The following is a 57,671-nucleotide window of genomic DNA, read 5'->3' as shown; positions in this document are numbered from 1 at the left end:
CTAGTAGTACACCGGCTGCTGCTTCAAATACTGCCACGCCTGCGAACGTAGCAACCAACACCAGTAAGAAGCCTTGGAAGCGTTTGTCTGACAGCACGAACTTGTAGCTCTTCGCCACAGATTCATGTTTGCGACGCTCTTTCGGCAAAGTTTCCATCATGCTTGTCATCATGGTGATCACTACTGCGATACCAAACAGTGCAAGGAATAAGTAGCTAGAGCGCCAACCGAAAGCTTCAGTTAGGTAACCGCCCAGTACAGGGGCCATCAATGGCGAGAAAATTACACACATACTGATCAAGCTGTTTGCACGGTGCAGTTCTGTGCCTTCAAAGCAGTCACGAGTCAGTGTACGAGACATCGCACCGCCACAACCGATACCCAAACCTTGGATAAAGCTACCGGCTAGGAACCATTCGTACTCATGAGCAAATAGCGCAACCAAAGTACCAAGAATGTAGATGATCAAACCCGCAATGATGATCGGCTTACGACCAAGGCGATCAGAAAGCGTACCGTACACAAACTGCGATAGACCATAAGGGATCAGGTAACACGCCATCACGGCTTGAAGTGAAGACGCTGATACCAAGAACTCACCCGCCATATGACCAATAGAAGGCACGTACATCGTTTGAGTCATTTGACCTACGGCAGTCAGAATTGCGATTAAAAAGGTAAGTTTCGCTAATGGAAACGAGGCGGACATTTGCGTATCTCTCCAGAAATTTAAGACGTAAAAAGCCTTAGCGCTCCATATAGGAGAGCCAAATAAACAAAGTGATTAGGGAATCTAGGCGCGAGATATTAGAGCTTGAGTGCCGACTTAGCAATCAAAAAATGTGAAGTTGAGCAAGATAAAAATCTATGATTTGGATTAGAAAAACTAATCCAACTTTTGTAAGGGGTAGAGCACAAAAAAGGGAGCTGAAGCTCCCTTTAAAATACCGTGATGACTTTGAAAAAACTTACGTTATTCGCGACCTGACGCGTAGGCGTAAAGTAGCTCAAGTGCGATGGTCGCACCAGCCAATGCTGTTACATCGCTGTGGTCGTAAGGAGGAGAGACTTCCACCACATCCATACCCACGATGTTCATGCCAGCGAAACCACGAATGATCTTCAGAATTTTATCTGAGTTCAAGCCGCCGCAAACAGGCGTACCTGTACCTGGTGCAAACGCAGGATCCAGACAGTCGATGTCAAAAGTGACATACACTGGCTTATCCGCAACCGTGCGACGAATCTCTGCCAGAATCTCTTCTACTGACATGTCGTTTGCTTGCATCGCGTTGATGACATTGAAGCCGTGATCTTGTTGCTCATATTCAGTACGAATACCAATTTGAACTGAGTTCTTCGCAGAAATCAGACCTTCTTTTGGCGCGTGGTAGAACATAGTACCGTGGTCGTAAGAACTGCCGTTCGCGTAAGTGTCCGTGTGCGCATCGAAGTGAATCAGTGCCATTTGACCATGGTGTTTTGCGTAAGCTCGTAGGATTGGTAGCGTGATGAAGTGGTCACCACCCAAGCCTAGCATTGTCTTACCGCTCTTTAGAATCTCACTTGTTGCCGCTTCTAGGCGGTAAGTGAAATCTTCCGCGTCACCACAATCGAACACAAGGTCACCTGCGTCGATCACTTTCAATTTATCAAATACGTTGAAGTCCCAAGGGAACTTCTTGCCTTCCCAAGCAAGGTTTACTGACGCACGTCGGATAGCATCTGGCCCCATACGCGCACCAGGACGACCAGAAGTCGCCATGTCCAGAGGAACCCCTAGCACCACAACGTCTGCGTCTGCCGATACTGGATTTTTGATGTACGGTCGACGTAGAAACGACATAGAGTTGGAGTAAAGCGAATAATCGGTTTTCGTAAACAAATCATTCATATCAGAAGTCCTCTAAATAGGTGTAGCCCGCCAAACCTTGTTCCAGTTCAGCTAGGATTTGTTCTTGTTCACTGGCTTCAACGCGCGCTGAAACCAATTGTTTGTAATTGTCACGAATCGCATCTACGTCGATGTGAACGTAGCGCATCATGTCTTCTACGCTATCACCTTCGTTGATGTAGCTGATCTCGAATTGACCGTCTTCATCAACATTGACTACTGCACTGTGGGTGTCACCAAATAGGTTGTGCATGTCACCAAGGATCTCTTGGTATGCGCCTACTAGGAAGAAGCCCATTAGGTACGGTTTGTCGTTGCTCCATGCTGGTACTGGTAGCGTGCTCTCAATGCCTTGACCGTCAACATAGTGGTCAATCGCGCCATCGGAGTCACAAGTGATGTCCAACATCACCGCACGACGCTCTTCCACATCGCCAAGGCCAGAAAGTGGCAGAACAGGGAACACCTGATCAATGCCCCATGCATCTGGCAGGGATTGGAAAAGAGAGAAGTTCACGAAGAACTTGTCCGCAAGACGTTCGCTCAACTCATCCAAAATAGGACGGTGGAAACGGTTCTTGGTACTCATTTGACGACTTAACTCGAAATAAATACGTAGCGACAGTTGTTCTGCCCACGCACGTTGTTCAAGGTTCAGTACGCCAGTTGCGAATTGTGAGTGAACCTCAGCCAAATCGCTTTGGGTATCATTGTAAATTTCAATTAATGCACGCGCATCGGTACCATTCTGCAAGTTTTCCCAGCTACGCCACATGTTTTGTAGCAAGATTGGTGCGTCTTCTGCCGGCTCGAACACTTCTTCCGGTTGGTATGTTTCGGTACCAATAACGTTAGAAATCAATACAGCGTGGTGTGCAGTCAGAGAACGACCTGATTCAGAGATAATCACTGGCATCGGTTGTTCGTAGTGCTGACATACATCGCCGACCGTATTCACGATGTTACGCGCGTATTCTGCAAGACCGTAGTTCATTGAGTTCGAAGATTGGCTGCGTGTACCGTCATAGTCTACTGCTAAACCACCGCCAACATCGAAGTAATCAATGTTTGCACCCATGGCACGTAGTTCACAGTAGAAACGTGCAGATTCATTTACACCATTACGTACATCACGGATGTTCGCCATCTGTGAGCCAAGGTGGAAGTGAACCAATTGCATGGTATCCAGCTTGTCTTCGCGTTTTAGACGATCAATCACGCTCAATACTTGAGATGCTGATAGACCAAACTTCGATTTTTCACCGCCGCTTGCTTGCCATTTACCAGCGCCTTGAGATGCAAGGCGGATACGCAAGCCAAGACGTGGTGTTACGCCCAAGCTTTTTGCTTCTTCAAGTACCAGATCAAGCTCAGATAGCTTCTCTAGTACGATAAATACTTTGTGACCTAGCTTTTCACCGATCAGTGCAAGACGCACGTATTCACGGTCTTTGTAGCCATTACACACGATCACGGAGCTGCCTTGTTGAGCCAATGCCAATACGGCCAATAACTCTGGCTTACTGCCTGCTTCAAGGCCCAGCTGTTTGTTTTCTAGCTGTGCTTGGCTCGCTAAGATTTCATCAACCACTTCACGCTGTTGGTTTACTTTAATTGGGTATACCAGCAGGTATTTGTTTGGATATTGGTATTCTTCAATTGCTTGGTTGAAAGCTTGGCAAATGCCATGCACGCGCTGGTGCACGATTTGCGGGAAGCGTACTAATACAGGCAGATTCAACTGCTTAGCTTCTAGCTCATTAACAATCGCACTGAAAGGGATTTGGTGTGCACGGTCACTACGAGGAGATACGTATACCTCGCCTTGGTCATCAATTCCGTAGAAGCCTTGGCTCCAGTAGTGAACGTTGTAGTCCGCGCGGATGCGGTCTAATTTAGTTGCTTTTTCCAACTCGATTCTCACAAAAATGTATTTAAGCCCTCATAGGAAGTAGAGGAGAAAATACAAAAAAGCAAATCATGAGGCGCTAACCTCATACCCTGACACGAACTCCGTGTGCGCGCATTAACGGATAAAACCCCACTAGTGTCTAATGATTAAAATTTGTTCTTTCGATTAATAATCGTTGTTGAGTTGTGGTGTAAACATTTATTTAACAGAGTGTCCATTCTGCTGTTATAGTTGGTCTGACCAGTAAGGATTTGGTCGAAGAAAAAAAAGAATTAAGATTCAACAAAACAAGGATATGTTTTGCAGCTGCATAGAATTCAGGGATACATCCAAACCATGTATCTTGCCGAGTATCCAGACAAATTAATGTTGCTTGATGGCGCAAGTCGAGCAGACATTCCTCACCTCAAGGATTTTATTGAGCATCAGCTTAATCGCTCGTTCACTGACCTAAAACTGGTCGTCGTCACCCACATGCACCCAGACCACGCTGGAGCAGCACACAAGTTACGAGATCTCACTGGTTGTCAGCTTCTGGCTGCAAAACGAGACACGCATTGGTATGGTGGTTTTGATGGTTGGTTGATGCATCTTACGGATTTGATTTTGGCGCGTTGGATGGCGAACCGAATGCGTAAACCTAAGCGGAATCTATGGTATTCGCGGAAGCTAAGACCGGATATTGAGCTGGTGGATGGAGACGCCGTCCCCGGATTTGCTGATTGGCAAATTTTGGAAACCCCCGGACATACTGATAGAGATTTGTCGGTTTATCATGCCGATCAAGATGTACTTTATGTCGCGGACTTAATGGTGCAGGTGAAAAGCCATTTGATTGCGCCGTTTCCTATCTTTCATCCCAATAAGTATCGCAGTTCGTTAAAGCGCGTTTTTGAGATGAATCCGAGTTGTTTGTTGGCGGCTCATGGCGGTGAAGTTGAGTTCGATGAAGATGCTTATCAACACATCATCAATACTGCACCGGTTAGACCGATTACGCACTGGCGAGTGACGAAGATAAAACTGAAAGGATTAATGCGTTCTGTACTGAGAAGTAAGAATGTGAAAAAGGAGAGGGATAAAAAGGAAAAGGATAGCTAGAAGAGCCAGATGAGCGACCACGGAGTTCGCTCACCTGAAGCTACGGGGATTATGGAGCCAATAAGTGAGATTGGCTCGGGTCTACCAGAACTTTGTCTGCCATACCCTGACGACCTAGCAACATCATGTAGGTCATCTTTTCACGGTTAGTCAGCGTGATGTCGATAGGCCACTCTTGGTCGCCCATGCGCAGCATCGTCGTGATCACGCAGCGGTGTTCGAAGGTCCCGTTTGATGATTTCACTTTGCGGTTCGCCTTCAGTGGAGCTTTACAGCGAACCACTTGCTCTAAGTGGTAAACATCTGGGTGTAGATCGAATTCTACGTATGACTGACCGTCTTGCTCTGTGCACTCTAGATTATCTACGTGCAGAGAAGAAGTCTGTGCGCCTGTATCAATACGCGCTTCAAGGTGAGTAATCCCTAACTCAGGTAAGCAAATTGCTTCGGCGTTCCCAATGATCATTTTCTGATTCATAGTGTCATCCTAGCGATGAGTGATAAAGAGAGCCCAGTTTAGAGGCTCTCACTCAAACAATTATCAGCCTTTACCGCGAGTACGGTTAGCGTTTGGTTTTGCGTTCTTCTCGATGAAGTCGAAGATCATGCCCGCAACGTCTTTTTCTGTTGCTGTTTCGATGCCTTCAAGACCTGGAGAAGAGTTCACTTCCATCACAACAGGACCGTTCTTCGATTGAAGAATATCAACACCACATAGGTTTAGACCCATGACTTTTGCTGCGTTGATCGCGGTTGCGCGCTCTTCTTTGGTTAGTTTCACTAGCTCAGCAGAACCACCACGGTGAAGGTTAGAACGGAACTCACCTTCTTTAGCTTGACGCTTCATTGCTGCGATAACTTTGTTACCTACAACGAAGCAGCGGATATCAGCACCGTTTGCTTCTTCAATGAACTCTTGCACCATGATGTTCGCTTTTAGACCCATGAATGCTTCGATAACGCTTTCTGCCGCTTTAGTTGTTTCTGCAAGTACAACGCCGATACCTTGTGTACCTTCAAGTAGCTTGATAACTAATGGTGCGCCACCAACGTTTTTGATCACGTCCTGAATGTTGTCAGGGTGATGCGCAAAACCTGTGCGAGGTAGACCAATGCCTTTACGCGATAGCAATTGCATAGAGCGTAGCTTGTCACGAGAGCGGCTGATTGCTACTGACTCGTTCACACAGAATGTGCCCATCATTTCAAACTGACGTACAACCGCTGTACCGTAGAAAGTGATAGATGCACCGATGCGAGGAATAACCGCGTCATACTTTGGCAATTCTTCACCCATGTAACGAATCTTAGGGTTGTTACTCGTAATATCCATATAACAGTGCAGAGTATCGATCACATCAACTTGATGTCCGCGCTCTTCACCCGCCTGCTTTAGGCGCATGGTTGAATATAGATTCTCATTACGAGAAAGAATAGCAATACGCATGGCAATTCCTTAGTAAGTCAGTACCAAATTAAAAATATAAATATAGAGTATAGTGAGTGGGTTTAATTGATGTGACAGAATCCACTCTCATCAGCGACTTAGAATTGTGGTTGGACAACCACGTCGTCAGAGGTGCGCACCTTAGGGCGTTTTCTCATTCGATGAAAACGAAAAAATATCGTCGATACGACAAAAATAATTTATCGAACTCTCAAGCCTTGCTGTGTGCGACTGTCAAGGGTGAGAAAAAGAAAATTGAGTCAAAAATTCATCATTTTTCGATGTGACAAAACTGAAAAAAGCGGCCATTTGACCGCTTTCTTTTAGCTGTTTTGGTAGTGACTTAAGAAGAGTTCAGCCGTTTGGGTGGCTAGGCATCTGGACTCTTCGTTCGTTAAGGAAGCACGAATCCCCATCAGTTGTGGCCAAAATGCACTGCCTTTGAGTAAGTTGTGCAATTGAATGCTTGCCAAGTCCACATCATCAATCTTCAACGTGTTTTTCTCTGATTGCTGAATAAGCCAGCGATACAACGCGGTTTCTTGCTTCGACATTTGCTCTGCTTGCTCTTTGAGCTCTTCCGGCTTAAATAAGAAGTGGCCAAATGCTACTTTCGCTAACTCAATATAGTTTGGTTCTGTGACCACTATGATCTCGCTATAGAGCAATTCAATCAATTGCTCTTTGAGTGGCAGCGATGGCAAGCGCTCAATATCGCTGTCCATCATTGACGAGCGCCAAAGCTCGGTCAGTAACTCGGTCACGATCGCTTCTTTAGAAGGGAAGTGATTATAGACGGTGCGCTTAGAGACTTGCGCAATAGCAGAGAGCTTATCCATGCTGGTGTTCTGAACCCCAAACTCTTGGAACGCTTGCTTTGCTGCGCACAGGATCGCTTCTCTTTTGGTCTCACTACGACCTTTTCTTTTTACATTCATAAATTTGCCGAGTTAAGAAGATCATTTCTGGATCTATTTTACACTAAGTAGTTTACTTTTGATAATTTGAATGTAAACTGCACCGTGTAGTTTACTTTTGTTCGGGTTAACTTTTTATGAAAAAAACTTTGCTAGCCACAGTAGGAGCGTTCGCGATGGGTACATCAATGATTTCTTGTTCTAATGTTGATACTGAAAAAGCGCCAACATACCCGGACAAATTTGCAAACACAGAGTTGGAATACAAAAGCGGCTTGGGTGATATGTTCGGCATCATGAAAGCGTACTTCACGACTGAGCGTGCAAACCCAACGCCAACGATTGAAGTTCCAGTGCATGCGATGACTGCGACACAATTACTAGAAGAACAAGATGACGTCATATACCGGCTTGGTCATTCGAGCGTGTTGATGAAGCTTGATGGCAAATTGGTGATGACCGATCCTGTCTTTAGTGACCGAGCATCTCCTGTCCAATGGGCAGGACCAAAGCGTTTCCACCAAACACCAATCACTTTGCAAGATTTGCCAAATATTGATGTAGTGGTGATCAGCCATGACCATTACGATCACCTAGATAAAGCTTCTATCAAAGTGCTAGGCGACAAAGTAGGCACTTTCTTGGTGCCGTTAAAAGTGGGGCATTTGCTGGTGAACTGGGGCGTGCCTAAGGAGAAAGTGATCGAGCTAGATTGGTGGGAGTCACATTCTGTCGACGGCATTGAATATACACTGACTCCGACTCAGCATTTTTCTGGTCGAGGTTTGACAGACCGTGATGCGACGTTGTGGGGGAGTTGGGTTATTAATGCACAGCAACATAAAGTGTTCTTCAGTGGTGACTCGGGTTACTTCAATGGCTTTAAAGAGATTGGCGAAAAGTACGGCCCGTTTGATTTCACTATGATCGAAACAGGCGCATATAACGATCTCTGGTCAGATATTCATATGTTCCCTGAGCAAAGCGTTCAAGCACACATTGATGTACAGGGCAAAGTGATGATGCCGATTCACAACAGTACGTTTGATTTATCGATGCATGATTGGAATGAACCAATGCAGCGCGCGTTAGACATCAGTGAAGAGCGCGGTGTAATGTTAGTGAGCCCTGAGATTGGCCAACGCTTGGCGATTGCGGAGCCTCAGCCTGCTAAGGCATGGTGGCAATAATCGCTGAGCTAAACAGCCAAACACCAGAATAGTTAAGTCACTTATTAGTAATTACTTGGTAGTAGTTACGTGGCTAGAGATAAGGACAAAGATGTGATGAAAGCAAAGTGTACGTTGTTACTTACATTAAGCATTCTGCCTACTTTTGTACTAGCTGGAGTAGAGGAAGATATCTCGACGTTAATAAAGCGAGTTGAACAATCCTCCTGCACCTTTATCCGCAATGGCAAGACGTACACTAATCAAGAAGCGGCAGAACACATGCGCAATAAATGGGATTACGCCAAAGACGACGTTGATTCTGTGGATGTGTTTATAAAGGAAGTCGCTTCGAAGAGCTGGTTATCTGGCAAACCATATTGGGTGGATTGCCAAGATAAACGCATTACCAGCGAAGAGTGGCTAACATCATTGATGAGCACTACCAATCACATCCAATAGCACTTCTTTAATAGTCTGGTAGCGCAACGGTAATGCGCGGCTGCGCTTTCTCACCAAAAACAGATCTTCATATACGGGCTGTTTTAACTCAGCGACATACAACTCTTCTCTTAATGAAAAACTTTCTACCGCACTGCGTGGCAAAACGGTAAAACCCAGTCCTTTGCTAACGGGCAATAGAATCTGACTGAGTTGGTTTACGTAGCCCGATAATGGCATGTCACTGACCTTGATCTCTTTGAGTAAAGGTTCTGCACATTGGTCGAAAAACAACGTCATATAATGTTCAGCATCAGGATGCCCTATGACGCCGCAACTTCGAAGCCGCTCAGGCGTTAGTGCTTTTCCTTGGTGGGATTTAGGTAAGATCAGACACAATGTTTCTCGACCAATTTGTTCACTTTGAAACACACTTTTATTTGGTGAGTAGGTCACGATGCCCATATCAATTCGACCCTCAGCAACGCCATTAAGAATGGATTGGTTAGGCGCAGCTTCTAGGTGAATCGATAAGCCTTTATGTTGTTTCTGCTTTTCAAGTAGAGGATCAAACAACCTTAAGGCAAGCGCCCCAGAGCATGCGAGCTTGCAGTATCCAGCGTGCGGATCGTCAAAGCTCAAATCTTCTAGTAGGCTTTTCTCTTTTTCTTCTAGCTCTAACGCGTAGGCATATACCATGCGGCCTTGCTCGGTGAGTTCGAAGCTTTTGTTCTCGCGTTTAATTAAGGGATGCTGACAAGCTTGTTCCAACTTTTTGATGTGTTGGCTGACACCGGGTTGTGTCATATAGAGCTTTTCAGCCGTCTGAGTAAAGTGACCGACTTCGACAAGGGTTTTAAACGTATGTAACCAAACTGGATTCAGCATAGGGTATCGTCTGCTAGAGAAATTGCTGAAATAATAGCATGATGCATAGCTGAGCGCAGAGGTGCAGATAAATGACAGGCAAAATAAAACCCCGCCTGGTTTCCCAGACGGGGCTTATTCTTTTTCGCAGCAATCCGGCTACTAATAGGTGCTCCCTGCATCTATCCTTGATTGTGGCTAAGTCCTTTAACCGAGTTCCTTGTTCATCGCCTTCCTAGCGGTGTCCATTCTTGCCTATCATCCTGACGGGCGAACTCTATCCTAGAGCTTAACTACATCCTTGCTGATAACTCATCCTAAGCTACCAAATCTTCATCCTGAAGATACCCAATCCTTTAGGCTTTTTTCCTGTTCCCGCCAACATCCTGTCGACATGTTTAGTATTGTTGTTTTGCTGATTACTCTCAATCAGCTAGGTAAAAAAACTTTGGCAGCGGATATTGCTTAAAAAGATATAAGTTTTATTTTTCAATTGCTTAAGGTTGTTGTTCGACTTGTTCTTAGTCAAAGATGGTCGTTTTACTTACATTGCTTGTAAGAGATCTCGCACAAGATTCCGAGCGAATGTACGAATCGTTGTCTTTTTCGCCTTGTCTGAGAGTTTGCTCAAGATCACAACTCGAATTGTAGCCATAAGATTTAGCGATTGTTTCTGATGAAATCCCCATCTCTTGTACTGCAAACATGGCCCATTCATCGCGAGTTTTCTGCATGATCCGGCGTAGCTTGGTTTTGAAGTTACTCATAACAGCTCCTTTAGTTAGCGTCTTTATGAGGCAAGAATAAGGAGCGAGACGAGGCTAAGTTGATAGTATGCCGCTTAATATCAATACTATTGAGGCGTAATGAAGAATCGACCTGCATTACTGATACTATTTACGCGTAGAGCAATATTATCTAGTAGGGTGATGAATGGCGTACATTGAAAAAATACCTCAGAGACCAGGCTTTTCTTGGCGTTATCGTCGAATTGATGAGTCAACAAAGCAGTCTGATTTACACTTTCATGATGATGTGTATGAGTTGGTTATTCATCGTCATTTTCATGGAGTGTTAAATGTCGGCCATTGCGAGATGGATATCGAACATAATCAGATGTTGTTGATTGCCCCTGGCGTTCCGCATTCTTTTTGCTCTACGTCTTCGAAAGACAATTGTGAGACACACGTGGTTTGGTTTAAGCGTGAGTGGATTTCCAACCTCATGTTTTATTGCACGGAGCTACGTAAACTTGACCCGTTATTAAAAGCGGCCAATAAAGGTGTGGTCTTTTCTAAGGGAACGGCCCAACAAGTGGTGGACTTGATGCATGAGCTGATGAAAGTCCCTGCAATCGAACAGCTTGCCCGTTTTATTCATGTTCTCTCTTTGCTTGCTCATGATGAAGCCGCAAAAACACTGATGACGCATTCTTACCTCTCGCTGAGTGAACATGAGCAACAAGAAAGAGAGCGGGTTGCTAAGGTCAATGCGTACCTTGAGCAGCACTTTGCTCGTAAAATAACCCTTGCCGACTTAGCGAACGATTTATCGCTTAGTGAAAGTGCCGTGACTCGATTATTTCAAAAGCACTTTAAAGAACCCTTTAGCCAGCGCTTGATGAAGCTGCGTATTAATCACGCAGCGGACTTACTGCAATCGACAGAGTTACCGATTGGGATAGTGTTTGAACGAGTAGGGTATCGAAACCAAGCCTTGTTTAATCGCCATTTTAAGACTTATAAAGGGCTTACTCCGAGAGATTACCGCCAACACTATCAGCAGCGGATTCAGCCTTAGCCAGAGTTCATGAGCATTATAGCTGAGCGCTGAACGGGAATTAATGTGCAACTGGTATATTACTTGCTAGGTTATTCAAGAATCATTATTAAGATTCAATGACAGATGAAATAGGGAACTTGATTGCCATTAATTTGTCATATTCAGTGGATAGGTTAACCCTTGCCATACGATAAAACGCAGTCGAACTGTTCAAAAATTGACTGCAACACGGCATGTTTTGTCATTATGTTGTGAAATCAATCACGGTTAATTTGTCCATTCCCCGATAGATTGAAGGGGAAAACAACCTTAGACAATAAGCTCATGATGAGCGCTACCTATATAGATGAGGGAGATTACTATGAAAAAGATGAGAAGAGCACAGTTGCATCGTGTACGTATTCAATATTGGAAAGACACAAAAACTGACGCTGCTAAAAAAGCATAGTTAACCACACTCGTGACACTGAGCTGGCAATGGACGGATGACCCTCCATAGAACGCCAGCTCTAAAATTATCTAGCACACTAACTCTTTCCAAATACCAAAGTTTCCCAATACCCCAAAAACTATCCGCTTTCCAAGCCTTGGTGCATTTAGCACAAAATCATTGCCCAAAACGCAAAAAAGCCAGTCCGAAGACCAGCTTTCTCAATTATTTGTATTACGGAATGGCTCTGTAATTACAGGTAGTTTGCGTCAACTAATTCGCCAGCTTTTGCGCTGCTAACTTCTGGACGAGCTTGTAGCCAAGCCAAAACTTGTGCTTTTTGTTCTTCAGTCGCGCTTTCGTAACGCCCAGTTGAACATAGGAAGCCTTCAAACAGTTCAAGACCACCGCCGCCGAAACAAAGGTTTAGGCCATCAATGTAGTCGATAAACTCATCAACGAATGCATCGTAACGGTCGAAGTCGTTAATGTCTGTTTCACAGCTGATTTCAAAACCTAGGATAGCGAATTCGCCTAGGAATAGCTTTTTACGCAGACGACGATTTTTGTTATCGATTTTATCTAGTTTCATGATTATCTCTCGTGGATGATTTAAATGTTCTTAAGTAACCTCGCCCTTTAGGGGGATTTTGAAGTTACTTGAGTATAAACCTTATACCCCCAAATCTAGCTTAGCCCAAGCAAAATCGGGATTAGGTAGAATAGATGATGATCTTATAACATTTTCGAAACGCAAACTTCATAAAGATAGACTAAATCTGTCACTTTTATCTTCCAAAATTCCCCTCGCTTTACAAACCTATAATTCAACCTAACACTGGGAAAGCAACACCATGAGTAAGGAAACCTTCGACGCGAAGCGTTACAACCAGAGTAATAACAAGCCTTTTGAAGAAGTACTGGAAGCGAGCCTCTCTCGACGCAGTATCCTGAAAGGTGGTTTAGGTATTAGTGCAATGACCGCTTTTGGTGCATTTGGTTTATCTGGGTGCAACTCGTCTAGCTCGGGTACTTCAGCTGGGAATGGGTCTAACGTGTCTAGCGCAGTATTGAATTTTGATTCTATTCCGGGCTCTCTGACGGATGCAGTTTCGATTCCGCAAGGTTATATCGCACAGGTATTAGTGCCTTGGGGGACGCCGCTAAACGCACAAGGTAATGCCTGGAAAGATGATGGTAGTAACACGAGTACTGATCAGCTGAATGCGCTGGGTATGCACCACGATGGCATGCACTTTTTCTCACTAAATGACAGTGATACTGATGGCTTGTTGTGTATTAACCACGAGTACATTGATACTTCAGCATTGCATCCAAGTGGTCCAACCGTTGTGGGCGGTGTGCGCACTATCGTCGACGAAGTTCGTAAAGAAATTAACGCACATGGTGTCTCTGTGGTTCGCGTTCAACTTGAAGACAACATGTGGAAGCTAGTGGATACCGACCCACTAAACCGCCGTTACACCGGTGCTACGGTCATGGACTTATCTGGTCCTGTGGCAAATACAGAATTGGCCGTGACTCGCTTCTCTCAAGATGGCAGCCAAGCACGTGGCACACTGAACAACTGTGGTAATGGTTTCTCGCCTTGGGGCACGTACCTAACGTGTGAAGAGAACTGGCCGGGTTACTTCGTCAACGCAGGTGTTCGCACTGAAGAGCAAGATCGTATTGGTGTCGACGATGAGCGCACTCGTTACTTATGGGAAACGTTGGCGGGCAACGCTGAGGAACGTTTAGACGAGTTCACACGATTCAATGTAGAACCAACTGGTGCAAGCGCATTGGACGATTACCGTAACGAAGCAAACGGTCATGGTTACATTGTAGAAATTGACCCTTACACGCAAAACTCACGCGCGAAAAAGCGTACGGCGCTAGGTCGTTTCCGTCACGAAGGCTGTACGTTCGGTAAGCTTGAAGAAGGTAAGCCTGTGGTCTTTTACTCTGGCCACGATTCTCGTTTTGAGTACCTATACAAATTTGAATCTGCAGCAGCATGGGATCCAACAGATGCTAATCCAGCGAACCGTTTGGCAACGGGTGATAAGTACATGGATGAAGGCACTCTGTATGTGGCGCGCTTTAATGAAGACAGCTCTGGTACTTGGCTACCACTAACACTAGATAGCGCGACAGTTTCTGGTGGTAAGCTGGCAGACAACTTTAACTCGCTAGCAGAGATTATCCTAAATACGGCAGGCGCAGCAGACCTTGTTGGTGCAACACCTATGGATCGTCCTGAGTGGTGTACCGTTGACCCGTTCACAGGTTCGGTTTATCTAACGCTAACGAACAACACCAAGCGTACAGAGGAAACTAACCCAGCCAACCCTCGTCTGAACAACAAGTTTGGTCATGTAATTCGCTGGGACGAAGGCGAAGCGGCAACAGACTTTACGTGGGATATCTTTGTGTTTGGTTCTCCAGCAAACGGTGATGCGGACACTAACCGTTCGAGCTTGACGGAGCTTAACCAGTTTGCGAGCCCAGACGGTTTGGCGTTTGACCCTCGCGGCATCCTTTGGATTCAAACGGATAATGGTGCAGATGAAGTGACGTCCTACACCAATGATCAAATGCTTGCTGTCGTGCCATCAAAACTGACAGATGAAAACGGCACGCAAGAGGTGATTGGTGCAGAGAACCAAGCGGAACTGAAGCGTTTTTTTGTTGGTCCTAACGGCTGTGAAGTGACCGGCTTTACCATCAGCCCAGATTACAAATCGCTGTTCGTGAACATTCAGCATCCGGGTAACTGGCCATACAGCGATAATGCTGCGGAAGAGACTCCAGCGGGGATGTCGATTCGTCCACGTGCCGCAACGGTGGTTATTCGCCGTGAAGACGGTGGTGAAATTGGTGTTTAACCAATAGGTCATATGACTGATAATCGGGAATAAGAAAAGCCCTGTGTTTACAGGGCTTTGTTATTTCTGATGAGTTGCTTACTAAGGCTAGCTTTTTAGAGATCCGCCAGCAGTACGAATCACATCTTGATACCAGAAGAAGCTCTTCTTACGTTTGCGTTCTAACGTGCCTTGGCCATCGTTGTGGCGATCAACGTAGATGTAACCGTAACGCTTGCTCATCTCAGCGGTTGAGTTTGCGACCAAATCGATTGGCCCCCAACTGGTGAAACCCATCAGCTCAACGCCATCAAGAATTGCTTCGTGTGCTTGCACAAGGTGGTCGTTCAGGTAAGCGATGCGGTAATCATCTTGAATCTGACCGTTTTCATCGATTTCATCACGCGCACCTAAGCCGTTTTCTACGACGAACAGCGGTTTTTGGTAGCGATCATGTAGGAAGTTAAGCAGAACGCGCAGGCCTTTCGGATCAATTAACCAGCCCCATTGGCTCTTTTCAAGGTATGGGTTCGGTACTCCATCGACGATGTTCCCCACCTCTTTCTGTTTTGGATCCGCACTCGCACAACCACTTGCGTAGTAGCTGAATGAGATGAAGTCGACACTTGCCGATGCGATTTCTTCTAAGTCGCCTGCTTCCATCTGAATTTCAATGCCGTTTTCACGGAAGTAACGCTTCATGTAGCCCGGGTACTGGCCACGTGTTTGCACATCACCGAAGAACAACCACTTGTTGTTTTCATGCATTGCAGTTAGCACGTCGTTTGGATTGCAGGTGTATGGATAGTAGAGAGCGCCAAGCAGCATATTGCCAATCTTGCCGTTTGGTACGATTTGCTGACACAGTTTTACCGCTTTCGCATTTGCCACTAGCTGGTGGTGAATCGCTTGGTAAATCTCTTGCTCATTGGCGTCTTCTTGCAAGCCGACACCAGTAAATGGCGCATGCAGAGACATGTTGATTTCGTTAAACGTTAGCCACAGCTTCACTTTGTCTTTGTAGCGTTCAAGCACGGTGCGAGCATAACGTTCGAAGAACTCGATCACGCGACGATCGCCCCAACCGCCGTAGTTTTCAACCAGTGCGTAAGGCATTTCGTAGTGAGATAAGGTCACGAAAGGCTGGATATCCTGCTTCGCTAGCTCATCAAAAATTTTATCGTAGAACGCCAAACCTTCTTCGTTCGGTTCTAGCTCGTCACCGTTCGGGAAGATGCGGCTCCACGCCAAAGACAGGCGCAGACAGTTAAAGCCCATCTCTTTGAACAGCGCAATGTCTTCTGGGTAGCGATTGTAGAAGTCAATTGCCAGGTCTTTGATACCCGGCGTACGCTCTTCACGGGTTTGATGCGGACTCAAAATACCGTTTGGCAGCATGTCCGAAGTCGATAACCCTTTACCCCCAAGGTTGTACGACCCTTCTACTTGGTTAGCAGCAATGGCACCGCCCCAAAGAAAATGTTCAGGAAACTTAATCATGTTTCTCACTCTTTATTGTTTTGAAATATGTGTTTTCTGTATTTGAGAATAGTGTAGGTCAAAGAGGGATTCTGATATTGAGATCGTGTTTTTCTCAAGCTTCGGGAGAATATGGCTCAACTGGTATTTTTTTAATCGGAAGGGGGGGGTAAATCAGAATAGTTGGAAATAGAGTTCCAGCCCCGCTTATGCAAGGCTGGAGATAACATTTAGAAAGTAAATGCTAGGTTTGCCGCTGCACCTAGTTGGTTTTCACCAGCATAAGAGCCTGCGATGTCTAAGCTAACGACATCAAATGGGCTGATGCCAATACCTGCAGTAATTGAGTTTTCTAAAGTATCTTCTAGATCCATCTCATAACCTGCTCGTAGTTGTGCCCAACCCCAAGCATTGCCTTCAATACCAACTCGAACAAATTGAGTGTCGTCTGCTAGTTCTTTGAAACGTTTTTGCTTGGTTAAGTCGGCATCAATGCTAAATGAAACGTAGTCGCTTGCATAACCAAGACCTACAGTTGCTTGAGGGGTGAGTTCGTAAGTGTACCCGCCAAGTTCTGTATCGATGTCTTGTTTGAACAGATCTTTAATAGTGATACCAGCGCGGAATGCATTTTTGTGCCACGCCATGCCTAGATCCATGTTGAAGGCACTCTTTGATACTTCACTCTTATCGTAATCTTCGACATCAAAATCATCTAGAGAAGTGCGCTGAGAGTAGGTCATCAATTGTTGGTATTTAGGAGAGATACCAAACGCGATGTTTTGGCCGCCTAGCTCAAAGTTGCGTGCAAATGAAACGCCGTATTCAGCAGTGCCAAATGCCACTAGCTCAACGTTTGAGTTCAGGTAGCGCTGCTCTACCGTACCAGAATCAGCAATGTCTGGAGCCGCGATCACTTCAACGTAACCTGTACTAAATAGGTTGATTGAAACATGGCGAGTCGGGATTGCGATAGCCAGACCTAGACCACCGTTGATTGCTACTGGAGCACTATCATCGAGCTTATCTAGTAAGCGAGACATTTCTGCCTCATCTGCAGGTGTTGGCATGCCTTTAATGCGATCGTACAGGTCTTGCGCATCTTCGACAGTGGTAAGCGCTTCATCTTTGTCATTCGCATTGATACCAAATGCAGGCAGAAGTAGGCCGACATCATCGTTTTCACGATATAACGCACCAAGAGCAGGGTTGTGAAGTGGGGCTGTTAGGTAATCTGCTGAAACCACACCAGTGTTACCCATCGCATGGCTGCGAGCATCTGCGACGTATGGTGCCGCAATTGATTGTGTTGAAAGCACGGTTAGTGCACTAGCCACTGCAAAAGCTAATTTGTTCATAACGTTTCCATTGTTACTTTATATTTTTGTTGCCGAAGCAATTGAATAGATCGGATTTACAGTTGCATTGTTATAGGTGTGCAGACGTTGGTTTTTGTCTGCTTATGCAACTTATGTAAATTGTCTCATTATTTAGACGCTCTTATCAATTATCTTGTAAATATATTTGAGCAAAAATATGTGGTTATTGATTACTTTCTAGGCAGCTATAAAAATAAGCTCAAAGGAAAGGCCTTTGGAGTGGTTTATGCGCACAGAAATACTGCCACCCATGTCACGCATGTTATTAGCCGTGATCGCTAAACCGAGTCCTAAACCTTTACCAATTTTCTTTGAGGTTTGGAATGGTTCGAACATGGATTCAAGCATCTCATCCGACACGCCGCAGCCATTATCACTGACAAGCAGTTCAACTTGATTTTCTGTTGGATTGACGATCAAACTCAGCTGCGGATTGTCGGTTTGGTCCATTGCATCCAATGCGTTTGACACAAGATTGCCGAGCACTTGAAGCAGTCGTTGTTCTTCACCCATGATGTTAGGTAAATCGTGAGGAACACGTACACGCACGTCAACGTTCTCTAATTGAGATTGATAAACTCGTAGGGTTTCTTCTAAAGCGGTTGTGAGGGAAATCTCTTGTAGTCTTTCTGGCTTGTTGTAAGCAAATGTCTTTAGCTGACTGGTCATGCTTGCCATGCGATCAATCAGTTTCTGTACTAAGACATTGTTGGCTTTCATCATCTCGGTTTCGCCACGTTCCGCTAGCAGCTCGTTTGTTGTGAGCAGGGTTCGCAAGCCTGTTAGTGGCTGATTGAGCTCATGAGTGAGCGCGCTTGACATGCGACCTAAGGCTGCCATTTTGCTCGATTCAATTAATTGGCTTTGCGCTTCTTTTAGCGCTTGAGTTCGCTCTTCTACCCGCTGCGCCAGTTCTTGGTTGACCTGTTGCAGTGATTGCTCGGCTTTTTTCCGCTTGCTGATATCGATGATCGTCGCAAGGAAATACTGCTCGCCATGCCATGGAAAACTGGTCAGAGAAAATAGGACAGGGAAGACGCTACCGTCACTACGTCTGGCTATGGTTTCGACCGTGCTGATCTCTGCGAGCTCTTTATGTTTAGGCAAGTCCTTCAGTAATTTAAGTGTGGTGGAATTGGGATTGCCTGCGTCGAATAATTCCCAAGCAAAAGCGTGTCGATTGACGCTTTCCGGTAAACAGAACAAACGCTTCGCCATTGGGTTGAGATCGAACAGTTGCCCTTGTTCATCAATCAATAGCAAACCTACGTGGGTCTTATTGATCATTTGTTTTAAGCGGCGTTGGGATTCTTCCAACAGAGCTTGAATTCGCTGTTGGTTGATGTGTTTCTGGCGACGCTGTAGACCAATGATGACGAGTAATACAACCAACAAGATCAGCGCTGCTACGCTCCAACCAATCACGTTTATGGTTTGTTGAATCGGCTTAGAAGGGGTGAGGTAGCTTACGTACCAATTCAAATCATCCAATTTAACGGTGTGCGCAAAATAACGTTGCTGGTTGAGCGTCCACACACTGATATTGGTGTTGTCGTATAAGCGTTGCGTTTCTAACTGAACGGTATTGCTCGGTTCGTTAAACCAGTCAGCGTTATAAAGCGAGCTGCTCGATAGGAAAAAGCGTTGCTGGCGATTTTGCAACGTAATGATGTCTTGGCTAGTAATGGTCTGTTCGGTCAATAAGCTCAGGTTGATTTGCACCACCACAATGCCTGCGATATCTAGACCGTCGTAGATAGGGGCTGCAAGATAATACAATGGGCTCGAACCTTTGGTTTTGTTCACCAAGGAAACACCGCCGCCTTGATTGTGAATTTGTTCCACAATGGCTTTTCGGTCAGACAGGCTAAAGCGCTCTTCTATCAAACTCGATACCAATACTTCGCCAGAGTTAGACAGGATTAACCACCCTTCTGTATTGGCAGCTTTATCGAGTTGAGTCAGTTGGGTTTGCAACGGTTCGTAATAAGTTCGGTTTCCTTTCACAAACGCGATGGTTTCTGGATTGTTGGTAACAAGGTAAGGCAGATGGTAGAAGCGTTTAAGTGCTCGACGAACTTCACCAATATAGTCGAGCAGCTTTTGTTGAGCTTCGGTTTGAGTTTGTACGCTCAACCACTGACGGGCAACCTCTCTGCTGGCGCTATAGCAAGACAACATCAGCACTGCCGCAATTGCGACCACAAGCCATGTTTTGCCATTCCTTTTGCGCTGCATACTGACTCCATTCAGCTAATGCGTCCTCACCGACAGTCTTTAAAGAGTGCGCCTAACTGGTTGGATGTTAAAGACTTGTAAGCAAGAAGTGAGATCTAGCTCCTTTTCTCCTCAGTGGTTTTTGCTACCGTTAACAAAGAGCGATTTCTTTCCCACCTATAAAGCAGGCAGTAACTCATGGCTTTTGACGACTCCCCTAAAATTGCACTTATCGAAGACGATGACATTGTTCGCCAAGCTACCAGTCAATGGCTGCAACTGGCGGGGTTCGATGTGACTGCGTTCAGTTTAGGCGAAGAGGGCAAAGCGGCCATTCTTAGCCAAGAATTTGATGCGATTGTCAGTGATGTTCGCCTGCCGGACACCGATGGTTTGTCGATACTAGAAAGCCTGATTGCCAATCACATTCCAACGCCGATTATCTTGATCACCGGACATGGTGACGTCGATATGGCAGTAGGGGCGTTACAAAACGGTGCGTTCGATTTTATCGAGAAACCTTTTCAACCTGAGCGCTTATCCCAACGAGTGACCGAAGCGGTAGAGAGCTATCGCGCACAAACATCCACTCAAGATCGCCAAGAGTACCTATCTAGCGTTAGTGGCTTAGAAGAAGTGTTGATTGGGCGAAGCCGAGTGATGCAACAGCTTAGAGAACAAGTTGCCAAGTTAGCACGCATTGATACTAACGTGATTATTTACGGTGAAACAGGTTGTGGTAAAGAGCTGGTAGCGACCAGTTTGCACAATGAAAGCCAACGCAGAACCCATCATTTTGTGCCAATCAACTGTGGTGCTATTCCTGAGAACCTGTTTGAAAGTGAGCTGTTTGGGCACGAAGCTGGGGCATTTACCGGAGCGGGTAAAAAGCGCATTGGTAAATTGGAATACGCGGATAAAGGCACCTTATTCTTTGATGAAATCGAGAGTATGCCACTGTCTATGCAGGTGAAAGTCTTACGTTCATTGCAGGAACATACGGTTGAGCGCGTTGGGGGTAATCAGCAGATCTCGGTTGATTTGAGAGTGATCGCCGCCGCGAAAGAAGATCTCAATGATCATGATGAGTTTCGTCAGGATTTGTACTATCGACTCAATGTGGCGCAGATCTATTTGCCACCATTACGTGAGCGAGAAGAAGACGCGTTGATCTTGTTCGAACACTTTGCTCTGAAAAGTAATCCTGAGAGTCGTCCGCTGAGTGAAGCCGATAGAAAAGCCATTCTTGCTTACGCTTGGCCCGGTAACGTGCGCGAGCTAAGGAATGTCGCGATGCGTTTTGCACTGGATGAAACCGTCTCCGTAATGGAAATTCTCTCCAGTCGACCATCTTCTACAACCGAAGAGACGCAAGCAGGCGTTCCGTTGGCGATTCAGCTACACAACTTTGAACGTAAGGTACTACACGATTCCTTAGTTCGACACCAAGGACGAATTACGGATGTGATGGTCGAGTTAGATTTACCGCGCCGAACCCTCAACCAAAAGATGCAGAAGTTTGGTCTAAATCGCTCTGATTATACATAGAACAAACGGCTTCTGAGGAAGCCGTTTTTTGTTGAGGTACTTATTTGTTAAGGTACTTGCCAATCTAGGCTTGGTTCACCAACTCGGCTTGTTGTTGGCTTGCCTTGCGGGTAAATACTACGCCCACAACCACCATAGCGATCGTCGGAACAATCCAACTTGCAAAGTAGTGGTACAGCGGCATGTTGCTGTCTAACCATTGGTTTGCGGCTTCTGGCATGTAACCTAGGATGTGCAGCGCATCAACACAACCAAACGTTAGAGCAGTGAACGCCGTCGCGACGACCATGATTTGCGACATCTTGTTGCGCACTGGTGCCATGATCATCAACGCAATCGCTACTGGGTGAAGCGCCACAACCGCTGGTAATGTGATAGCCAATAGTTGCTCCAGACCTACGTTGGCGATCAAACCAGCCAACACCATGGTCGTAATAACGCAGCCTTTGTAGTTCACTTTGCTGAAAGTGTTGTCGTAAAACTCACTGCCTGCTGTGGTTACGCCGATAGCAGTAGTCAAACATGCTAATACCATCACGGCACCTAGTAGTAGTGAACCAAACGCGCCAAAGTGGTTGAAGGTGAACGCCGTTAAGATGTCGCCACCGTTACTGAATTCAGAACCTAAGTATGAGCTTGTTGAGCCAATGTAAGCCAATGAGATGTAAACAAATGCCATTGCAACCGCGTACATCAAAGCTGCAATTAGCGTGTATTTTGCGGTGGCTTTTGGACAATCCACACCCATGCTGCGAATCGCGCGGAAGATGATCCAACCAAAACCGATAGAGCCTAGCGCATCCATGGTCATGTAGCCTTGGGTCAAGCCTTCAGAAAATGCGCCAGATACGTATGGTCCCGTTGCAGTAGTAAGCTCGCCGGCTGGATAAACCAGAGCGGTCACAGACATGATCACTAAAATAGCCATCAATGCTGGGGTTAAGATCTTGCCTAGGTTGTCGACCAATTTGCCCGGGTATAGCGCAAACAAAATGGTGATAGCACAGAAAGCAATAGTGAAAGGCACCAAAGCGGCATCACCAAACATTGGCGCAAAGCTAAATTGGTAAGCGACGGTAATCGCACGTGGTATTACGAACGCAGGGCCAATCACGATAAATACCATTACCCAAAAACTGGTCGCCAAAGGTTTAGGTAGGGCAGCGGTTAATTTGTCTGAACCGTTTACGATAGCCACCATCACCAGTGCCATCGCAGGCAGACCTACACCCGTCAAGAGGAAGCCAGACATCCCGCTCAGAAAGTTTTCACCTGCTTGATAACCCAAAAATGGAGGGAAGATCAGGTTACCCGCGCCTAAGTACATGGCGAAAGTCATGAAGCCCAAAGCGGCGATATTGCGTGCGCTTAACATTGTTATTCCTCTTATGTTTCGCTTGGAAGAAACTGAAAGGAATGGGAGGAGTATGTTGTGTTCCCGTCAGCTTCTTCTCAAGCTGACAGAAAGTTAAGATATAGCCTGTCAGCTCTGAATCAGTTTCAGAGAGAGCAGGAGGATCGCAGCAGCAACGCCAGATGGGCGTTTTAAAGCGAATTGCAATTGCGCAGTTGCTGACATGAGCGATCCTTAATGACAAAAAAGCACCAAGGAATACGTTTGCCTTGGCGTGTTGTTACCCTAACGAACATAGGGCTATTGGCACAACCCCGAAGTAGAAAATAAGTTGATACGGTCAATGTTTGTTTCTGAACTGGTGGATTGAACTGCTTTTTAAATTCAAAATTAGAATAAATGACTTTTCATTTCGTTAACATGGCTTGTTTTGCTGTATTATTGTGCTATTTGTAGTCGTTTAGGCTATAAACCTCCGCTTATAAAGTGAGCAGTTTAGAATGATGCGCTTTTTATTCTTATTGTTAAGACGCTCATTAGTTGCAGTTCAATCCAAAATTGCATCGGCAAAATATTGCTTATTAGTGAATCGTGCATTTATTTTGTCTTGATCACATTTTATTAACCTTTTGCGATCTAGGCGTGCAACCTTCTTCTCTTCAATGAGCAAGATCTTGCTCATTACTTTGCTATCAAATCAGCAGAATTTTGCTCATTTTTGATGTCTTTCTGTGCTTGGGCCAACAAATACAATGACTTAAAAGTTGGCATTTCAATTGCTCTAGGGAATTTGTTGTTAATAAAGATTTAACATGATGTAAATCCCCAATCGTGAAACGACTACACGGAGAGTAATAATGAAAATGAATAAGCTGGTAAAAGCTTTGGCTGTCGCTGTGACTTCTTTTGGTATTGCTGCTAATGCTGCAGCAGAGGATCGTAGCTACATTCTTGCAACGGCATCGACAGGTGGTACTTACTATCCTGTGGGCGTAGCGTTGGCGACGTTAAGCAAAGTGAAATTGGCTCCAAAGCACCACTTCTCCCTTTCTGCAATCAGCTCTGCGGGCTCTGGTGAAAACGTCAAACTGCTGAACGAAAATGAAGCACAGTTCGCGATTCTACAAGGTCTTTACGGTGCATGGGCTTGGTCTGGCAAAGGTCCTTATGAGAAAAGCGGTCGCCAAGAGCAGCTGCGTTCAGTCTCTATGCTGTGGCAAAACGTTGAGCACTTTATTGTTCGCTCTGACCTAGCAAAAACGGGCACAGTGACTGACCTGAACAACCTAGATGGCAAGAAGTTCTCTATCGGTAAGAAGAACTCTGGTACTGAGAACTCTGGTCGCCAAATCATGAAAGGTCTGAAGGTCGACCCTGATAAATTTAACCTTGCGTACATGGGTTACGGCGGCAGTGCGAGCGCACTTCAAAACGGCACCATTGACGGCATGAACACGCCTGCGGGTGTACCTGTTGGTGCGGTCACTCAAGCTTTTGCTGCGCTGGGTAAAGACATTTCGATTCTTTCGTTTACCGATGAGCAGATTAAAGAGGCGAATGGCAGTTATAACCTATGGACGAAGTACGAGATCCCAGCGAACACTTATCCGGGTCTAGATAAGCCGATCACCACCATTGCACAGCCAAACTTCTTGGCAGTTCGTGAAGATATCTCGGAAGAAGACGTTTACCAACTAACCAAAGCGATCTACGAGAATCTGCCTTTCCTACAAGGTATCCACAAAGCAACAAAAGCAATGGCGATTGAGAAAGCGATCGCTGGCTTGCCAGTGCCTCTTCACCCAGGTGCGGCGCGTTATTACAAAGAAATGGGCATCGAAATCCCATCAGATCTAATGGCGAAATAACGCTAACTTCGCCCCGAGTTTTGACTCGGGGCATTTTATCCCTACCGATTTCTAAGATGGAAAAAGCCGCCAGAGCTTGGAGTATGAGATGAGCGACTCAATAGAAAAGGAATTACAGAAGTTTGAGCTGCCCACGCGCACTGATTTTCCGTGGGTAACCACAACAATCACAGTGTTTGGCGTGGTGTTGTCTGCTTTGCACATTTGGTTTAATACCTTATCGACGTTACCAGAGTTATGGATTTCCGCGACCCACTTTGCTGGCTTTGCGGTGATTTGTGCGCTTTGGTATCCGGCTCATATCTCCCTCAAGCAGAGTAAGATTGCACTCGGCATTGATGTGTTAATTGCCATGGGCGCGGTCGCGTGTTTGCTCTACATTCCCTATGCCGAAGATGCGCTGTATGAGCGTGGCGTGAAGTTTGTGACCAGCGATTGGGTCTTCGCCATCATGGCTATTCTGATTGTTATTGAGCTGATTCGACGCACCATGGGTTGGTTTATTCCAGTGCTGATTGTGGTGTGTTTAAGCTACGTTGTACTTTGGGGGAAGTGGGCAACAGGTATTTTCCACTTCCCGGGTTTGAGCATGGAAACCTTACTCTACCGCAGCTTCTATTCTTCTGAGGGTATGTTTGGCTCTATTTCGCGCATCAGTTGGACTTTCGTATTCATGTTCATTCTGTTTGGTGCATTTCTCGTTCGCTCTGGTGTTGGTGATTACATCATCAATGTGGCACGTGCTGCGGCAGGCAAAATCATCGGCGGTCCGGGTTTTATCGCAGTGATTGGCTCCGGTTTGATGGGCTCAGTATCGGGCTCTAGTGTGGCAAATACGGTTTCCACCGGTGTTATCAGTATTCCTTTGATGCAAAAAGCAGGTTTCCCTTCGCGCTTTGCAGCGGGCGTTGAGGCTGCGGCGTCGACAGGTGGTCAGTTGATGCCACCAGTGATGGGAGCGGGTGCTTTTATCATGGCGTCTTACACGCAAATTCCGTATGTTGATATTATTGCCGTTTCTTTCATTCCTGCTCTTATCTATTTCTTGTCTGTGGCGTTCTTTGTGCGTATCGAAGCCAAACGCAGCGGCGTTCAGAAGATCACTACCAGCGATGAATCATTACTTAAAGTGCTGATCAGCGGTTGGCACAATCTTATCCCATTGGCGGTATTGGTCACTTTATTGGTTCAAGGCTTTACACCGACTTACGCTGCGGGCTTGTCGATCATTTCAGTGGTGGTGGCTTCTTGGTTTTCGAAAGAGCATAAGATGGGACCAAAAGCGATCATCGAAGCACTTTCGCAAGGCGCGAAAAACATGGCGACAACTGCCGTATTGCTGGTGGGTATTGGTTTGGTGATCAACGTGATCAGCACAACAGGCATCGGCAACACGTTTTCACTGATGATCGACGGTTGGGCGAATGGCGACTTGTTCATCATGATCGTCCTGATTGCGCTCGCTTCTCTTGTTTTAGGTATGGGTTTACCCGTGACAGCGGCGTATATTGTATTGGGTACACTGTCTGCCCCTGCGCTTTACAAGTTGATTGCGGAAAATCAATTGCTTGAATTGATGGTGTCAGGTCAATTGCCTGAACAAGCAAAAGCCATCTTTATGTTGGCGGCGCCAGAAAAGCTAGAACTGCTCAATGCCCCAATGGCGTTGGAAACCGCGAAAGAAATGGTGGCGTTAGTGCCCGCTGACTTTATGGAAACCCTACTAGAGCAAAGTCTGGGTATGGAAGCGGTAGGCTTAGCACTGCTGGCTGCTCACCTCATTATCTTCTGGTTATCGCAAGACAGCAACGTAACCCCTCCAGTGTGTTTGACCGCTTTTGCTGCGGCAACCATTGCAAAAACACCGCCAATGCGCACCGGTTTAATGGCGTGGAAAATCGCCAAAGGTTTGTATCTTGTGCCGCTACTTATTGCCTACACAGGCTTGGTAAGTTGGGATGTGACGTCGGTAATTACCGTAGGCTTCTTTGCCATCATCGGTACCTATGCATTGATCGGTGCGATTGAAGGTTACTTGGAAGGTCCTCTAAACATTCTGCTGCGTCTTGTGTTGATTGTGGTGGGTACATTGCTGGTTTGGCACGACATCCCAATGTTGGTTCGTGTAGCAAGCTGCGCAGTATTTGTCGCGATTTTTATTTACAGTGGTCGCAAGTTCAAATTGCAACAATCTCAACTATCGGTTTTATAAGAGGTCGTATGAAATCAGTCTATGACTACATCATTGTCGGTGGCGGTATCGTTGGCGTGTCGACAGCATGGCAACTGCAGCAACGTCACCCAGACAAATCCATTTTATTGGTTGAGAAAGAGTCCGGTTTTGCTAAGCACCAAACCGGGCACAATAGCGGCGTGATTCATGCTGGGGTGTACTACGCGCCGGGCAGTTTAAAGGCGGATTTTTGCAAGCGCGGGGTAGAGCGAACCATTTCGTTCTGTGCCGAGCACGATATTCCGGTGGAGAACTGTGGCAAGTTACTTGTTGCGACCAATGAGCAAGAAGTCGAACGCATGAATGCGCTTTATGAGCGCTGTCATGTCAACGGCGTCGACGTAAAGCTACTCGATAAAGTTCAACTCAAGCTGGCTGAGCCAAACATCACAGGCTTGGGCGCGATTTATGTCAAAACCACCAGTATTGTCGATTATCGTTTGGTCACTGAGCAGATGGCGGAAGAGTTCAAAAAGCTTGGCGGGCAAATTAGCTTGAGAACCAAAGTGGTGGCTGCCGAAGAGAAGGATGAAGAAGTTCAACTGACCTGTATTTCAGACGGTCAAACGATGCAGCTTAATACCAAGTTCTTGGTCACTTGCAGCGGCTTGATGGCGGATCGTATGACTAAGATGATGGGTATTCCAACTGACTTTCAGATCATCCCTTATCGTGGTGAATACTACCGCTTAGATAGCAAACACGACCAAGTGGTGAATCATCTTATTTATCCAATTCCCGACCCTGATTTGCCATTCTTAGGTGTCCACCTGACTCGCATGATTGATGGTAGTGTGACCGTTGGTCCAAATGCGGTGCAAGGCTGGAAACGAGAAGGGTACGACAAGGTTAATTTCAGCTTGCAAGATACCATGCAAATGCTCAGTTTCTCCGGTTTCTGGAAGGTGACACAAAAGCATCTAAAAACCGGATTGGATGAGTTTAAAAACTCATGGTGGAAGCCGGGCTATCTCAAATTGGTCAACAAATACTGCCCAAGCATCAAGGTGGAAGATCTCAAACCATATCCTGCGGGTATTCGTGCGCAAGCGGTGTTGTCTGATGGTACCTTGGTTCATGACTTCTTGTTTGCTGAAAGCGCAAGAAGCCTGCACGTTTGCAACGCACCGTCTCCCGCAGCGACATCTGCAATGCCTATTGGGGAGTACATTTGCGATAAGGTGAATGAGAAGATAGAGGCAAAAACCGAGACGGTTTAACAGTAAAAAGCCAAACTAAAAGTACTCCAGACTCTATTTGTTGGGTGATTAGTGTCGGATGTGCCGGAAGTTTGGCTTTTACTTTGGTGGTTGGATTACTTCCTTCTTATGATACTTGGGTTTATCAGGAGAGGGATGGATGAAACTAGGTTTAGCCAATCACAAAGTAGACGTCGTTAAACATGACCCAGCATGGCGACAGGAGTTTGCACGCAGCCGATCTGAACTGGCGTTAGTGACGGAGATTCCGCCAACTCAAATCGAGCATATTGGCAGTACTGCTATTTTGGATATGCCTGCCAAACCCATTATCGATATTGTGCTAGGTATTGAGCACTTTCCTCATGTTTCTCCAAAGCTGATTGATGCACTGAAAAGTGTTGGATTCTGCGCTTGAAAGTGGAAAAGCAAGATGAGATTGTCTTTGCAAAGTTCACCGATGATTCTTATCAAGTCAAAACACACTATCTGCACCTCACTCAGTATCAAGGACAGTTGTGGCGAGACTGGATTCAATTTCGAGATAGACTAAATGGAAATGCTGAGCTTAGAAGTGAGTACTTAGCTCTGAAGTTTTCTTTGGTGAAGCAAGCTGAAATTACCATCGAAAAATATACGGATGCTAAAGCCGAGTTTGTAAAGAAAATTATCTCGATATAAACCAAAGGCGACTAAACTGTCGCCTTTGCTGTATTTGGAAGAGCCGTTAGGACTCTCCACCTTTAGGGCAAAGTTCGCCTTTCTTGGCGTGTCTTTCAATCATGTAATCGCCTCGGGCACTGTGCAAAACAATCGCATTCCACACTTGCCCGTCTTTGAGTTCAAACTCCATCGCATAGTGTATACCGCCGACAACTTGGGTTCTCACATCATTGATTTGTTTTAGCTTATCCGTTGCATTCATTTGATGCAGAATCATACTGAGAGAGCGCTCAGCATCTGGGGTGACTTTCGCCACTTGCCAACCTCCCGGGACGTCACCTTGCGCATCGCATATCGCTTGCATTTTCTTCTTCAAAGCTGGTGACATTTGTTTGTCTACTGCCAGTGCACTGTTAGCGAATGGAAGCGCGGTAATAGCCACAATGGTTGTCCACATCATCCTTAACTTCATAATTCACTCCTTTGTTTTGTTATTGATTGAGTATAAGCACGACTTTCACGGTTTACATAATCACAGGATATAGATACGGAACAGAAGAGTGAAAGGGTAAAAAACGATCGCTTTTGAGTGGCACTCGTAACACTGTTTAGAGGAGGAGTCGTTATGAGTCTGAAGCATTATTTTGAAAAGGTCTCACCAAAGTTTGAACCAGGAGGCCAGTACCACAAGTTCTACCCACTCTTTGAAGCTGTTGAAACCCTTTTTTATACGCCGGGTAAAGTGAACCACGGTGTCACCCATGTTCGAGACAGCATCGATTTGAAGCGCATCATGATCATGGTGTGGTTAGCTGTATTCCCCGCGATGTTTTGGGGCATGTATAACATCGGTCAGCAATCCAGCGATGCTCTGCTTTATGGTCTTGACCAAGCTGCCGCGCAACAAACGATCGATGCCTTTTGGGGGCTGAGTTGGGTTTGGGGCTCAGTAGAAGCGGTGAGCCAAGCGGGTTGGGTGAGCAAAATGCTAGTCGGTGCAACCTACTTTCTGCCTGTCTACGCGACTGTGTTTGTGGTTGGTGGCTTCTGGGAAGTGTTGTTTGCTATTGTCCGCAAGCACGAGGTGAATGAAGGCTTCTTTGTTAGCTCCATTCTGTTTGCGTTAATTCTCCCGCCAACCATTCCGTTGTGGCAAGCCGCGTTAGGTATCACACTTGGTATCGTGGTGGCGAAAGAAATCTTCGGCGGTACGGGGCGTAACTTCCTGAATCCCGCATTGGCTGGGCGCGCGTTCTTGTACTTCGCTTATCCCGCTAACATGTCTGGCGGCGCGGTTTGGGTTGCGGCAGATGGTTACTCCGGCGCGACACCGCTGAGCCAATGGTATGAAGGTGGTCAGAGTGCCTTGACGAACAACATGACGGGGCAGCCTATCTCATGGATGGACGCGTTTGTTGGCAATCTGCCCGGTTCGATGGGGGAAGTATCCACCTTGCTGATCGCGCTAACAGGTCTGGTGCTGATCTTTATGAAGATCGCTTCGTGGCGAATCGTTGCGGGGGTCTTTGTTGGCTTAGCTGTGACGTCGCTACTGCTTAATGCGATTGGCTCGAATACCAATCCAATGTTCTCTATGCCGTTCTATTGGCACTTTGTGATTGGTGGTGTTGCGTTTGGTACCTTCTTTATGGCGACAGACCCAGTATCGGCTGCCTTCACAAATGGCGGTAAATGGGCTTACGGTATTTTGATTGGCGTGATTACGATATTTATCCGAGTGCTTAACCCAGCCTATCCGGAAGGCATCATGTTAGCGATTCTGTTTGCCAACTTATTCGCACCGCTGTTCGACTACATGGTCAAAGAGAACAACATCAAACGCAGAATGAAAAGGGCAAGACCTTCGTAAAATGAGGTAAGCTTCACTGAAATTTGATTGAAAACTGCACTATATTGAAAAGGTCAGAGACATGAGGTTTCTGGCTTTTCTTTTTATCAGGAGGACGAAGACGATGAGAATTAAGGATATTCTCGATAGCCGTTTGGTGCTGTCGTTCTGGTACAACCTAGACTACTGCTTGTCTCTTCTTAGCAAAATCTCTGCACGTTAATTTCCTCAATGCTTCCGCATTGAAAAGCAATTTATCAGTTTGTTTTTAATCTTACGCTTAAGTGCGTAGGGTCGTGCGTATAAGGAAATTAACAATGAAACGTATCCCAGAACCGTTCCGTATCAAAATGGTTGAGCCAATCAAAATGACGACCTTGGCTGACCGAGAAGTTGCCCTCAAGCAAGCGGGCTTTAACCCATTTCTTCTTCGTAGTGATGATGTTTATATCGATCTGCTGACCGACTCTGGCACTGGTGCTATGAGTGACAATCAGTGGGCAGGCATCATGATGGGTGATGAGTCCTATGCTGGCAGTCGCAACTACTACAACTTGTGTGATGCCGTAGAGCATTTCTTTGGTTACAAGCTGACAGTACCTGCGCACCAAGGCCGTGGGGCGGAGCAAATCTTATTCCCTGCTTTGATTGAGCGCATGCGTCAGGTGCGTGGTGGTGAAACGCCCGTGTTTATCTCGAATTACCACTTCGATACCACAGCGGGCCACATTGAACTCAATGGCGGTAAAGCGATTAACGTGGTAACGGAAGAAGCGTTCGATACCACAACGCCATATGACTGGAAGGGTAACTTTGACCTTAATAAGCTGGTAGCAACGATTGAAGAACATGGTTCTCAAAACATCTGTGCAATCATCACAACGGTCACGTGTAATAGTTCAGGCGGTCAGCCAGTGTCGATGGAAAACATGCGCAGCGTGTACGAGATCGCAACCAAGTACGACATTCCTGTGGTGATTGATTCGGCTCGTTACTGTGAGAACGCTTACTTTATCAAGCAGCGTGAAGCGGGTTACGAGAACAAGTCGATCCTCGAAATCATTCGTGAGATGTACCAATATGGTGACATGCTCACCATGTCTGCGAAGAAAGATCCGATGGTGAATATTGGTGGTATGTGTTGTATTCGCGATCATCAAGAGCTTTTCCAAGCGGTTCAAACACGATGTGTACCGATGGAAGGCTTTGTCACTTACGGTGGTATGGCAGGTCGTGATATGGAAGCCTTGGCTCGCGGATTGTATGAAGGTGCGGATGAGGATTACCTTCACTACCGCATTAGCCAAGTGCAATACTTGGGTGAGCGTCTACGCGAGGGTGGCATTCCAATTCAATACCCAACAGGTGGTCATGCTGTCTTCGTTGATGCGGCGAAGATCTTACCTCATATCCCAGCGGATCAATTTCCGGCGCAGGTGCTATGTAATGCCTTGTACTTAGAGGCAGGCATTCGTGCAGTAGAGATTGGTTCACTGCTGCTTGGTCGAGATCCGGAAACAGGTGAACAAAAAGCGTCGGAACTTGAGTTGATGCGTTTGACCATTCCACGTCGTGTTTACACCAACGATCACATGGATTACATCGCTGATGCGATCATCGAGTTGAAGAATCGTGCTCATGAACTGAAAGGATTGACGTTTGAATACGAACCACCAGTACTTCGCCACTTCACGGCTCGTTTCCGCGAACTGGATTGATAGCTCTGAGGGTCGATACTCCAGACATTGATAGCGTTAATTAAGCAAAAAGCCGCGAACTTCGCGGCTTTTTTGATTCATCTGAGTTTCGTATTACGCTAAATCTAGCGTGATTCGCACAAACTGCTCGTCTTGGTACAGCACTTCGTAATTGAAGGTGTTGCTGGCATAAATACTACCAAGGAACAGAGAGCGTTGACTCATAGGTCCACGGAAAAGCATCGAAATAGGTGCGATTAGGGCGTTATTATCGTCGAAGTGTTGGTTTAAGTTATCCGACAGTACGCACAGCAAACAACCGTGTTGATCGTGGGATAAGTCAACATCTTCAGGACGAGAAAGCAGTACCGTGGTACCTAATTTCTTCTCGACTTCGTTGATCAGCAGCAGGTAGCTGTCGAGGTGAGGCTGTGGGTTGCCAGGTTTATCGGCACCTACACAACGTTCAAGTAAAGCTTCTAAATTGCCATTTTCCCCTTTTGCCTGTTGAGTCAGAGACTTTAATGGCTTTTTAATCAGTTTGTAGCGATTGCTTTTGAGCTTAGGCTTAAGCCACTTTTGCAGTAGATCGTTACGTTCTTTGAGAGGAAGGCTTCGCGATGATGCGTGGATTTTGAAGTGCAGGTGTAATAAGGCGTGCACCGCTAGTTCGCTAAGTAATTGATTAGCGTCCGCGGATTGTTTTGCCTGCTTAGAACTTTGCATTACACTCTAAATTCTTTGAAAGAAAGGAATGGTGCCGAGAGAGGGACTCGAACCCTCACACCTAAGGCACTAGCACCTCATGCTAGCGTGTCTACCAATTTCACCATCTCGGCATCATGATGCTCTGAATACACAGAGGCTTCAAAATGAAGCGTTCCAAATTGTATATCCAAAATCCATAGGTTGGCGAGAGTAAAATTGCTCATTTTTAGTCTTTGGCGTTCAAGTGAGCATTTATTGTCCATTTTTAATAATTTCGGCATTCAGAAATCTCCCAATACCCTTACTTTTACTACAAGTATGACCATAAAATGACAAGTTTGCATAAAAAGTGAACGCTTGAACGTTTGCGTAAATAAATGTGATGAAACTCTCTTTTTGTTGGCTATACTTGCGTCCCGTTTAAGCGGGAATTAGGGTTCAGTTGTTCAGGACCCTTACCCATACAAGCCGTCACAAGGAGCAGGATGAGTTAGTAACTCATCGGCAGTGAATGACCCCAAGGATTGGACCAGCTACGTTCATTTGCTTGTATAAGGTAAAAAAAGATGTCGAACTATCCGTTCTGTCTCCAATTTGGATCTACGAGTGTGTTGTCACTCGATGCGTTGTCCCTTTCTTCTGCCAATGCTTTTGGCGCTCCTTTCCTTTTCAACGTTCAGTAGGTCCGATTCATGAGTGTTCTATTTAGTCTATTTGGTATTGTTGCTCTATTAGGTTGTGCGTTCCTGCTGTCAGAGAGCCGTTCTTCAATCAATTGGAAAACTGTTTCTCGCGCATTGTTACTCCAGTTGGGGTTTGCTGCTCTGGTGCTTTATTTCCCTTTGGGACAAGCGGCATTAGCGAGTTTGAGTAGTGGTGTTGCTGGGTTATTAAGTTTTGCCGATGAAGGCATCAAGTTCCTCTTCGGTGACCTCGCTTCTACTGGTTTCATTTTCGCTATTCGCGTCCTTCCTATCATCATCTTCTTCAGCGCTCTTATCTCTGCCCTTTACTATTTGGGCATCATGCAAAAAGTGATTCAATTTATCGGTGGTGCTATCCAAAAGTTCTTGGGTACCAGCAAAGCAGAATCTCTTGTTGCAACCGGTAACATCTTCCTATCTCAAGGCGAGTCGCCACTTCTCATTCGTCCATTCCTTCAAAACATGACTCGTTCAGAGTTGTTCGCGGTTATGGCGGGTGGCATGGCGTCTGTCGCAGGTAGTGTACTAGGCGGTTACGCAGGTTTGGGTGTTGAGTTGAAATACCTAATCGCGGCGAGCTTCATGGCGGCTCCTGGTAGTTTGTTGATGGCAAAAATCATCGTACCGGAACGTCAAACACCAAGTGATTACAACAACATTGAGCTAGACAAGTCTGAAGAAAGCAACGTGATCGATGCGCTGGCAAGTGGTGCGATGGGCGGCATGAAAGTCGCGGTTGCGGTAGGTACTATGCTGATCGCATTTGTGAGTGTGATTGCGATGGTGAACACTGGGTTAGAAAACTTAGGTGAGGTGTTCGGCTTTGCGGGTATTACGCTACAAGCCATTTTTGGTTACCTATTTGCGCCTCTAGCTTGGCTAATTGGTGTGCCTAGTCACGAAGTTCTAGCGGCTGGTTCTTACATTGGTCAGAAGGTTGTAATGAACGAGTTTGTTGCGTTTATTGACTTTGTACAGCACAAAGCAACGCTGAGTGAGCACACTCAAGTGATCATCACTTTTGCACTGTGTGGCTTTGCGAACATCGGCTCTATTGCGATCCAGCTTGGTTCTATCGGTGTGATGGCTCCAGAGCGTCGTAAAGACGTAGCGAACATGGGGCTGAAAGCGGTAGCAGCTGGTACGTTAGCGAACTTAATGAGTGCATGTTTGGCGGGTATCTTTATTTCGCTATAATTGATTGTCACTATGTAAAAGCCCGCTATGATGCGGGCTTTTTTATTAGCTATTGCTTGTTTACGTATTCTTTAAAGCGAGCTTTAGTTTCTGCGTCCGCTTTTTGGTACCAGAAATGCAGCATTTCTTCAGCGGTTGAATCTGCTTTCATTGTCGCAGGCTTTGTTTGCTTCATGTCTGCTGGGATTTTTGCAGGAAGTGTTACAGGTTGAACTACCGCTGCGGTTGCAACGCCAATCGCAGCAACCCCGCCAGCTCGGTTGTAATCTTCAACTTCACGAACGTAATCGCGGCCGATCTGCATACCTGGTTTGATAAGCTTGTCTTGCTCTACTGCAATTGCATTGCCAGAAGCATCAACCAGTTTCCAATCGAGGTCTTTGATGTTTGCTTCAGCTTGGCGAAGATCTCGGTATTCAGGAACCTGTAGGCTTAGCTCCGCATCGGCTGCGTCGAAACGAGTTACGATCACATCGCTATCAACGCTGACGCGATCATTGCCTTTACTAAAGAAAGGCGAGAATCGAAATACTACCTGATTTACACCATCAGGAAGCGTAAAGCTCTTCTCTGAAGCAAAGAAGCCACCAGAAAGCTTAACCTTTTCACCGTTAGCGGCCAAAACTGAAACGTCGTCAGGAACATGGATTGTCACATCAGCGAATGCCATTCCGCTCATTGCAAGAGCAAGCGCGCAAGTTAAAGGCTTGATCAATTTCATTGTTTTTATCCTAAGCTCTGTCATTTGTGGTCATCGAGAGTGCATCGTTAAATGCTTGATTGCAACCGTCGAATGTAAGAAGTATGAAAATTTAACAAGATCGTCATTTTAATCGGATATCAAACAATGAAACTGTGAGCTTAGTTGCGCAAACCGCTGCAAAGGCAGCGGTTTGTTTCAAGTGGTGAGGTGACTGATGAAGATTAGATACCAGCGCCGTGGCCTGATTCGGCTTGTGTCTCTTCCTTCTCTTCTAGTAAGTCTTCTTTTTGCTGCTGTGCCTTCTCGATGCTCAACCACCAAACGAATAGCTCGTACCAAATCGCTAAGATAACCGCACCCAAGAACAGGCCTACGATGCCATAGAACAACATACCACCGATTGCACCCAGCAGAATCACTGGCATTGGTACATCAACACCACGGCCCATCAGCATTGGTTTGAACAAGTTCTCAGACAGTGCTGCAACCACTACCCATACGGTAAACATGGTTGCTGTGCTTGTGTCGTTAGTCATGTACATGTAACCCACGATAGGTAGAACCGCGAGCAGAGCAGGAAGCTGAGCGATACAAAGAATCATCAGAATCAGAGTGAGTAGGCCTGCTGCCGGAACGCCAAAGATAAAGAAGCCCGCACCAATCAATAGAGCCTGAATCGCAGCAACACCAACCACGCCCAGTAGAACACTTTTAATGGTTGCGGCAATAAGCGTTGTCCAACTTTTCGCGTTATCACCTGCCGTACGTACAGCGACGGTTCGCAAGCCAGAGGCAATTGACTCTGAATAAGTCATAAAGCCGGCAGCAATCGCCAGTGAAATGATAGAAAGAAGCAGGCTACCTAGAGCTCCACCGACCATGCCAAGTAGAGACGTTAGACCCGACTTGATTTGCGGCATGAAGGTTTGAATCGCTTTTTCTAAGTTGGTCGCAAACAGCGTCCATACTTCGTAAAGCTTATCACCGACAAGTGGCCATTCGGCGACAGAAGGTTTTGGACCAGGGATTTTGATGTCGCCGTTTTGCAGAACTTCTAGTGCGTGGGTTGCACCATCAACAATTGAGCCCGAAACCATGACTAGAGGTGCCACCAGAAGGGCGATACCCAGCAATGCAATCGTCGTTGCAGCCAGACCACGTTTGCCACCGTACACCCTTTCCAGCTTCTTACAGATTGGCATCAATGCTACCGCGATGATGGCACCCCAAATCACAGGAAGAATGAAAGGTTTGATGATGTCGTACGTAAACATCAGCAAGATTAAAATCAAGCCGATTCGTATAGCAGATTCCACCATGTTACTGATGAAAATCTTACTCTCATTTTTTTCCGATTGTTTATCCATTTTTGTTTACCTGATGTTCAATGTTGGAACTGACGAGACTTGAAACAACAATCGCCATATAAAACACGCCTACAATGGCCTCTAAATACACAACGACTTGTGCCAATGGTGTTAGAGGGCTGATGTCGCCATAACCTAACGTGGTTAAGGTGACGAAACTGAAATACGCTGCATTTGAGAAGTTCTGACCCCAAGAGATGGCTTCCATCCCGGTGAATGAGTTTGGGGAGAACTCAAGAAGAATGAGGTAAGCAATTGCCCACATCAGACCCAGCAGCAAAAATAGAGCAACAGAGCCAATCACTTTGTTAGTGTTCACGTGCCCAGTGAACAGAATCTGTCTTGCGATGGATTTGAATGTCCCGAAGAAGAAGGCGAAGGTGAGGGCTAGCATCACGACATCCATCTCTTTAATACCTAGCGCGGTCTTGATGACGATCACCAAGACCCAAGTACCAAGCAAGGTGTAGAGAAAGCGCGACCAGTTTTTGTCAAAGCGCAAGCTCGCCATACAGACGATGAAGGTGATGATGGTGAAACCTTGCAACAGATGCTCCATTGCACCTTCTCCAACGACCTGAACAAACGCACCACCGATTAATAGTCCGATAAGCGCTAAGGTCAGATAGAAGAAGTTATTTTCTTCATTGATGTTTTTGAGTTTTTTTCCAATAGCCATGGGTCTGTCTCTTTCACTCCTATTTTTGCTCTTGTGATGAGTCCTTCATCACCATGATGGAAGCAGAAAGCCCAAATCGCAGGTCGACGCCTTCTGGTAATTCATGCAATGACACGCGAACGGGAATACGTTGCGCTAAGCGAATCCACTGGAATACAGGGTTTACATTAGGAAGAAGGTTGTAGCCCACTGTGCCGTCTTTAGGGGCGATACCCCAGCCAATCGAGTCCACCGTAGCGTCGATTGGTGTGTCTGGGTGAGACATCAAAGTCACCCGAGCATCGTTACCAGGAGCAATTTGAGCTAATTGGTTTTCACGGAAGAAACCAAATACCCAGAAGCTGTTTTTATCGATAAGTGCTACTAATGGTTGGTTTGCTACCGCTTGAGTACCGTTGCGGATATCAAGGTTAGAAACAAACCCATCGACCGATGCGTAAACTTTTGTGTAGCTAAGATTTAGTCGTGCTGACTTAAGTTGCTCTTCTGCAGATTTGATTTGCAGTAGGGACTCTTCGTAGGTGATTTCACGACGAATGAGATCTTTGTGAGAAACGGCGCCGCGGTCTTTAGCTCGAATGTCTTTCAAACGATCGTATTCGATCTTTTTACCGCGAGAGCTAACGATGGCTTTTTCTAACGCTACTTCCGCTTGTGATAGGGCAACTTCATAAGTGGTTGGGTCGATCTCAAACAACAGATCGCCTTGTTTTACTTCTTGGTTATCTATGACGGTGACATTAACGATTGGCCCTGATACACGAGGTGCGACCTTGATAACGTTCGCACGTACCTGACCATCGCGGGTCCATGGGTTATTAAAATACTCTTCGAATTTCTGATAGCCGAACCATGCCGCGCCACCAAGAATGACAAGATTGAGTGCAATAACGAGTAGTTTTTTCATCTTGTTGGGCACCTAAAACTGTATATAAAAACTGTCGATGGCCACCACGTAGAAAACCATGATGGCAATGAATGTCAGAGACGGAAACGCAATGAAACGAGACAAACGTGTCTTGTTCAAAATGATCACCGTTATCCATGTAGCGGTGACCGCTAAAATCAGCACCAAGAGCAGCGGTGAGAAGTAAACGTCACCCCAAGAGAGTTCGTGTGGCATTACTGCACCTCCTCATCGGGCTCGGCACTGTTTTGCTCAGCACTATTTTTCTGGGTATCGTCCGCTTGCGCTTTGTCTGATGGTTGCTCAAGAAGCAGTGGTGGCAGAACGCGTTCTTCTTCGTCCAGCAAACCATCCCAATCGCTTCGGTCTTGCATCTGCTTGGCAGTGGTTTCAGATAAGAATGACTTGCCAGTTTGGGTTTCCCATCCACCGCCAAGTGCTTTGTAGAGCGCCACAACCTGGTTGGCGACGTTACCTTTGATGATTGCGTAGCTGTCTTCTGATCGCGTCATGTTTTCCAAGGACTTGAGGAGGCGGTCAAAGGAAATCTGGCCGTTTTCGTACTGCATCATCGAGATATTAAACGCGCGAATTGAAGCGTTCACCGATTGCAGACGCAGTGATTGTTGCTCGAGATATAAGTCGTAGGCTTCCAGTGCGTTGGTCACTTCATTGACGGCTTGTAGTACCTTCTTGTTGTAGTTGGTGAGCGTTTCTTGGAAGCGCGCATCTTCAAAGCGGATGTTGTTCTTCACTCGTCCGTATTGAAAGATGTTCCAACTGAATGTTGGGCCCACTACCATGGTCAGTGAGTCACTGAAACTGAAGCTGCTACCATCTGGCACTGTGCTGTCGATACCGATTGAGCCGAACAGTGAAAAACTTGGATAAAGTGCGGTTTCTGCGACACCAATCTTGGCGCTTTGTGCACGAGCCTGCATCTCTGATACTTGAAGATCCGGTCGGCGCATGACTAAGTTTGCATCCACTTTGTTTTCTAGTAGCGGTGGACTAGGTACGATAGAACGCTCATCACTGCCAGACAAAGCTGGCTTTCTACCGGATGACTTAAACTGGTTTTCATAATCCGCCATACGCTGGGCGAAACCATCAGATTGCAGCAGGCTCTCCACCTCTTCCGGTAGCACACCTAAAAGCAATGCCAATGCTGTACGCGACTGCTTCATTGCGATTTCAAGAGAAGGCTGTGCCGCTTTGGTGTTGAAGAGCTGGTTTTTTGCTTGCTGAACGTCGAGTTCGGTTACGTTGCCTGAATCGAACTGTACTTGGGTGATGTTCACAACGCGCTCTTGGATCTCGATGTTGCGGCGTGAGAGCAAGATACGTTCTTGGAAAGTGCGATAGTTGATGTAGTTGCGCGCGACTTCCGCAGTAATGGTCACCATGATGTCGTGGTAAGACGCAATCGATGCATAGTATCCCGCTTCGGCAGATTCAATGCCACGCGCGTATTTGCCCCAGATGTCCATTTCCCAGCCAGCATCAAACGACAGCGCAGCGTTATTCACACCTTGGTCATTCACATAAGCTCTGGCTAGGTTACCGGAGACGGTTTGCACTTGCGGGTACTGCAATCCAGTTGAGATGCCCAATAATGAACGTGCTTGAACAATGCGCAAACCCGCAGCCTCAAGATCGAGGTTTTGTTGGCTTGCCATTTCAACCAGCTGGTTCAGCGTTGGATCGTTGAACTGCTGCCACCACTGCTGCAGTTTTTGCTCGGATTGTTGTGTGTCTTGTGCCGCTTTTTCTACCGACCAATCACTTGGCAAGGCGCTTTGCTCTGGGTGGACGTAATCCGGGCCCAAAGTCGTACACGCACTTAATCCAAGTACAGAGAGTATGGCGAGGCTTGGTTTGGTTAGTTTTAGAAGCATCATATCCTCACCTTTAAAACCGCTTCTGACGTAAGTTCACCCAATCGATATCCTCGTAGGTTTGCTTGCATTGATTTATCGCTTCGAACACGTTCCGTTTTAAATTCAGCAAGATATAAAAACCAGCTATCTCTGAATAAGCGTAGTCAGATAAATCCAACTCACTAAAGAAATCTTCCAGTATATTTTCAAAAGATTGGTAATCCTGGCTGTATTGTTCGAACACAGAATCGAGTTCGTCCGTCGCCTGATGGCTTGCTAGTGCGCCAGCCATCAGAGGTAATATGGAATCGGTGTGCTTGCTGCGTAACTGTTTAATAAGTGGGTTACTTAACAGCTTTTGTTCGGCGGCAATCAAGATGTTGACGTGATTGCTCAAGGTGTCACAAGACTTGCTGAATGCACCAATCGCTTCTGGCGGTGTCTTGTCGAACAGCTTGTGGTTGATCTTCGCCCCCCCCACACTTTGAGCTTTTTAGAGGAAACGTTCAGCGTCACCAAGTGCAGTGAGCGTTTCATCTTATTAAATGTGGATTCAGACTGTTCATGATAGCTGGTAAATAGGTCGCCAACGTGCCTGAAATAGCGCTCTTTCAGTGTTAAGAACAAGTGTTCTGGGCGAGAACTGAAAGGGAAGTAGTGCGCGAAGATGATCATGAAAACTACCATGTAGAACAAAGTCATGATCGTCATCAGAATACCAAAGTGATAGGTCATGTTGTTGTCCAGACCGAGGACAAACAAGCCAATCATATAGAAGATGGTCACTGGCCCTTTAAACAGGTAAAAGCCGATAAAGGTGTAGATGAAGATGAACAAGCCCAATTCGCCTCCGAGTTCCAAGCCCGGCAAGATGAAGACGTACGAAGGCACCGCAAACAAGAAGCCAAACGTAAACAAGATCAGCAACATAAATGGGTGAACCGGAACAAACGACAGCAGTGACATGAAGATGGTGGAGAAGGTAACAAACGAGTAGCCACCCGGTGGATTAAAGTAAATCCAAATCAATCCTGCTACCCAATAGGTGGTGAAGGTTTTTACTGCGGTTTTGAAGTTTTCTGCATCCCACCAAAGGAATTTGCTCTTCTGCTTCGGCAGATCTTGTTTGAACGAGACATTATTGGTGACCGAATCTATACAGCTGATGCTCTCTGCAAGGCGAGATAAGCTCTGATGCATTAGCTTGAGTAAGTGGCCCAGTGTCAGGGCAGAGCCTTTGACTAAATGGGGAGCGTCTGACAAAGCTTGTTGGTTGTAATCAACCTTAAATTCCTGAGCGCGGTAAGCTGGCCCCTCGTTGTCCCACATTTCTTGGCAGGTTTTGAATAGCGCTTGAATTTCTTCGATGGCTTGATCGAAGTTATTGATGCAGACTCGGTCTTGCTGGTGGCTAAAGTGGCTGTGTGCTGCCACGCTGAGTTCTTGGGTAATTTGCTTGTTGAAGTGAACAGCGAGTTGCCATTCTTTCATGTAGGCCGATACGTCACTGCATTCCACACTAACTGTTGCAAAGCGTTGCTCTAGTGCGTTTTGTGCGGCGAATACTTTGTCTAGTAGGTTTTCAATGGTGGGCTTAGGCTCTTCGTCTTCCTCGCCTTCTTGCGTGCCTGAAGCAGGGACTAATCCTTGTTGGTGAGCTTGTTTTTCCTCGAAGTTTTGCAAAATAGCTTTAAACAGTGCTTGTTGAGCTTGGTTCAGTTGCTCAACGAGTTGACGCAGGTTTTGTTCTGTCTTCGTCGGCCATAAGAAAGTACCCACCAAGGTGTAAAGCACCACGCCAAAGATAGTCATGTAGGCGCGATCGACGCCATACATGAACGCGCCTTCTGCATCGCCACCATTAGACATCATCAAGACCATTACGCCAGTTAAGGCAAGTAAGGTAGGGTCTTTTTGGTACGCGTTGCGGAAATAGAAAATAAAGGAAACAACCACCGAAACGCTGAGCATGTATAGCAAGCGATCTTGGGCGAACATGCCGACAAGCAATAAGCCGATCACCGCGCCTACTAAAGTGCCGAGTACGCGCAGTGTGCCTTTGGCTAGAGATTCACGCCGACTGCCGGTAGAAGCGATCAACATGACCGTCGTAGCCGCTGTAGAAGCTTGTGGCCAACCCATCGAAAACGGGATCAGATAAGCCAGAGTCAGGCTAAGCGCTACTTTTGTGGCGAATTTGATTTTCTCGTTCATAGTGTCAACGTTAGCTCAGGCTTATGCTTGTAAGTGGATGAATTTATTCAATCAATAATCAGAATTTCATTCTGAAAAAGATTAGGAGGCGGAATATAGCGATTGAAACGAGATGGTTTGTAAATCCTTTGTCAAAATCAAACTGGGTCAAAATGCTCAAATCACCTTAGATCCCCCATTGCTTATGGTGTGAGGCAAAAATAAGCAAGAAAACGTTTAACTAGAAAGTCTCACTATTGAGACGGGTTTGTCGGAATTACTAAAGCAAATCTTTAATCGATATTCACCGCCATTGCGTCAGGCGTTGCTCGTTTCCACAGTACGGTGAAAACAAATGCCTAACAAAAAGCATAGATGATGGGAGATAAGTTGAGAGGAAAGTTATTATTTTTTATTGGCTTGCGGGGTTGGGTTTGGATTTTTGAGAGCGAGATAAAAATACCAATGCAATGCCGCCAAGAATAACAGCGCTGGTAATCAACGAATGTAGGGTAAGGGTTTCACCCAATAACACATTGCCCAAAATCACAGCAATGGCTGGTACAGAAAGTTGGCTTATTGCTGCTTGCAGCAATGTGAGTTTTTGCATCACCTGATACCAAAGCACATAGCCACAACCTGAAGCGATGGCACCAGATGCGACGGCTAACAACACGCCTTGTTCAGTAAAGTGAACAGATTCCAGTAAGAAAGGCGAGAGTATAAGCCCAAGAATTGAAGCGGCAATAAACCCCGAAGTAATGCCACTGCTTGGTGTTGGTGCTTGCTTACCCAAAGCCGTAAAGCCTGCCCAACAAATACCAGAAAGCGCCATTAATATCGCTGACCAAACATCTGGACGCGTTGCTGATGGCAGCATTAACCAAGCAAATCCAACCAGAGAAACGATGATGCCGACCAGTTCGAGGGCTTTAAAGCGCTCCCCTTGCCACCAATAAAGTGCAAGTAGAGTCAGCTGTACAGCACCAAAAAGTAGCAGTGCTCCCGTTCCAGCTGCTAGTTTTACATAAGCAAAAGAGAATAGCGCTGCATAGCCAAATAAGGCTATGCCAGCGAGCAGGCTGAATCGAGTTGTTGGGATTTGGCCGCGCCAGTTTCCACGTAAAAGCATGATGGCGATGAGAGTAACGGCGCCAGAGAGTAAACGGATAAGAGTGAAGCTGCCCGCGTCAATTGAACCTGCTGCCAATGCCAAACGGCACAACAGCGAATTGGCGGCAAACGCCAACATGGCAATCGTGGTCAGTAAAAATGTTGGCATTCCTTATCCTCAAATCTCATTAAGAGTCGCAGTGTAGCGTTAAATCGAAAGGGCCAATTAGTTGATAAAGTGATTAGTTATAGCTGAAACCATAGCGCAACACAGAGCAGAAAGAACATCACCTTGCGAAATTGAGTGAGCGCGGTAAGTGTTATAACATAACATTTGATTTTAAGGCTCAACATAGAATGAGGAATTCAGATTGAATCTATTTGTTAACGATCTCACGGTTATTGATGCATCGTACCTGTGTGAAATACGAGGCATGGTCGGCGAGAGTTGGATTCTGGACGTAGTAATGCACGGTGATCTCAATGAGATGAGCATGGTGCTGGATTTCTCTAAAGTGAAAAAACAAATCAAACAACTGGTCGATCAATATGTTGATCACCGTTTGCTCATACCTGTGAAGAGCTCAGCGGTGGAAGTAGCGAGTATCAAAACAGGGTATTCCCAAGTCGATCTTATGCGTGGTGAAAAGAGCATCCACTTACATTGTCCTGATGAAGCGTTTTGTTTTGTTGATGCTGAAGATATTTCGATAGAGAGCGTGACTCAGCACATCCACAAAGTATTACAGGGCAATCTACCAAGTAACGTGGCATCGATTGATTTGACCTTGCGTCACGAAAAACTTGATGGCGCTTACTATCACTATACCCACGGTTTAAAAAAACACGACGGCAACTGTCAACGCATTGCGCATGGTCATCGCTCGCCGATTCAAATTCTGGTCGATGGTCAGCGTGATGCTGCTCGTGAACATGCTTTTGCACAGCGTTGGCAAGACATTTACCTTGCTTCAATCGAAGATCTTGTCGAGATTGGGCATCTGGAATTGAGCGAGCATGCCACACTCATCAACAGCGATACGCATTTTGGCTTCCGTTACACCACATCTCAAGGGGATTTCCAACTAGCTATCGCGCACAGCGAAACCGCGGTATTGAACACGGATACAACGGTAGAACTGCTGGCTGTATTTATCGCTAACGAAATTGCCTCTTCATTGGATGAAGGACAGTCGTTACAAGTCATCGCTTATGAAGGGGTAGGGAAAGGAGCAATGGCGTTTCGTTAAAAGTATATTGCCCTTTCTTGATGTTAATTAGTGCTACAAGAACAGCCATAAAATGACTTAATTGTATCCCTTAACCAGACCAGTTTTGGGCTGTAAGCATTACGTTTGTGCCAAATCATGGTGAATGGGATCAGCAGTTTCTCTTGTTGTGGTTGTTCTAATGGAATCGGCAAACACACCAAATCTGGATGCAGCTTCTTGGTGTAACTCTCACAGTATTGTGGCGCTGTAGTCAGCATATTGTGATGTGGTTGCGCGGCCATAAACAGAGACTGTTCAAAGCTCGACATGGTTAAGCCAATGGAGCGCTGTAAGCCAAGTTCGCTCAACACTTCATCCAGTGCCCACGTTTCACTCTTTTCCCAAACAATGTTGATGTGTTGGTAACTCAAAAAGGTCTCAAGGTTCCATTCCTGCTCTAATGCAGGGTGATCCTTGTGCAGGTACACCATAGGTAGATCTGAGAAAAGCACTTCGAAATCGAGGAAGTAGGGAAGCAGGTCTAGTGACTCCTTCGATCGAGGATGGCTTTCTCTTCCGGTAAAGCCGATGTCTGCCTCTCCACGCACAATCGCATCGAGTGAATCGTAATCCCAGTTACTGGTTTTGACTTTTGCATCTGGGTAGCGCTGGTGGATTGCAACAAGAAGATCATCAAGAATCGTCAGCACCAAAGGCGACTCAATGGTCAGATCAAAGCGCACGCCTTTTGGCGCTATATCGCTGCGCTTCTCCGCAATTTGGCTGCCAATTTGTAGCCATTCCGCCAGATCTTGCTCCATGCTTTGCGCGAGTGGAGTCGGTGCTAGTCCTTTCGGTGTCTTGACAAACAGAGGATCATCAAACCAGTCACGAAGTTTATTGAGCGATTTACTCACTGTTGAAGGCGTGACGTTTAATTTTTTCGACGCTTTGGAGACACTCTGCTCTTGCAGCAGCAATTGCAGAGTGAACAACAGGTTGAGATCAAGACGGGCTAGTGATTTCTTCATAGTGGCTTTCATGAGCAGGCTTAGGAATAAATAGTATTAGAGCCAAGCTGATTGCGCCACCTATAGCTAACACAAACACCAACATATTCAGCGCATTAACGCCGATTAAGCCCATAAACCAGATGTAGAGAGCAGAGCAACACACTTGAGCAATGCCCAGTAGGGAGCTTGCTACACCTGCACGCAGAGAGAAAGGGCTGAGCGCTTGGCCACGCCAAAGCCAATCGAGAAGCCAGCACAAATCAGCCCAAATCCGAATAAGTAAAATGGGATTCCCCATTGGTTTAGATGCGCAAAACCAATCACCATTGCAGCACTGGCAAGCAAGGTTTGCGAAGTCAGCATCAGAGTACGTTGCTTAAAGTAAGACAAAGCCAATGGTGCAGAGAAAGAAGTGATCATACTGACGAGTGCCGTGCCTGCCATGACAGAAGAATAGCCACCACGATCAAAACCTAGCTCGCCCATCACTAGCATTGGTGAGACGTTCACGTAGGTAAGAATAGTGGTCACACCGATAGCAGTAATGATGAGTCGGCTGATGAAAAATCGCTCCGCAAACGTTTCTTGGGTAGAAGCTGAAGCGGTGCTTTGTTGTGGTATGACGCTAGGTTTTGACTCTTTGAGTACCAAAATAGAAAGCAAACAAACCATCATCCCCATGCCTGCCATTGTGGTGAACAGGCTCGGCCAAGGGAATTTGAGCATAATGAGATGGCCGACAACGGGTGCTATCACAGGAATGATGCAAGTAATGCCGTTAAGCATGGAGAGAACTTTGGCGCGGCGTTTATCGTCCAATGTGTCTCGTAGAATAGCAAACGCAACTACATAGCAAGAGCCAGCCCCAATACCTTGCGCAAAGCGTGCGATTAAAAATGTAGTGGATTGCTCAGCCATGCTACAAAGTAGTGATGCTGCAATGAAGATCGCAGCGCCAACCATAGCAACAGGTTTGCGACCAATGGAATCGGCGATCTTTCCTGCAAACAGCATGGTGGTTGCCATACCTGCAAGATAGATAGAGAAGGCAATGTGTAACTGTGATTCACTGGCGTTTAGATCGGCTGCAATTTGTGGCAAACCTACAAGGTAAAGATCAATCGCGGTAGGATAGAGTAAAACAAGAGAGAAACTACAAAGCAGAAAACGAAACATGACAACCTCACTAACAATTGGTGAGGATAATAGTGTGCTAAACGTTTGCCTGCGAGTGGGAATTGCGACCGTAGGTATTTCCATTTACGACATACCCTGTATAAATCGAACGTAAATTCAACAAGGATGACCATGATTACCATTGAAAAGTACACGCCATGCCGTCATGAGCAAACCATTGAGCTACAAGTCTTGGAAGAGCAGGCTCAGTTTACGATTGAGGATATTGGTAAGAAATTGGAAAGTCTTAAACCGACAGAGCTGCCCCATTTGATCCTAGAAAATGATCGTGTGGTAGGGTTCTTTTTGTTCGATGCTGCGTACAGTGAAGATTATGACTTTTGTCCTCAAGGAAGTATAGGAGTTCGCTCACTGCTGGTGGATCATCGCCATCAAGGTAAAGGTATCGCGAAGCAAGCAATTAGCTTGTTTGGGGACTTTGTTAAATTGCACTATCCAACGTTTGAGTTTCTCTACCTAACGGTTAACTGCCGAAATGTGCCAGCTTATCAGTGTTACCTCAAAGCTGGTTTTGAAGATACTCATGAGCTCTATCATGGTGGTCCAGTTGGCTCCCAACACATCATGCGTCAGGCGCTGTAAAAAGGGTTTAGTAAAGATTGTATCCACTCAGGTTTTGCAATAAATTCGATGCAATTAAATGAATAAATCAAGGAAGATATGTGAAGATTGAAGTCGATAATTTAGAAAGAGCAGAAGTCATCGCGCTATTAGAAGAACACTTACAAGATATGTATGCCACGTCACCGCCAGAGAGCGTACATGCGTTAGACCTGGATAAACTAAAACTACCAGCCGTAACGTTCTGGACTGGATGGAAAGATGAGCAGCTGTTGGGGTGTGCTGCAATTAAAGAGTTGGATAACCAACACGCAGAGCTTAAATCCATGCGCACCACACCAGCAGCAAGAAACCAAGGTGTGGCGTCTCAATTATTGATTCATGTGATTGAGCAAGCGAAGCAAAAAGGGTTGCAGCGCTTAAGTTTAGAAACTGGCTCGATGGAATTTTTTAAACCTGCGCGCCTGTTGTATGAAAAGCATGGCTTTGTGTATTGCGATCCGTTTGGTGACTACGAACTCGATCCGAACAGCCAATTTATGACCCTAGAATTGAGCTAGGGTCACGTATTTCTAGCAAGTTAAGGTTAAGTTCCTTAGAAATTCAAATTGAAATTGATGGTTGGCATTAGTAACTGTGAACGTTCATCTGCCAGCCTTTTTCTCTTCTCTTTTAGGCGCTTGGCATTATCTTTATCTGGATTATTATCCAGTTGGTTGTCGATCACCGAAATTTGAGTATCGAGCTCTTGAATACGTTGCTGGCGCTGATATTCCTGATGACCTAACTGGTAGTTTTCAATGAATTGTTTATTACTGCACACGCCATAATATGTTTTACCTTCTACTCCTACCGTATAACCATTATCCGGAGAGCAGTAGAGAATCGTGCCTTTATCGAAGCCTTCTTGCCATTCCTTTCTGTCCGGCGTAACGCCAGCTTCACTGCAGTCTTCTGTATAGCTGTTGATGATGCTTGGGTTGTCACCCTCTCGACCGTCTTGGTAGCCTACCTTGTACCAATTAGCCGTCTTACACTCATCGGGAGACATACTGGTACAACCGGAGAGCAAAGTGAGTAAAGCAAGCGGAATAAGTGCTCTTTTCATCAGTAAATGTCCTTAAAAGAAATTAAATTGACCATTAGAATATAAATTGAACGGTGTTCATTTTATTGGGTGGAATCATAGTGCTCATAAATACATGTAATTGCAAATTGAAAACAATTAAGGCCATAGCCCCCCAGTTCAGGAGGCTATGGGGGGGGCTAACTAGTAGTTGTCAAAGGGAGAGGGGCAGGTTTCCATGTGCTCGCTTAAGTCACCAAATACGTTTGCGCCAACATATTCCGTATTAGTGGATTGGGCGTTGATGACTAAAGTTCTTTGCGGCTCGCGCAAGTCGCGCTTTAATTCTACCCAGTTATGGGCCATGGTTGATGAATTAACGGTATGGTAGCAAAGGTTGTTGTGATCGATGATGCTACACCAAAGCGTAGTCGCAGAGGGTGGTGACTCAGGCTTTTGCTCAAAGTGACAACCAAGTGGTGTTGCGCACGTTGCCATCAATGCTCTTGTTTGGCTAAGCACTTCGGTTTGCTCTGCTGCTGGTTGGGAAAACTTATAGTAATAACTTGCTCGAGCGAACCTTTGATGAGTTGCTGTACCACCTGGAACGTCGAAGAGAGTGAGTCCAACGAGGTTCTTAGGATGGTTCCATTTTTCTAACCATGGTTTTAATAACAGCTGCTGAATCTCAAAACGCGGTGTAACGGTCGCAACATTATAGTTTTCACTTTCGTTTACACTGAAACGTCCACCTCTCAGTTCAATAATTGCAGAATTACCACTTGTATCAGAGAGTGTTAAGTGCAATTTAGTCGGTGTTTCGTTCTTTCCATCTGGAACATATTCACTGACGATGTATAGATTGTCAGGGTTATTTCTGAAATAGTCCGCCGCTTCGCGAACACTTTCAAAATTGTCTAATGTGAATTGTACCCAGCGAAGTGAGCTGATGATGGCGACGCCATCTGGAATGATTTGTGTTGGTGTATGTTCTTTCTCGTCTTGCTCTAGCATCTCGAGTATTAGTTTCGAGACTGAATCTTTACTCTTTATGATCTCTGTCGCATTTTCAAAGTACGCTAGCAAGTCTTCCAACCCATTCACGGCGAGACCTTTTTCATTTACCCCATCAATAGACGCTAGGCCAATATTATCGCTGCCTAGATAGGTACAAACACTCGAGTACTGGGCTGTCCAATGGTGTGCCTTTTGTGCTTCTGGGTGACGATCATTGATTCCAAGCCGGATTGAATCTCCGGCAGGTAGTCGGTATAAGTAAGTTGTTAATGGGTTGTGCCAATCGAAGTTTCTCCCTGTCATAGGAAATGACGGGTTTAAATTATTGAAGATGCGTGTACACATAGGTGTCGAGTTCCCTTCTCGGTTGCAATGAATAGAGAAATATCCTGTTAACAATTTGATATCATTATCATCAATGGAACTGAAAACACAATTATGTTTGTGATATGTAACTCGCTCTTTTTGATTTGCATGAAAATGGATTTATGAGTATGGAAAATTTGGAGTACACAGAGCAGATCCGGAATAAAGTACTTCGGTCTGTAAGTGTTGTATTCATGTTTGTTATGTCGGCACTGGTTGTTTTTAATGTCTTCTATCATTCACAATATTTGCTTGCGTTTATAGAAGCGCTGTTTGCCTTGCTATCTCTTTACGTTTTTCTTCAATGTAGGAACGGAGGCTGTCATCGCTATGTGGTATTCGCCTATTTGTTGAGTATTGCGTCATTAATACTTGTGGCGAACTTGATTCTTCCCCTTACCGATGTTGTCTTTCTTTGGGCTTTTTTCTTTCCCATAATTTCTTATTTATTGATGGAGGAAGCCTTGGTTTCAAACTCACAGCAATTGTCTTTTTTTCAGTAGGCTCGGTGCTGATATACAGACTTTTTAGTGATGAGTTATTTGACTACGCACCCGTTATGATTAACTTTATCACCTGTTATGTAACGATCTGGTGTGTCACTCACTTTTTTGAATTAAGCCGCGCTAAAGCCAACACTTCTCTCTCTAAGCTGGCGTTGACTGATGCCCTTACGGGTACCAGTAACCGTCTGGCTTTTACTAGTTCTTTTGCTAGTTTCGTTGGTGACTATCTACTGATGTTTGATATTGATGATTTCAAGCATATTAATGATGAGCATGGTCATGATATTGGTGACAAGGCACTATCTGAAATAGGACACTGTTTGAAGACTGAGGTTGGGAATGAGAGAGTGTTTCGTGTTGGTGGTGAGGAGTTTTGTGTCTGGATTTCCGCGAAACATATGCCTGAAGCCATCACTAAAGCGAATAGGCTGAGAGAAGCGATTTCAAATATCCAATTGAAAGCGGATAGTTGTGAGATCTACCTGACACTGAGTGGTGGACTTGTGAAGAACGAGTATCATACTGAGTCTGATTTGCTTAAGTATGCAGACCAACTTATGTATCAAGCTAAGATGAATGGTAAAGATCAAATTACTCACTGTGCTGAAGCTGCGTAGACACGCTTAAAGTATTTGTTATGACCAAAACCTTTATAAAGTTGGAAAAGGGAATCTTCAACTCACCGACGCACAGGGTGAGTTAAGATTCCCTTTATTAATAGGGTCTGTTGACCTTTCAAACTGATTTTTGCAGCTATTTGTGGGTAATTTATATGAGGCAGAGGCCTTGAAATATAGTTAGTCTAACTGAGAAGTCGGTAACGAAGTAGAAATGAACCACAAACGCTGCCCGAAGGGTTCGGCTAGGCGCCCCCGACTAAAAGCGTTTTACTCTTTGTTGAGAGGTAATTGCTTAGAATGACTAGGCGGCAAACCTCTCGCCGCGATTAAAACGCTTTTATCTCGAACAAAACTTAACCATGAAAGATCAATAGACCCTAACTAAGACTTCTAGCTGCTACTTTTAATTAGCTTTCAAATGAAAGTTTATCGCCGAACGTCTCTTTCCAGTCTTTATCGAACTGTTCAACCGCCGGTTTTACTGCTGGGTGAGCGAACATTTGTGCCGCCACATCGGTTGGTAATGTAATGGCTTCTATACCCAGTTTCATCACTTCCATCGCTTGTTGAGTGTTCTTGAAACTGGCTGCCAAAATCTTCGCTGATAGTTGGTTTTGATCGAGCAACAATTGAAGATCCGCGACCACTTCAACACCGTTGCCGTTCATCGCATCAATGCGGTTTACGTAAGGCGCTAGGTAGTCTGCACCGCACAGTGCTGCAAGGAAACCTTGTTGAGCTGAATAGATAGCGGTAGCAAGAACCTGAATTCCCTCTTTTTTCATTAGCTTAATTGCTGCTAAGCCGGTTTCTGTTGCTGGCACTTTTACCACCATATCGTAAGGAAATTCATTCAGTTGGCGTGCTTCTGCCACCATGCCTTCGACGGTTGAACTCACGACTTGAGCATGAAAGCGAGGTGTACCGCCAAGGGCTTCTTGCATGCCTGCTAGGGTTTCATTCAGTCCCTGTTTTGACTTCGCCAAAATGCTTGGGTTTGTCGTCACGCCTTTTAGCGGTAGGCACTGGTTAAAGCGTTTTACTTCTGCCACATCAGCAGTATCTAAATAAAGTTCAATCATGGTTTCTACCTTAAACAAAATCTTCGTTTTGATGATGGGATCACTATAGATCTGACAATCGAACGAGATCTTGATTTTGATCAATTGAAATTTCATTTGAAACTATAATAATTTCATTAAATGAAAGTTAAGTGAAACTTGTAAACGCTCAAATGAAGCTTTCAGTTCGAACAAAGAAAAGCCGCTGATAAGACTTGACCAGCAAGAAACGGATTAAGTACACAGCGGTAGCACAGACCAAGAGGCAAGCAGAGATGTATTTCAATATTCAACGATTCTCTACCCATGATGGCGATGGCATTCGTTCCATTCTTTTTCTTAAAGGATGCAGCTTGTCTTGCCCTTGGTGTCAAAACCCAGAAAGCCGCAGCGAAAAGCATTCACTCTTATTTGATCAGCGAAGTTGTATGGAAGGTTGCCAGCTGTGCGTTTCTGCTTATCAAGCCACAACTCAATCTACAGCGGGTAGTGAAATGATGGGTGATGGTATTCAACGTATCGACAACCAGATCATCATCAATCGCAAAGCCATCAAAGAAGACCAACTGATCGCGCTGCGAGACGTCTGTCCTACGCAAGCACTGACTGTCTGCGGTGAAGAGGCGAAATCAGACATGTTGTTCGACACCTTAATGAAAGACAAACCGTTCTACGACCAAAGCCAAGGTGGCGTGACATTCTCCGGTGGTGAGCCACTCATGCAAGCCGATTTGGTGGCAGAACTCGCACAACGTCTGCATGACAACCAAGTCTCTACCGCTATTGAATCGTGCATGCATGTGCCGTGGAAGAACGTCGAAAAAGCCGCGCCGCATATTGATTGCTGGTTGGCGGATTTAAAACACACCGATGAAGAAAAGTTTCTTAGCTGGGCGAAAGGTTCACTAAAACGCATCAAAGACAATTTCCGAAAACTGGCACCTATCGCGAAGCGCATTGTGATTCGCGTTCCCGTTGTGCCGGGGTTCAATGACACCATCGAAGAGTTGAAAGACATCATCGATTTTGCGGCTTCACTAGAAAGCTGCCAAGAACTTCACTTGCTGCCGTACCACACGCTCGGCATCAATAAATACCGTTTGCTCGATATGCCTTACGAGTGTTCTGACAAGCCATTAAACAAACCAGAACTGCTAGAAAGCGCCATGCAATACGCAAGCGAAAACACCCAACTTAACGTGATTGTAAGAGGTTAACTATGGACCTGAATTACCTTCCTGAGCGTATCAAAGCGCACAAATCGGCACTGGTAAATATCGTAACGCCACCTGTCTGTACCGAGCGTGCAGAGGCATACACTCGTGCTTATCAAGCGAACGAAGACAAACCTGTGATTGTCCAACGTGCGCTAGCACTGCAAGAGCACTTACGTACTCGTACGATTTGGATTAAGCACGATGAATTGATAGTCGGTAACCAGGCGAGCAAAGTGCGCGCTGCGCCTATTTTCCCAGAATACACAGTACGTTGGATTGAAGCGGAAATTGACGAGCTAGCTGACCGCCCAGGTGCAGGCTTTGCTGTTACTGAAGAAGATAAGCGAGGCATCCACAGCATCACACCGTACTGGCGCGGTAAAACCGTTCAAGACCGTTGTTATGGTTTGTTTACTGATGAGCAGCAAGAAATCTTAGCCAGCACCATCATTAAAGCCGAAGGCAACATGACTTCGGGTGACGCGCACCTAGCGGTGGATAACGAGAAAATCTTGAAGCTAGGCATGAACGGTTTGTTAGAGGGTGTTCGTCAACACCGTGCGAACAATGATGTTTCGACCTTTGAAGGCTTGAAGAAAGAGCAGTTCTACAAGTCGGTCGAAATCGTGCTGCTTGCAATTCAAGACCACATGGTGAGCTACGCTGAATTAGCAGCAAAAATGGCGCTAGAAGAGACACGCCCACTTCGCAAAGCTGAGTTAGAAAGCATTGCGGCAAACTGTCGTCATGTCGCGAGTGATGCGCCGGAAAACTTCTGGCAAGCACTGCAATTGAGCTACTTCGTTCAATTGATGCTACAAATCGAATCGAATGGTCACTCGGTTTCTTTCGGTCGTATGGACCAATTCCTCAACGAATTTTATGTTCGTGATATCGAAAACGGCACAATTGAGAAAGACTTCGCATTAGAGTTGCTACAAAGCTGCTGGTTGAAGCTGCTTGAAGTAAACAAGATTCGCTCTGGTGCGCACTCGAAAGCATCCGCAGGTTCTCCGCTGTACCAAAACGTATGTATCGGCGGTCAGAAGTTGAATGAAAAGGGTGAGCCTGAAGACGCAGTGAATTCACTTTCTTGGGCGATTCTGGAATCTTGTGGTCAGTTACGTTCGACGCAACCTAACTTGAGTGTGCGTTACCATGAAGGTTTAAATCAAGAATTCCTGATGGGCTGTGTTGAAGTGATTAAATGTGGTTTCGGTATGCCTGCGTTCAACAACGATGAGATTGTCATTCCTGAATTCATCAAGCTTGGTGTAGAGAAAGAAGACGCGTACAACTACGCATCTATCGGCTGTATCGAGACGGCGGTTCCGGGCAAATGGGGTTACCGTTGTACGGGCATGAGCTTCATTAACTTCGCCCGTATTCTGCTCGCTTCATTGAACGAAGGTGTGGATGCAACAACGGGTAAAGCTTTCTTGCCGCACGATAAGTCATTAGCAAAAGGCAACTTTGAGAACTTTGAGCAAGTGACGGCTTCTTGGGCAGAACAAATCCGCTACTACACCCGTAAATCGATTGAGATTGATACGGTCGTCGACAGCGTGCTTGAACAACAGGCGCAAGATATCTTCTGTTCAACGCTGGTGGATGACTGTTTGGCGCGCGGTAAAACCGTGAAAGAAGGTGGTGCGAAATACGACTGGGTATCTGGTTTGCAAGTCGGTATCGCAAACTTGGGTAACAGCCTAGCAGCAATCAAACATCTTGTTTTCGATGATGCGCAAATCACCCAGCCCCTTATCTCACAACAACAGTTGGCAAAAGCATTGGCAGAAGATTTCGACGGCATGGAGAACGAGCAGCTTCGCCAACGTCTTATCAACTTTGCACCAAAATACGGTAACGATGATGACGCGGTAGACCAACTACTGGCAGACGCTTACCAAGTGTACATTGATGAGCTAGAGCAGTTTATAAATACGCGTCATGGGCGTGGTCCAATTGGCGGCGGTTACTACGCAGGTACATCAAGTATCTCGGCAAACGTCCCATTCGGTGCTTCAACCATGGCAACGCCAGACGGTCGTAAAGCGAAAACGCCGTTAGCTGAAGGTGCAAGCCCATCTTCTGGCTCTGACCGTTTAGGTCCAACAGCGGTATACAACTCGGTTGGTAAGATTCAAGCGAATAAGATCCTTGGTGGCGTGCTGCTTAACCAGAAGTTAAGCCCGGCAGCGGTTGAGTCTGAAGGGGATAAGCTCAAGCTTTCTATGTTGATTCGTACCTTCTTCAACCACCACAAAGGTTGGCACGTGCAGTACAACATCGTCTCTCGCGAGACCTTGCTAGCAGCGAAGAAGAACCCAGAGCAATATCGTGATCTTGTTGTGCGAGTCGCAGGCTACTCAGCCTTCTTCACCGCGCTATCACCAGATGCGCAAGACGACATCATCGCACGTACCGAACACGAGCTGTAAGCGCACTAGATAAGTAAACAAAAGGCACCGATGGGTGCCTTTTTAATGGATGATGGAAACTAAGTGTAGTTAATATGAAACTTGATGTGTATTTTGAGGTGGGTCACATTTTATGACTTATTAATCGAGTTCTCTCTCACATATAAACCCTATGCCCTACGATTAATTATGCAAGTTAATGAGTATCTGAGGATGTATTTTTATGAGGAATGAATATGAGAGAAATGGAATATGACTATCCTTCTAGCTATAACTTAATTTCTATCACCGACCCGTCAAGTTACATCAAGTATGCGAGCGATAACTTCAATGAAGTCGCGGGCTTTGATGATGGCGAGTTAATTGGTCAGCCTCATAATGTTGTTCGGCATCCCGATATGCCAAAACAGGCTTTTAAAGATTTATGGTCGCACCTGAAAAGTGGTAAACACTGGATGGGGATGGTTAAAAACAAGAGAAAGAATGGTGGGTATTATTGGGTGGATGCGTTTGCTTCCCCAATAAAGAGCAACGGAAAAACAGTAGAATATCAATCTGTTAGGTTTAAACCAGAACGGGCATATGTAAAAAGAGCAGAGAAGGCGTACTCAAAGCTAAATGCAGGTTCTAAACCAATTCAAATGTATTTTCCAAGAACGCGCCTTTGGATGAGAGCCGCATTTTTTATTTTAGTATCTAGTGCTTTGGGTATGACGCTCGAAACGTTAGGTCAGCCCTCTTGGGTTGCTTTCATGGCGGTTTCTTTGTTGTCAATATTAGCGATTTATGTTTTGACACGACCATTAGAAAAGCTAGCAAAACAATCAAGAAAGGATTTCGATAATCCTCTAATGGAGTACATTTATTGCAATAAAATTAATGATCTAGCAGAGATTGAGCTAGCAATGAAAATGAGAAAGCAATACGCAAATGCTTTGCTCGGAAGAATTAGTATTTCAGTCAAGGATTCATGTGACTCGACTCAGCAAAACGCAGATAAAGCTGCAGTAAACAGCGAAAGCGTTACTGAAAATCTCAGCGCACAGAAAGTCCAAATTGATTCCGTATCGGTCGCTGTGAATGAAATGCAAGCATCTTCATCTGAAATATCGGTGAATGCTCAAGCGACGGCGGATGCGACGTTAAAAGCCCAGCACACAATGACAGAAAGCCGCACTGTGATTGATGGAGTTAACCTTTCAGTTCTTGATCTCGTGGATGAGCTAGGACAAATATCTGAGGTGGTCACGCGTTTAAACAACCAAACAGAACAAGTGGGTTCAGTTGTGGAAGTAATCAGTGGTATTGCTGAACAAACCAACCTATTAGCATTGAATGCCGCTATAGAAGCAGCCAGAGCGGGTGAGCAAGGTCGAGGTTTTGCTGTTGTTGCTGATGAAGTAAGAACATTGGCTAAACGGACTCAAGAGTCGACGACGTCAATAAAGACAGTAATAGAGAATATTCAGCAAGGTAGTCAATCCGCAGTACTCGCGCTCAAGAAAGGGAACGAGAAATCAACGGGTACAGTATCTTTGTTAAATTCGTCTTTAGATTGTATTCAACAGCTTGAAGACCTTGTGCAGGATGTGGTTGAACGCAATCAACAAATAGCAGTTGCAATTGAAGAGCAAGTATATGTAACTGAT

Annotated in this window: 48 protein-coding genes, 1 tRNA gene and 3 pseudogenes (2 of these 52 running past the window's edge); 22 read left to right on the top strand and 30 right to left on the bottom strand. The window is 45.7% G+C overall.

The annotated features are described in order from the left end of the window. The 3 genes from emrD to speA form a co-directional block, all read right to left on the bottom strand. Window positions 1–709, bottom strand: the 5' portion of a protein-coding gene (gene emrD, locus B853_RS25755; protein WP_038883216.1) for a multidrug efflux MFS transporter EmrD. The gene continues 497 nt to the left of window position 1, outside the view; 709 of the gene's 1,206 nt are visible here — the first part of the coding sequence; it begins with the start codon at window positions 707–709; its stop codon lies beyond the left edge, outside the window. A 264-nt stretch (window positions 710–973) separates the two neighbouring features. Then, the gene (gene speB / locus B853_RS25750; RefSeq protein WP_010453266.1) at window positions 974–1,894 is read right to left on the bottom strand and encodes an agmatinase; all 921 of its coding nucleotides are present in this window, start codon (window positions 1,892–1,894) and stop codon (window positions 974–976) included. 1 nt (window position 1,895) lies between these two features. After that, the gene (gene speA / locus B853_RS25745) at window positions 1,896–3,806 is read right to left on the bottom strand and encodes an arginine decarboxylase (protein ID WP_010453264.1); all 1,911 of its coding nucleotides are present in this window, start codon (window positions 3,804–3,806) and stop codon (window positions 1,896–1,898) included. 336 nt (window positions 3,807–4,142) lie between these two features. Between speA and B853_RS25740 the strand changes: the two genes are divergently transcribed. Continuing rightward, window positions 4,143–4,907, top strand: coding sequence for an MBL fold metallo-hydrolase (locus B853_RS25740; RefSeq protein ID WP_038883220.1), 765 nt, complete (start codon window positions 4,143–4,145; stop codon window positions 4,905–4,907). Window positions 4,908–4,956: 49 nt separating this feature from the next. Here B853_RS25740 and B853_RS25735 read toward each other — a convergent pair whose 3' ends face one another. The 3 genes from B853_RS25735 to B853_RS25720 form a co-directional block, all read right to left on the bottom strand. After that, window positions 4,957–5,385: an ATP-dependent zinc protease family protein gene (locus B853_RS25735; RefSeq protein WP_005432588.1), complete on the bottom strand. Its 429-nt coding sequence runs from the start codon at window positions 5,383–5,385 to the stop codon at window positions 4,957–4,959. A gap of 63 nt (window positions 5,386–5,448) precedes the next feature. Continuing rightward, entirely contained in the window at window positions 5,449–6,354 is a 906-nt protein-coding gene (gene rimK / locus B853_RS25730) for a 30S ribosomal protein S6--L-glutamate ligase (protein ID WP_010453259.1), read from the bottom strand. Window positions 6,355–6,677: 323 nt separating this feature from the next. Next, window positions 6,678–7,292 (bottom strand): TetR/AcrR family transcriptional regulator, encoded by a 615-nt coding sequence (locus B853_RS25720; protein WP_038887390.1) that lies wholly within the window; start codon window positions 7,290–7,292, stop codon window positions 6,678–6,680. Window positions 7,293–7,447: 155 nt separating this feature from the next. On the opposite strand from B853_RS25720, the gene B853_RS25715 reads away from it, so the two are divergent. Both B853_RS25715 and B853_RS25710 read left to right on the top strand, forming a co-directional pair. Continuing rightward, window positions 7,448–8,461 (top strand): MBL fold metallo-hydrolase, encoded by a 1,014-nt coding sequence (locus B853_RS25715; RefSeq protein WP_038887388.1) that lies wholly within the window; start codon window positions 7,448–7,450, stop codon window positions 8,459–8,461. 96 nt (window positions 8,462–8,557) lie between these two features. Further along, window positions 8,558–8,902, top strand: a complete 345-nt coding sequence (locus B853_RS25710; RefSeq protein WP_010453255.1) for a DUF5329 family protein — start codon at window positions 8,558–8,560, stop codon at window positions 8,900–8,902. On the opposite strand, the gene B853_RS25705 is transcribed toward B853_RS25710, so the two are convergent. Then, window positions 8,870–9,769, bottom strand: a complete 900-nt coding sequence (locus B853_RS25705) for a LysR family transcriptional regulator (RefSeq protein WP_038887386.1) — start codon at window positions 9,767–9,769, stop codon at window positions 8,870–8,872. The two genes, B853_RS25710 and B853_RS25705, sit on opposite strands and share 33 nt — an antisense overlap. Before the next feature lie 500 nt (window positions 9,770–10,269). Next, window positions 10,270–10,515, bottom strand: a complete 246-nt coding sequence (locus B853_RS25700; protein ID WP_038887384.1) for a hypothetical protein — start codon at window positions 10,513–10,515, stop codon at window positions 10,270–10,272. Between the two features lie 166 nt (window positions 10,516–10,681). Between B853_RS25700 and B853_RS25695 the strand changes: the two genes are divergently transcribed. After that, on the top strand, window positions 10,682–11,548 hold the full coding sequence (locus tag B853_RS25695) for a helix-turn-helix domain-containing protein (RefSeq protein ID WP_038887383.1): 867 nt from the start codon (window positions 10,682–10,684) through the stop codon (window positions 11,546–11,548). Between the two features lie 665 nt (window positions 11,549–12,213). Here B853_RS25695 and B853_RS25690 read toward each other — a convergent pair. Beyond that, window positions 12,214–12,552, bottom strand: a complete 339-nt coding sequence (locus tag B853_RS25690) for a YggL 50S ribosome-binding family protein (protein ID WP_010453251.1) — start codon at window positions 12,550–12,552, stop codon at window positions 12,214–12,216. 262 nt (window positions 12,553–12,814) lie between these two features. On the opposite strand from B853_RS25690, the gene B853_RS25685 reads away from it, so the two are divergent. Then, window positions 12,815–14,851 carry a PhoX family protein gene (locus B853_RS25685; RefSeq protein WP_128827056.1) on the top strand — a complete coding sequence of 679 codons (2,037 nt, stop codon included), beginning with the start codon at window positions 12,815–12,817 and terminating at the stop codon, window positions 14,849–14,851. Between the two features lie 87 nt (window positions 14,852–14,938). Here B853_RS25685 and B853_RS25680 read toward each other — a convergent pair whose 3' ends face one another. From B853_RS25680 to B853_RS25670, 3 genes are all read right to left on the bottom strand, one after another. After that, a complete protein-coding gene (locus B853_RS25680; RefSeq protein ID WP_038885492.1) occupies window positions 14,939–16,330 on the bottom strand; it encodes a glycoside hydrolase family 1 protein in 1,392 nt (463 codons plus the stop codon). Window positions 16,331–16,539: 209 nt separating this feature from the next. Continuing rightward, a complete protein-coding gene (locus B853_RS25675; RefSeq protein ID WP_010453246.1) occupies window positions 16,540–17,667 on the bottom strand; it encodes a conjugal transfer protein TraF in 1,128 nt (375 codons plus the stop codon). 198 nt (window positions 17,668–17,865) lie between these two features. Continuing rightward, window positions 17,866–19,926 (bottom strand): sensor histidine kinase, encoded by a 2,061-nt coding sequence (locus B853_RS25670; RefSeq protein ID WP_038885493.1) that lies wholly within the window; start codon window positions 19,924–19,926, stop codon window positions 17,866–17,868. 177 nt (window positions 19,927–20,103) lie between these two features. Here B853_RS25670 and B853_RS25665 point away from each other — a divergent pair, with 177 nt between their 5' ends. Beyond that, a complete protein-coding gene (locus B853_RS25665) occupies window positions 20,104–21,453 on the top strand; it encodes a sigma-54-dependent transcriptional regulator (RefSeq protein WP_038885494.1) in 1,350 nt (449 codons plus the stop codon). 64 nt (window positions 21,454–21,517) lie between these two features. Here the strand turns inward: B853_RS25665 and brnQ are convergent, their stop codons facing one another. Further along, window positions 21,518–22,828: a branched-chain amino acid transport system II carrier protein gene (gene brnQ / locus B853_RS25660; RefSeq protein WP_038885495.1), complete on the bottom strand. Its 1,311-nt coding sequence runs from the start codon at window positions 22,826–22,828 to the stop codon at window positions 21,518–21,520. Between the two features lie 836 nt (window positions 22,829–23,664). Between brnQ and B853_RS25650 the strand changes: the two genes are divergently transcribed. From B853_RS25650 to B853_RS26770, 5 genes are all read left to right on the top strand, one after another. Then, entirely contained in the window at window positions 23,665–24,675 is a 1,011-nt protein-coding gene (locus tag B853_RS25650; RefSeq protein WP_038885496.1) for a TAXI family TRAP transporter solute-binding subunit, read from the top strand. Between the two features lie 88 nt (window positions 24,676–24,763). Continuing rightward, the gene (locus B853_RS25645; protein ID WP_038885497.1) at window positions 24,764–26,887 is read left to right on the top strand and encodes a TRAP transporter permease; all 2,124 of its coding nucleotides are present in this window, start codon (window positions 24,764–24,766) and stop codon (window positions 26,885–26,887) included. 8 nt (window positions 26,888–26,895) lie between these two features. Further along, window positions 26,896–28,128, top strand: coding sequence for an L-2-hydroxyglutarate oxidase (gene lhgO, locus B853_RS25640; RefSeq protein WP_038885498.1), 1,233 nt, complete (start codon window positions 26,896–26,898; stop codon window positions 28,126–28,128). A gap of 139 nt (window positions 28,129–28,267) precedes the next feature. Further along, window positions 28,268–28,525, top strand: a complete 258-nt coding sequence (locus B853_RS26775; protein WP_282957166.1) for a GrpB family protein — start codon at window positions 28,268–28,270, stop codon at window positions 28,523–28,525. Window positions 28,526–28,527: 2 nt separating this feature from the next. Beyond that, window positions 28,528–28,788, top strand: coding sequence for a GrpB family protein (locus B853_RS26770; RefSeq protein ID WP_282957167.1), 261 nt, complete (start codon window positions 28,528–28,530; stop codon window positions 28,786–28,788). 46 nt (window positions 28,789–28,834) lie between these two features. Here B853_RS26770 and B853_RS25630 read toward each other — a convergent pair whose 3' ends face one another. Next, entirely contained in the window at window positions 28,835–29,242 is a 408-nt protein-coding gene (locus B853_RS25630) for a cystatin (RefSeq protein WP_038885500.1), read from the bottom strand. Window positions 29,243–29,395: 153 nt separating this feature from the next. On the opposite strand from B853_RS25630, the gene B853_RS25625 reads away from it, so the two are divergent. Together B853_RS25625 and B853_RS25620 are read left to right on the top strand one after the other, a co-directional pair. Next, a complete protein-coding gene (locus tag B853_RS25625) occupies window positions 29,396–30,640 on the top strand; it encodes an NADH:ubiquinone reductase (Na(+)-transporting) subunit B (RefSeq protein WP_038885501.1) in 1,245 nt (414 codons plus the stop codon). Window positions 30,641–30,936: 296 nt separating this feature from the next. Then, the gene (locus tag B853_RS25620; RefSeq protein WP_038885502.1) at window positions 30,937–32,337 is read left to right on the top strand and encodes a tryptophanase; all 1,401 of its coding nucleotides are present in this window, start codon (window positions 30,937–30,939) and stop codon (window positions 32,335–32,337) included. Between the two features lie 93 nt (window positions 32,338–32,430). Here the strand turns inward: B853_RS25620 and B853_RS25615 are convergent, their stop codons facing one another. The 3 genes from B853_RS25615 to B853_RS25605 form a co-directional block, all read right to left on the bottom strand. Next, the gene (locus tag B853_RS25615; protein WP_010453229.1) at window positions 32,431–33,042 is read right to left on the bottom strand and encodes a DUF2913 family protein; all 612 of its coding nucleotides are present in this window, start codon (window positions 33,040–33,042) and stop codon (window positions 32,431–32,433) included. Between the two features lie 29 nt (window positions 33,043–33,071). Continuing rightward, a tRNA-Leu gene (locus tag B853_RS25610) sits at window positions 33,072–33,155 on the bottom strand. Further along, window positions 33,120–33,305 (bottom strand): hypothetical protein, encoded by a 186-nt coding sequence (locus tag B853_RS25605; RefSeq protein WP_081469199.1) that lies wholly within the window; start codon window positions 33,303–33,305, stop codon window positions 33,120–33,122. Before B853_RS25605 ends, B853_RS25610 begins: the two co-directional genes overlap by 36 nt. A gap of 411 nt (window positions 33,306–33,716) precedes the next feature. Here B853_RS25605 and B853_RS25600 point away from each other — a divergent pair, with 411 nt between their 5' ends. After that, window positions 33,717–34,925, top strand: a complete 1,209-nt coding sequence (locus B853_RS25600; RefSeq protein WP_010453227.1) for a NupC/NupG family nucleoside CNT transporter — start codon at window positions 33,717–33,719, stop codon at window positions 34,923–34,925. 49 nt (window positions 34,926–34,974) lie between these two features. On the opposite strand, the gene B853_RS25595 is transcribed toward B853_RS25600, so the two are convergent. From B853_RS25595 to B853_RS25560, 8 genes and pseudogenes are all read right to left on the bottom strand, one after another. Continuing rightward, window positions 34,975–35,646 carry a DUF2057 domain-containing protein gene (locus B853_RS25595; protein ID WP_038885503.1) on the bottom strand — a complete coding sequence of 224 codons (672 nt, stop codon included), beginning with the start codon at window positions 35,644–35,646 and terminating at the stop codon, window positions 34,975–34,977. Window positions 35,647–35,849: 203 nt separating this feature from the next. Continuing rightward, a complete protein-coding gene (locus B853_RS25590) occupies window positions 35,850–36,995 on the bottom strand; it encodes an AI-2E family transporter (protein WP_038885504.1) in 1,146 nt (381 codons plus the stop codon). After that, on the bottom strand, window positions 36,988–37,674 hold the full coding sequence (locus tag B853_RS25585) for a potassium channel family protein (protein ID WP_010453220.1): 687 nt from the start codon (window positions 37,672–37,674) through the stop codon (window positions 36,988–36,990). Before B853_RS25585 ends, B853_RS25590 begins: the two co-directional genes overlap by 8 nt. A 19-nt stretch (window positions 37,675–37,693) precedes the next feature. After that, complete coding sequence (locus tag B853_RS25580) at window positions 37,694–38,581, bottom strand: HlyD family secretion protein (RefSeq protein ID WP_038885506.1); 888 nt, start codon at window positions 38,579–38,581, stop codon at window positions 37,694–37,696. Between the two features lie 12 nt (window positions 38,582–38,593). Further along, the gene (locus tag B853_RS25575; RefSeq protein ID WP_005453214.1) at window positions 38,594–38,797 is read right to left on the bottom strand and encodes a DUF1656 domain-containing protein; all 204 of its coding nucleotides are present in this window, start codon (window positions 38,795–38,797) and stop codon (window positions 38,594–38,596) included. Next, window positions 38,797–40,482 carry a TolC family protein gene (locus B853_RS25570; protein ID WP_038885508.1) on the bottom strand — a complete coding sequence of 562 codons (1,686 nt, stop codon included), beginning with the start codon at window positions 40,480–40,482 and terminating at the stop codon, window positions 38,797–38,799. Before B853_RS25570 ends, B853_RS25575 begins: the two co-directional genes overlap by 1 nt. Window positions 40,483–40,492: 10 nt before the next feature. Further along, window positions 40,493–42,675: pseudogene (locus tag B853_RS25565) on the bottom strand (FUSC family protein). Window positions 42,676–43,066: 391 nt separating this feature from the next. Then, window positions 43,067–43,936 (bottom strand): DMT family transporter, encoded by an 870-nt coding sequence (locus tag B853_RS25560; protein ID WP_038885510.1) that lies wholly within the window; start codon window positions 43,934–43,936, stop codon window positions 43,067–43,069. Between the two features lie 202 nt (window positions 43,937–44,138). Here B853_RS25560 and B853_RS25555 point away from each other — a divergent pair, with 202 nt between their 5' ends. Then, window positions 44,139–45,017 carry a 6-carboxytetrahydropterin synthase gene (locus tag B853_RS25555; RefSeq protein ID WP_038885511.1) on the top strand — a complete coding sequence of 293 codons (879 nt, stop codon included), beginning with the start codon at window positions 44,139–44,141 and terminating at the stop codon, window positions 45,015–45,017. 23 nt (window positions 45,018–45,040) lie between these two features. Here the strand turns inward: B853_RS25555 and yidZ are convergent, their stop codons facing one another. After that, window positions 45,041–46,009: an HTH-type transcriptional regulator YidZ gene (yidZ, locus tag B853_RS25550; RefSeq protein ID WP_038885512.1), complete on the bottom strand. Its 969-nt coding sequence runs from the start codon at window positions 46,007–46,009 to the stop codon at window positions 45,041–45,043. Next, a pseudogene (locus B853_RS25545) lies at window positions 45,984–47,167 on the bottom strand (MdtL family multidrug efflux MFS transporter). The gene yidZ and the pseudogene B853_RS25545 overlap by 26 nt, the downstream one beginning before the upstream one ends. 132 nt (window positions 47,168–47,299) lie before the next feature. On the opposite strand from B853_RS25545, the gene B853_RS25540 reads away from it, so the two are divergent. After that, window positions 47,300–47,770: a GNAT family N-acetyltransferase gene (locus B853_RS25540; protein ID WP_038885513.1), complete on the top strand. Its 471-nt coding sequence runs from the start codon at window positions 47,300–47,302 to the stop codon at window positions 47,768–47,770. Window positions 47,771–47,850: 80 nt separating this feature from the next. After that, a complete protein-coding gene (locus B853_RS25535) occupies window positions 47,851–48,309 on the top strand; it encodes a GNAT family N-acetyltransferase (protein WP_038885514.1) in 459 nt (152 codons plus the stop codon). 35 nt (window positions 48,310–48,344) lie between these two features. On the opposite strand, the gene B853_RS25530 is transcribed toward B853_RS25535, so the two are convergent. After that, on the bottom strand, window positions 48,345–48,857 hold the full coding sequence (locus tag B853_RS25530; RefSeq protein WP_038885515.1) for a DUF2799 domain-containing protein: 513 nt from the start codon (window positions 48,855–48,857) through the stop codon (window positions 48,345–48,347). Window positions 48,858–49,019: 162 nt separating this feature from the next. Further along, entirely contained in the window at window positions 49,020–50,177 is a 1,158-nt protein-coding gene (locus B853_RS25525; protein WP_038885516.1) for a linear amide C-N hydrolase, read from the bottom strand. A 143-nt stretch (window positions 50,178–50,320) separates the two neighbouring features. On the opposite strand from B853_RS25525, the pseudogene B853_RS26865 reads away from it, so the two are divergent. Both B853_RS26865 and B853_RS25520 read left to right on the top strand, forming a co-directional pair. After that, window positions 50,321–50,784: pseudogene (locus tag B853_RS26865) on the top strand (GGDEF domain-containing protein); the annotation flags it as partial. After that, the gene (locus B853_RS25520) at window positions 50,758–51,321 is read left to right on the top strand and encodes a GGDEF domain-containing protein (protein ID WP_346243150.1); all 564 of its coding nucleotides are present in this window, start codon (window positions 50,758–50,760) and stop codon (window positions 51,319–51,321) included. The pseudogene B853_RS26865 and the gene B853_RS25520, both read left to right, overlap by 27 nt. A 410-nt stretch (window positions 51,322–51,731) precedes the next feature. Here B853_RS25520 and B853_RS25510 read toward each other — a convergent pair whose 3' ends face one another. Then, window positions 51,732–52,406 (bottom strand): fructose-6-phosphate aldolase, encoded by a 675-nt coding sequence (locus B853_RS25510; protein ID WP_038885584.1) that lies wholly within the window; start codon window positions 52,404–52,406, stop codon window positions 51,732–51,734. Between the two features lie 254 nt (window positions 52,407–52,660). On the opposite strand from B853_RS25510, the gene B853_RS25505 reads away from it, so the two are divergent. From B853_RS25505 to B853_RS25495, 3 genes are all read left to right on the top strand, one after another. Continuing rightward, the gene (locus B853_RS25505; RefSeq protein WP_033906693.1) at window positions 52,661–53,602 is read left to right on the top strand and encodes a glycyl-radical enzyme activating protein; all 942 of its coding nucleotides are present in this window, start codon (window positions 52,661–52,663) and stop codon (window positions 53,600–53,602) included. 2 nt (window positions 53,603–53,604) lie between these two features. Beyond that, a complete protein-coding gene (locus tag B853_RS25500) occupies window positions 53,605–56,043 on the top strand; it encodes a formate C-acetyltransferase/glycerol dehydratase family glycyl radical enzyme (protein ID WP_038885519.1) in 2,439 nt (812 codons plus the stop codon). A gap of 215 nt (window positions 56,044–56,258) precedes the next feature. After that, on the top strand, window positions 56,259–57,671 hold the 5' portion of the coding sequence (locus tag B853_RS25495; protein ID WP_038885520.1) for a methyl-accepting chemotaxis protein. The gene runs 138 nt beyond the window's last position; only the first 1,413 of its 1,551 coding nucleotides appear in the window; the start codon lies at window positions 56,259–56,261; the stop codon falls past the right edge of the window.

Source organism: Vibrio rotiferianus CAIM 577 = LMG 21460 (genome assembly GCF_002741985.1).
GTDB lineage: Bacteria > Pseudomonadota > Gammaproteobacteria > Enterobacterales > Vibrionaceae > Vibrio > Vibrio rotiferianus.
This window is presented reverse-complemented; position numbering and strand designations above follow the sequence as displayed.

What these genes read in the sequence shown, in the direction of transcription:
- B853_RS25625 (WP_038885501.1), top strand. Translation starts at nt 29,396, where the DNA reads ATGAGTCTGAAGCATTATTTTGAAAAGGTCTCACCAAAGTTTGAACCA.
- B853_RS25680 (WP_038885492.1), bottom strand. Translation starts at nt 16,330, where the DNA reads ATGATTAAGTTTCCTGAACATTTTCTTTGGGGCGGTGCCATTGCTGCT.
- B853_RS25585 (WP_010453220.1), bottom strand. Translation starts at nt 37,674, where the DNA reads ATGGCTATTGGAAAAAAACTCAAAAACATCAATGAAGAAAATAACTTC.
- B853_RS25595 (WP_038885503.1), bottom strand. Translation starts at nt 35,646, where the DNA reads ATGAAATTGATCAAGCCTTTAACTTGCGCGCTTGCTCTTGCAATGAGC.
- brnQ (WP_038885495.1), bottom strand. Translation starts at nt 22,828, where the DNA reads ATGTTAAGCGCACGCAATATCGCCGCTTTGGGCTTCATGACTTTCGCC.
- B853_RS25665 (WP_038885494.1), top strand. Translation starts at nt 20,104, where the DNA reads ATGGCTTTTGACGACTCCCCTAAAATTGCACTTATCGAAGACGATGAC.
- lhgO (WP_038885498.1), top strand. Translation starts at nt 26,896, where the DNA reads ATGAAATCAGTCTATGACTACATCATTGTCGGTGGCGGTATCGTTGGC.
- B853_RS25520 (WP_346243150.1), top strand. Translation starts at nt 50,758, where the DNA reads ATGATTAACTTTATCACCTGTTATGTAACGATCTGGTGTGTCACTCAC.
- B853_RS25690 (WP_010453251.1), bottom strand. Translation starts at nt 12,552, where the DNA reads ATGAAACTAGATAAAATCGATAACAAAAATCGTCGTCTGCGTAAAAAG.
- yidZ (WP_038885512.1), bottom strand. Translation starts at nt 46,009, where the DNA reads ATGAAGAAATCACTAGCCCGTCTTGATCTCAACCTGTTGTTCACTCTG.
- B853_RS25510 (WP_038885584.1), bottom strand. Translation starts at nt 52,406, where the DNA reads ATGATTGAACTTTATTTAGATACTGCTGATGTGGCAGAAGTAAAACGC.
- B853_RS25540 (WP_038885513.1), top strand. Translation starts at nt 47,300, where the DNA reads ATGATTACCATTGAAAAGTACACGCCATGCCGTCATGAGCAAACCATT.
- B853_RS25685 (WP_128827056.1), top strand. Translation starts at nt 12,815, where the DNA reads ATGAGTAAGGAAACCTTCGACGCGAAGCGTTACAACCAGAGTAATAAC.
- B853_RS25600 (WP_010453227.1), top strand. Translation starts at nt 33,717, where the DNA reads ATGAGTGTTCTATTTAGTCTATTTGGTATTGTTGCTCTATTAGGTTGT.
- speB (WP_010453266.1), bottom strand. Translation starts at nt 1,894, where the DNA reads ATGAATGATTTGTTTACGAAAACCGATTATTCGCTTTACTCCAACTCT.
- B853_RS25705 (WP_038887386.1), bottom strand. Translation starts at nt 9,769, where the DNA reads ATGCTGAATCCAGTTTGGTTACATACGTTTAAAACCCTTGTCGAAGTC.
- B853_RS25715 (WP_038887388.1), top strand. Translation starts at nt 7,448, where the DNA reads ATGGGTACATCAATGATTTCTTGTTCTAATGTTGATACTGAAAAAGCG.
- B853_RS25525 (WP_038885516.1), bottom strand. Translation starts at nt 50,177, where the DNA reads ATGTGTACACGCATCTTCAATAATTTAAACCCGTCATTTCCTATGACA.
- B853_RS25505 (WP_033906693.1), top strand. Translation starts at nt 52,661, where the DNA reads ATGTATTTCAATATTCAACGATTCTCTACCCATGATGGCGATGGCATT.
- B853_RS25560 (WP_038885510.1), bottom strand. Translation starts at nt 43,936, where the DNA reads ATGCCAACATTTTTACTGACCACGATTGCCATGTTGGCGTTTGCCGCC.
- B853_RS25695 (WP_038887383.1), top strand. Translation starts at nt 10,682, where the DNA reads ATGGCGTACATTGAAAAAATACCTCAGAGACCAGGCTTTTCTTGGCGT.
- B853_RS26775 (WP_282957166.1), top strand. Translation starts at nt 28,268, where the DNA reads ATGAAACTAGGTTTAGCCAATCACAAAGTAGACGTCGTTAAACATGAC.
- B853_RS25710 (WP_010453255.1), top strand. Translation starts at nt 8,558, where the DNA reads ATGAAAGCAAAGTGTACGTTGTTACTTACATTAAGCATTCTGCCTACT.
- B853_RS25615 (WP_010453229.1), bottom strand. Translation starts at nt 33,042, where the DNA reads ATGCAAAGTTCTAAGCAGGCAAAACAATCCGCGGACGCTAATCAATTA.
- B853_RS25670 (WP_038885493.1), bottom strand. Translation starts at nt 19,926, where the DNA reads ATGCAGCGCAAAAGGAATGGCAAAACATGGCTTGTGGTCGCAATTGCG.
- B853_RS25740 (WP_038883220.1), top strand. Translation starts at nt 4,143, where the DNA reads ATGTATCTTGCCGAGTATCCAGACAAATTAATGTTGCTTGATGGCGCA.
- B853_RS25580 (WP_038885506.1), bottom strand. Translation starts at nt 38,581, where the DNA reads ATGAAAAAACTACTCGTTATTGCACTCAATCTTGTCATTCTTGGTGGC.
- B853_RS25530 (WP_038885515.1), bottom strand. Translation starts at nt 48,857, where the DNA reads ATGAAAAGAGCACTTATTCCGCTTGCTTTACTCACTTTGCTCTCCGGT.
- rimK (WP_010453259.1), bottom strand. Translation starts at nt 6,354, where the DNA reads ATGCGTATTGCTATTCTTTCTCGTAATGAGAATCTATATTCAACCATG.
- B853_RS25605 (WP_081469199.1), bottom strand. Translation starts at nt 33,305, where the DNA reads ATGCCGAAATTATTAAAAATGGACAATAAATGCTCACTTGAACGCCAA.
- B853_RS25590 (WP_038885504.1), bottom strand. Translation starts at nt 36,995, where the DNA reads ATGGATAAACAATCGGAAAAAAATGAGAGTAAGATTTTCATCAGTAAC.
- B853_RS25630 (WP_038885500.1), bottom strand. Translation starts at nt 29,242, where the DNA reads ATGAAGTTAAGGATGATGTGGACAACCATTGTGGCTATTACCGCGCTT.
- B853_RS25620 (WP_038885502.1), top strand. Translation starts at nt 30,937, where the DNA reads ATGAAACGTATCCCAGAACCGTTCCGTATCAAAATGGTTGAGCCAATC.
- B853_RS25720 (WP_038887390.1), bottom strand. Translation starts at nt 7,292, where the DNA reads ATGAATGTAAAAAGAAAAGGTCGTAGTGAGACCAAAAGAGAAGCGATC.
- B853_RS25575 (WP_005453214.1), bottom strand. Translation starts at nt 38,797, where the DNA reads ATGCCACACGAACTCTCTTGGGGTGACGTTTACTTCTCACCGCTGCTC.
- B853_RS25500 (WP_038885519.1), top strand. Translation starts at nt 53,605, where the DNA reads ATGGACCTGAATTACCTTCCTGAGCGTATCAAAGCGCACAAATCGGCA.
- B853_RS25650 (WP_038885496.1), top strand. Translation starts at nt 23,665, where the DNA reads ATGAAAATGAATAAGCTGGTAAAAGCTTTGGCTGTCGCTGTGACTTCT.
- B853_RS25570 (WP_038885508.1), bottom strand. Translation starts at nt 40,482, where the DNA reads ATGATGCTTCTAAAACTAACCAAACCAAGCCTCGCCATACTCTCTGTA.
- B853_RS25645 (WP_038885497.1), top strand. Translation starts at nt 24,764, where the DNA reads ATGAGCGACTCAATAGAAAAGGAATTACAGAAGTTTGAGCTGCCCACG.
- B853_RS25700 (WP_038887384.1), bottom strand. Translation starts at nt 10,515, where the DNA reads ATGAGTAACTTCAAAACCAAGCTACGCCGGATCATGCAGAAAACTCGC.
- B853_RS25735 (WP_005432588.1), bottom strand. Translation starts at nt 5,385, where the DNA reads ATGAATCAGAAAATGATCATTGGGAACGCCGAAGCAATTTGCTTACCT.
- B853_RS25675 (WP_010453246.1), bottom strand. Translation starts at nt 17,667, where the DNA reads ATGAACAAATTAGCTTTTGCAGTGGCTAGTGCACTAACCGTGCTTTCA.